The following is a 54,898-nucleotide window of genomic DNA, read 5'->3' on the forward strand; positions in this document are numbered from 1 at the left end:
GGTGCTGCTGGCAAGACAACGCGCACAACGCGCCAAGCTGCCTTGGTGGCAACGCATACCCGGCCATCTGCTCGATCTGCTGGTCGGCTACGGCTATCGTCCGCTGCGCGCCATCGGCTGGGCGATCGCCCTGCTCGCGGCCAGCAGTGCGTACTTCAGCACGGTGCGCCCCGAGCACGTCAGCACCGAGGACCGCTCGGTCTTCAACCCGGTGTTGTACGCGGCCGACCACTTGATCCCGGTCATCCGGTTCGGCCAGTCGGAGGTGTGGCAGTACCACGGGGTGGCCGCGGTGGTCACGGTCGTGCTGACGGTGCTCGGCTGGACTCTCGGCATCGCGATCGCGGCTGCGGCGACACGCACCTTCACCCGTAACTGAGCCGCTTGAGCAACTGCACCGCCTCGTTGCCGTCGAGGGCCGTCAGAGTGGCGCGAGGCGGGCCTTGAGCAGGCAGAACTCGTTGCCCTCGGGATCGGCGAGGACGTACCAGGACTCTTCCCCGGTCTGGCCGATGTCGGCCGGGCGCGCTCCGAGCTTCAGGAGGCGTTCGAGTTCGGCGTCCTGATCGCGGTCGGTGGCGTTGACGTCGATGTGCAGCCGGGGTTTCCCGGGCTCCGGCTCGTCTCTGCGGCTGAGGAAGATCGTCGGCTGCGGGCCGCCGAACCCTTCGCGCGGCCCGATCTCGATGCTTCCGTCGTCCTCGCGATCGAGCACCACGAAGTCCAGGACCTCGCACCAGAACCGCGCCAGCACCTCGGCGTCGCGGCAACCGAGCACGAGTTCACTGATACGGCATGCCATTGACGCAACCTACTCTCAGCGTGGGGAACTGCCCGGGTGGCCGCGCGCAGAGCCCAGGGGCTCCCAGCAGTGAGGACACTCTCGCGACGGTACCGGGCGAGGCGAGCGGTGGCGAATTGTTTTCAGGCCTCGCCTGGCCGGTCCGCCAGGCGCGGCCGGCATGCCGCGCAACTGACGTTGAGAGACGCCTAATCGACGAGTGTGGTGAGCAGGCCGGTCTCCAGGTCATAGAGGTGCCCCGAGACCTTGACGCGGGAGGACAGCTGCGGGCTCCTGCGCAGGAGCCCGACGTCCGTCCGCAGTGTCTCGGCAGGCTCGACCATGGCGAGGTCGGCGATGGTCTCGTCGTCGTAGTGAAAACGCGTGACAAAGCCATGGCGCAACTCGTCATCGGCGAACAGGCCGGATCCGCAGTCGGTGTGGTGGATCACCACGAGATCGAACCAGTCGGCATCCGGCGTTTTGACCTCATGGAGATAGCTGATCCACGCCACGTCCTGGAGAACGGCGGGAGTTACCCGGCCACCCACGTTACGTAGGATGATCGCCTCACCGAGTTTGACCCCGAAAATGGTTGCCGGTTCAACACGCGGATCGATGCAGGTGATCACGAACGTCTGCTTGAACGGGATGAACGGGACGTCAGGCACGTGGAGCTTGGCGTCTGTCTCCGCGAACCTCTTGTTGCGGTCTCCTGGTCGGCGGTGGGCTGGGGTTGGCCACGACAGCGGCCCCGCCGTCGCCACCCACCGCCTCGGCCAGCCATGCCGCGAAGGCCGAGGTGCGTGCGGCTCCGCCGATGCCCCGATCCGTACCCGTCAGCGTCGACATTCCCGCGATCGATGTGCATACGGCAGTCATGCGACTGGGACTGTGGTCAGACGGCACCCGCAGGTGCCGCCCATCGAGAAGGACGCACCCGCGGGCTGGTACGAAGGCTCACCGACCCCCGGCCAACGCGGCCCCGCCGTGCTTCTGGGCCACGTCACGGTCGGCGACTTCGGCGAAGGCGTCTTCTACCGGCTGGCCCAACTCGCCCCCGGCGCCCAGATCAAGGTCACCCGAGCCGACGGCAAGCAGGCCATCTTCACCGTCCAGCGCTCCGCCGAGGTCCCCAAGGATCGCTTCCCGCGCCAGGAAGTCTACGAAGACACCGACAAGCCCGAGTTGCGCCTGATCATCTGCGGCGGCCCCTACGACCGGAAGGCGCACAGCTATCCCGACAACATCGTCGTCTTCGCCACGCTCACCGCATCCGGATGAGGCGAAGACCGTCCGCTACGGTTCCTGCCCGCTCTGCCCGGTACGTCGAATGCGCACTATCTTGGCGTCAAGGTCCACATGGAACGGCGGCTCCTCGGCCGGTCTGACGTTCTTACGCACCCGTTCCTGCTCCATGGCACGCTTGAGGACCTGGGCGCCGGGGCTGCCCTCCTGCATGAAGTCAACACCAATGGACGACAGGCCCCTGCGCTTGCGCCAGTAGATCCACCCCCGTGCCTCCATCCATAACAGGGCACGATCCGCGAGGAAGAGGACAGCGGCCAGCGCTGCCACCGCTCCGGCAACCAGCCATACGGTGCTCATCACTTGTGAACGCGCGGGGGGCGGCCACCGTTCCCGCGGTTGGCAGGAGAGCGCGCCGGGCTGCCGACCAACCAGCAACCAAGGATGAACCCATGGACGAACAGCGGGCAAGGGTGCTCGTCGGCGAGGACCACCCGGTCTACCGGGAGGGCGTGGTGCGCGCACTGCGCGCGTACGTCGCCGTTGTGGCGGATGTCGCCGACGGGGTGCAGGCACTGGCCGGCGTCCGCCAACTACGCCCAGACGTCGCGGTCCTGGACTACCGCATGCCGGGGCTCGACGGCCGCCAGGTCGCCCGTGCGATACGGCGCGAGGAGCTACCGACCAGGGTGCTCATCCTCACCGCACTGGATGACAGCGCCCTGGTCTACGGAGCCCTGCAGGACGGCGTCAGCGGATATCTGATCAAGGAGGCGGAACCGTACGAGATCACCGAGGCGGTGCTGGCCTGCGCCCGCGACGAGACCGTGAGGCCGCGCAGTCTGACCTCCGACCTGATCCACGAGACACGGCAACGCGCCGATCACATGTCGCCGGCGCTGAGCGCCCGCGAGCACCAGGTGCTGCGCATGATCGCGGAAGGCAAGTCGGTGCCCCAGATCTCCAAGGAGATCTTCCTCGCGCCCACCACCATCAAGTCCCACGTCCAACGCATCTACGAGAAGCTGGGCGTCTCCACCCGGGGTGCGGTGGTCGCCGAAGCCATGCGCAGAGGGCTCCTGGAATGAGTGGTACCGCGAACGGGCGCGGCGACGTGACCGAAGCCGCCACCATGCGGCGTCTGATGCGGTGCTGTGAGCTGTCGGCGCCAGCGCGCTCAAGCCATCTTGCGGCTCGCCTTCGCGGGAGTGCTCACCGGCGCTGTCACCGCCGAGCTTCCGGCGGACCGGGCAGCGTCCCAGTTCTCGGTGCTGAGCGCCTACGTCGTGATCGCCGTGGTGGTCGCACTGTGTCTGCGCCGTCCGCACGGCCGTGCGGGCACCACCGCGATGACGGTGGTGATGGGGCTGGTGGACGTGGTGGCGCTGGTGACCCTGCAACTACTGTCCCAGGGCTCCGCGCTGCTGGTCCTGGCCCTGGTCCTGCTGCCCCTGCTGGCCGCCTTCAACAGCCGGCCGACCGTGACGGCACTCATCATCGTCCTGGACACCGCGGCCTACGCCATCGCCGCCGCGGTCAACTCACGCGTTCACGACCAACTGCGCCACCCGCAGGCCATCGTGCCCCGCCCAAGCCCACGTCGTCCTGGTCACCGACAGCAGGACGCTCCGTCTGACGGTGACCGATGACGGCGTCGGCACCGATCCGACCCGTCTGCGACAACGCCTCGGCGCCGGCCATATCGGCCTGGCCTCGCAGCGGGTTCGATCGAAGCCGCGGGCGGTCGGATGGAGCACCTGTCGATGGAGGCGGGCACCAGGATCCGCATCACCCTGCCGCTACCGGGGGCCGGACCCCAGGTGCAGGAGAAGCCGTAACAGCCGCGACCCGGCGGAAATGGGCTCCTCGGGGAGGACATCGAACCCCGCGCCCCGGATCCGGCCGGAGTCAAGGGCGTCGCATACGGCGTCGTAGTCGAGCAGTGCGCCGCGGGCGCGGTTGACGATGACCGACTCGTCGGGCATGACCGCGAACCGCTCCGATGGCCGAGGGTTCCCTTTCGCTGGCGGCGGGGTGAACTCGGGGCGCGCCGTGTCCCCCGGTGCACGGCCCGCCCCGCGGCACGGAGCGCCCCACCGCGCGGTCGGCGGTGGGGTGCGTGTGTCCTCGCCTCAGCTCTTGATGAACTCGAGCAGGTCGTCGTTGAGTTGCCCGGCATGGGTGATGTGCAGGCCGTGGCCGGCGGTCGGGTACTCGTTGTAGACGCTGTGCGGTATGAGCTTGGCGGTGCGTCGGCTGGAGACGTCGATCGGTACGGACTGGTCGGCGACGCCGTGGGCGATGAACGTCGGGACGGTGATCTGGGCCAGGTCGGCGCGGTGATCGGTGTGGAAGATCTGCCGCTGCACCTCCAAGGTGGCGTGGGGGGAGGCCGACAGGCACTGTTGGACCAGGTGGTCGATCAGCGCCTGGGACGTGTTGTTGCCCAGATGGGTGGCGAAGTAGCCCGCCGCCCGGTCGGCGAACCACCGGGGGCGGTCAGTCCGGAGCTGGTCCAGGTCAGCCTCCAGCACGGCCTCCGGCACTCCCTCCGGGTTGTCGTCGGTCAGCTTGAGGAACGGCAGCGTGGTCGCCAGCAGCGCGACCCGGGCGATCCGGTCCTGGCCGTGCCGGGTGAGGTAGCGCACCGCCTCGCCACCACCGCCGGACTGAGCGACGAGGGTGATCCCGTCCAGTTCCAAGTGCTCGATCAGCGCGGCGACATCATCGGTGCGGGTGTCTACGTCGTATCCGGTGGAGGGCCGGTCGGAGCGACCGTGGCCGCGCCGGTCCAGCATGACGCAGCGGTAGCCGCGCTGGAGGAAGAACGGGACCTGGTACTCCCACATGTCGGCGCCCAGCGCCCAACTGGCCAGGAACACGATGGGCTCGCCCGCACCGTAGTCCTCGTAGGCCAGCCGCACTCCGTCACTGGTCGCGAAAAACGGCATCTCGATCTCCTCGTCTCATGGTTTGTCGCTCTCACCGAACAGGAGGCTAGGAAGACCGTGGCGGCCGCGAATCAGTCACGCATAGGTAACCCACGAGCCCGCCGCTTCAGCGATGTGATGGGGCGAAAGCCCTCCGTTACGCCGTGGCGTCGTGCCCACCAGGCGGCGCAGGTGCGTCGCAGGTTGGCGGCGCTGCCTGGAGCGGCAGACCAGCGCCACTCGCTGGGGTAACTGAGCACGGCTCACCCCTTTGGCGCAGCCCATCAGACGGAGCGCATCGCCCGCCCGGGCGCTCCGCGGGCCGAACGAAGCGGTGGGACTCCCCATACCGGCGGCACAGCGCGGGCGACTTCCGCCGTTCCGCACGATGATCGAGAGGCGATCCACTTCCTTCTTGCCCTCATCTCCGTGAGAGGAACTCCCATGCCACCGCGCCTGCGCGCGGCGGTGCGCCGTTTCGTACGACCCCGCCAGCTCACCCGTACGTCCCATCAGTCGCGCACCGCCATGCTGGCCCTGGTGGCCGTCTACGCCGCCGGTTCGCTCGCCGGATACCTCCTCCCCAGTGTCGTCGAACGCATGACCAGTTGCCTTCGGCTGACGGCCGGGCAGGCCGGCGCGGTCGGCAGTGCGTTGCTGTTCGCCTCCGCCGGTGCGGGATTCGCCTTCGCCTCACGGGTCGCCCGGATCGGTCCCAAACGATTGGCCAGGGCCGGGCTGTCGCTCGCCGCCGGTGGATTCGCCGTCGCCGCCTGCGCTGACTGCGCGCCGCTGGTGGTGGTGGGCAGCGTCGCCGGGGGGTTCGGTTCCGGTACGGCGACGGCGGTGGCCTCCGTCGGCATCGCCGAACGGCCGGACCCGCAGCGGGCCTCGGTGCTGGCTCTTTTGGCCACGTCGGCTGCCGCGGCCGGGATGTATCTGCTGCTGCCGCGACTCGGCGGCGGCCACCAGTTGCCCTTCGCGGCTCTTGCCTGCGTCACCGCGGGCGTGCTGCCCGCGGTACGACGGCTGCCGTCGATGCCCCAGCGTGCGGAACGCCGGCCGGGCGTCACCGCCGGCCGGCTGCCGGGCATGGTGCTCGTGGGTGCCACGCTTGGCTGGTCCGTCGTACAGACCGCGCTGTGGAGCGTCAGCAGCCGGATCGGTCTGGAACGGGTCGGTCTGTCCGAGACCGCGCTCGGAGTCGTCCTGGCCTTGGCGCTCGGTGGCGGTCTTGCCGGGGTGGTCGGCGCCGGGGCGCTCGGCTCCCGGCTGGGGCGGGCGGTGCCGGTCGGGGTGGGCACCGCGGTCATCGCGGTGTGCGTCACGGTCAGTTCGGCGAGCCGGGCGGCGTGGGCGTTCACCGCGGGGGAGGTGTTGTGGAACACCGTCTACCCCGTGGTGTTCTCCCATCTGATCGGCGTAGCCGCCTCCATCGGCGCCCACGGACGATGGGTGGTGTTCGCCGGTTCGGCGTCATCCCTGGGTGTCGCGGGCGGGCCGGTCACCGGAACGCTCTTGTCCAGCCGCGCCGGATATCCGGCGATGGGCGCGGTCCTCGGCACCACCTTGCTGTTGGCCGCGATCCCGCTGACCGCGGTGGCGCTGCACGCCGACGGCCGGGCGGCACGGCGACGTGTTGCCGGGGCGGCCGGCGCGCGTGCTGTCCCGTTGCCGGAGCCGGAGCCCCCCGCCCTCCTCGGCGGGGATCCGGCTCCGCTTGTGGAGATACCAGGGCTGGTCCGCGATGCGGGCGAATCGGGCATGCCGTCTGAAACAGTCACCCAGGCAGGCGGTCCCGGAGGGGCTCCGAGCACGCCTCCCACGGGGTTGGTCAACGCCTAGCGGCAGTTCCGGTGTGGCCTGCGGTGCCACTTTGAACAGCGCGTGCGGACCTCCTTCACGCTGTGCGGCCCGCCGCCGTCGCCCGACGCGTGAGCTCCGCGTGGCCGTCAACTCGGGGGCAGCGAGGGCGACTTGGCAAGCGGCGCGGCTTTGCCCACACATGACTGCTTGTTCAACTACCGGTCATACGGGAGGTCTTCACGAGCCATCGGTCCCGTGCCTTACTAATGGGCGCGCTACGCGCGTTGCACTTTCCGGACTACGACAGGAGCCCCCGGATGAGCGTCACCCGCCGTCTGAGACATGCCGTGGTGGCCGGCGCCACAGCCGCGGCAGCCGTGCTCGTGCCCACCATCGCCCACGCCGCCAGCGCCTACTCGTTGGTGATCCTGCCGGACCAGGGCGAGAGCGCGATCTACGACTTCGTGAACTCGGCCACGAAGTCGATCGACATGACCATCTACGAACTGCGTGACACCACCCTGGTCAACGACCTGGTGAACAAGGAGAAGGCGGGCGTGCAGGTCCGCGTCATCCTGGACGCACAGCACACCTCCGTGAACGGCGCCGCCTACAACGCGCTGTCCGGGGGCGGAGTCGGAGTCACCTACTCGTCCTCGGCGTACGTCTACACCCACCAGAAGACGATCACCGTGGACGGCGCCAGGTCCTACATCAGCACCGGGAACTTCGACACCACGTACTACAGCACCTCGCGCGACTACGGTGTCTTCGACAGCGACGGCAACGACGTCGCCGCGATCGAGCAGGTCTTCAACGCCGACTACGCCAAGACCTCGATCACCCCGTCCGACGGCGACAACCTGGTCTGGTCGCCCACCGACTCGCAGAGCCACCTGCTGTCGCTGGTCAACGGCGCACAGCACAGCCTGGACGTCGAGGAGGAGGAGTTCGGCGACACCGCCCTGGTCAACGCCGTCGTCGCGGACGCCCAGCGCGGCGTCACCGTACGTGTGGTCGCGGAGAACCAGAACTCGTCGTACACCAGCCAGCTCAACCAGGTCACCGCGGCGGGTGGCAAGGTGACCACCTACACCAGCTCGACCGGCTACTACATCCACGCCAAGGCGATCGTCGCGGACTACGGCACGTCAACCGCCAGGGTCTTCGCGGGGTCGGAGAACTTCTCCGACAACTCCCTCAACCACAACCGGGAGTTGGGTCTGATCACCACGGACTCGGGCGTGCTGAGCGGCATCGAGTCAGCGTTCAACGCGGACTTCAACCAGTCCACTGGCAGCAACGTCACCGTGACCAACCCCGGTGACCAGACGAGCACGGTGGGTGCCGCGGCCAACCTGCAGATCGCGGCGACCGACACCGCGGGCGGCACGCTCTCCTATGCGGCCACCGGCCTGCCCTCGGGGCTGTCAATCGATTCCTCGACGGGTCTGATATCCGGTACGCCGACCGCGGCGGGTACGTCCACCGTCACCATCACCGCCACCGACTCCACGGGTCCCTCCGGTACCACGTCCTTCACCTGGACCGTGAACCCGGCCGCGGGCAACACGGTCACGGTGACCGACCCCGGTAACCAGACGGGCACGGTGGGCACCGCCGCCAGCCTGCAGGTCCACGCGAGCGACTCGGCGTCCGGTCAGAGCCTCACGTACAGCGCCAGCGGGCTGCCTTCGGGCCTGTCGATCAGCCCGTCGACGGGTCTGATTTCGGGTACGCCGACCGCGGCGGGTACGTCCACCGTCACCATCACCGCGACCGACTCCACCAACGCGAGCGGCAGCGCCACCTTCACCTGGACCGTCAAGCCCTCGTCCAGTGGTTGCAGCCCGGCACAGCTGCTGGGCAACCCCGGCTTCGAGAGCGGCAGCGCGGCACCCTGGTCGGCGTCTTCCGGTGTGATCAACAACAGCAGCAGCGAGCCCCCGCACAGCGGATCCTGGGACGCCTGGCTCGACGGCTACGGCACCACGCACACCGACACCCTCGCGCAGTCAGTCAGCATCCCGAGCGGCTGCTCCAGCTACCGGTTGGGCTTCTGGCTGCACATCGACACCGCGGAGACCAGCACAACCACCGCCTACGACACCCTCACCGTGCAGGTCCTCAACAGCTCGGGCACGGTGCTCGGGACGCTGGCCAACTACTCGAACCTCAACCACAACACCGGCTACACCCAGCACACCTTCGACCTGTCGGCCTACGCCGGGCAGAACATCACCCTGAAGTTCACCGGCAGCGAGGACAAGGAGCTACAGACCTCCTTTGTCATCGACGACGCCGCCCTCAACGTCAGCTGACCAGCCCCCACCCGTGGCTCCCGTCCTACCGCCGGGACGGGAGTCACGTCCTGGTTCGAGACCAGCCCCGCGCAGCGGTGGCCTGGCCGACCAAGACGGTCATCGGTCAGTGACCCGGGTCGCCGCCGCACGGGCGAACCACGAGGCCGGACGTTCCCGGCCCGCCTCGGGGCAAACCCCGCAGGTGCCGCCAAGCTGGGCGAACCTTGCCCATGCCGGAGATATTCATGCGACAGCCTGCCCGCAGCGCTGTTAACTTCACGCCTCATGGAACCACTTGGCGAGAACGACATACGCGCCTCCTTCGTCAACTGCTCGAAAGGTGAGGCCCGCAGGCTCAACCTGCCCCGCAACCTGGCCGAACTTCCCTGGGACGACCTTGACTTCCTGGGTTGGCGCGATCCGGGGGCGCCGGACCGCGGCTACCTCGTCACCCGGTATGACGGAAAGAACGTGGGCATCACGCTGAGGGCGCCGCAGAGCGGCCCGAAGAGCTTCACCAAGACCACTTTGTGCTCCATGTGCATGACCGGCCACCCGGGATCGGGAGTCTCACTACTGGCCGCGCGCAAGGTCGGCGCCTCCGGACGCGAGGGAAACACGGTCGGCGCCTACATCTGCGCCGACCTTGCCTGCCCGCTGTACGTACGCGGCAGGAAGGCGTCGGCGCTGGTGAGCCGCTATCGCGAATCCCTCACGGTGGAGGAGCGACTGGCCCGTATGCGGGCCAATCTCGACGATTTCCTGGGCAAGGTCTTCGCGGAGTAGCTCCGGATCGTTCACTGCCCGCCAAGTGCGCTACGGGCAGAAGCGGTTACCCAGCCGTCTCGACCAGCGCCGCGGCCAGCAACTCCACGGTCCTGGCGATCAGCGGTTCGTCCGACGGGGCCTTCGGATCGTGCTTGGTGGCGAGTACGGCCAGGACGACGGGGGTGTGGTCCGGGGTCCAGGCGATGCCCACGTCGTTGGTGGTGCCGTAGTCACCGGTGCCGGTCTTGTCGCCGAGCGTCCAGTCCTTGGGGAGCCCGGCCCGGAAGCGCGCCGCGCTGGTGGTGTTGCCCAGCAGCCACGTGGTGAGCTGTCGGCGATCGTCAGTCGAGAGCGTGTTGCCCAGCGTGAGCTTCGCGTAGGTCCGTGCCACGGCGCTCGGGCTCGTGGTGTCGGTGATGCGCCATGGCTCGGCAGAGTTGAGCTTGGGTTCCCACCGGTCGAGACGGGTGGTGCGGTCACCGATCGAGCGGCAGAAGCGGGTGACCGACGTGGGGCCGCCGAGTTCGTGGAGAATGAGGTTGGCCGCGCCGTTGTCGCTGTACTCGATTGCCGCGGCACACAGTTCCGCGACGGTCATGCCGTGCGCGAGGTTCTCGGGCCGACCGGTGACGGGACCATAGCCCGAGTCCGTGACCTCCTTCTCCGTGTAGTGGATGCGCTTGGCGAGGAACTCTCCGTGCCGGTCCAGGTCCCTGAGCACGGCGGCGGCGGCGATGGTCTTGAACACCGAGCAGATCGGGAACAGCTCGTCCGCGCGGTACAGCACACTCGCACCCGTCACCATGTTCCTGCCGAACACCCCAAGCCGCGCGGAGTGCTGGCGTTCAAGGTCCCGGAGCGCCTGGGCGGTGTCGGCGGCGTGCGGCGATGCCGCGTGGGCGGGCGTACCCGTGGACACGGCGGCGGCCAGCGTCGTCCCGGCACCCCAGGCGAGTATCCTGCGACGGCTCGGACGTGCTTCGAAGGTCTCCAAGATCGCGTTCCTCCAGAGCCGATGACCAGCGTTCTCAGGACAAGACGCCCCAAGAGCTCCAATGGTTCGCCAGCCTGGAAAGCACTTGCCGCTATCGCGATGCCGCCCGTGGTGCGGCGCCTCGGCAAGTGGAAAACGGCACGGTGGCTGCTGCCACCGTGCAGCACTCACCGGGCACGCCCTAGTGGACCATCCCGTCGCCGATCACCGGCACGCCCTTGCGCAGGTTCGCCATGAACCGGCGTAGCGCGGGGCGTGGCTGGTCCGCATTCGCCCCCGCGTCTGCCTCCGTCCTCTGGCCGGGCGTCGCCGCCTCGGGGGCGGCCGTCGGGTCGGCGCTGCGCGTACCGGGCGCCGGAATCGGTTGTGCGCGCATCTGGAACTTCACCGGGAACGAGCGCATACCGCGAACGTAGGTGGACGACCGCCACGGCAACCGGTCGACAGGAAGGCCGAGTTCGAGGTCGCACCGTTCGAAGAGGCGGCCCACCGCCGCGCTCACCATCATGTCGGCCAGGCCCCGGCCGGGGCACTGGTGCGGTCCGGCGCCCCAGGCGAGATGGGCGCGCGAACTCATCGCGGAGTCCTCATTGATGGCGCTGGCGAACAGCGGGTCGCCGTGTGCGGCGGCGATCGACGGCATGACCACATCGCCCGCGGCGATCCGGAAGCCACCGAGTGAGGTGTCGGCCACCGGGTAGCGGAAGGTGAGGTTGGACCACGGCGGGGACACGATGTGCACCCGGTTGACCAACTCGCCGATCAGCCCCGCCGTCAGACTGCCCCGTGCCCCGCTGTTGCCGGTCAGCACCTCCAGCACGCCGTTGGTGACCGAATGGGTGGTGGTGTCGGCGATGGCGACCAGTATCGCGTACAGCTCCCGGCCGGCCTGCTCCACCGTCAGCGACTGATCCGCGGCCAGCAGCCGACTGGTCAGGTCGTCGCCGGGCTGGGAGCGCTTGTGCGCGGCCAGTTCGGTCGTGGCGGCCAGCAGCCGCTCGATGGCGGCCGCCGCGTCAGGGCCGGAGTCCATCATGCGCCAGGCGTCCATGAAGATCTCGTCGCCCTGTTCGACCGGGAAGCCGAACAGCCGGTTGACCACCATCAGCGGCAATGGCCGCGCGAACTGGGCGCACAGGTCCACCCATCCGCTGCTGCCGCCGTCGGCGAAGAACGTGATCAACTCGTCCACCTGCCGCGCCACCGCGGACGTCAGCGCGCGGGCCTGTGGCTGCCGTGGGTCCTGAAACGGCCTCAGTGCCGCGTCCACCGCGGTACGGGTCGCCGCCCGCCGCTGGTCGTCCTGGAACAGCAGCTGGTCCACGCGGTACGCGGGCAGCAGCGGCCAGTCGGACGGTATCCGGCCCTGCTGGAGCGCCCGCCAGTGCCGGACGTCCTTCTTCCACCGGCTCTCGTCACGCAGGACGTCCAGCACCTCACGGAAGCCGAGCACCAGCCACACCGGCACCCCGAACACCTCCACCGGCGCCACCGGACCGTACCGCTCGCGCAAACGCTCGTAGACCAGGGCGGGGCGAGTATCGAAGTCCCTGGTCATCAGGGGTTCGACGGGCAGCGAGTCCAGCAGCGAGGAGACCACGGCGTTCGAAGCAGGAGGCAGGTGCGATTCCATGACTGTCCTTGGCTGTCCGATGCAACAAAGCTGGAGCGGTCCCAACGCCGCTCCATCCCGGTGCGGCGGCGGGACCGGCCGAACGGCATCGGGGACGCGCCATGGGAAGGGAGCAGCCCTCCTTGGCCGGACAGACTAACCGCCGGTGACCAGAAGTGATAGACGCTCACACAGGATAGTGGCCCACCGACCGGTTCTGATCGGCGCAGGTCGCGCGACGTGTGCCGTGATCGAGAACTTCACCAGTCCGTCACGTGTGCGGACTTGTTGAGTGGTGCGCGATCTCCCTACGCTGTCATGTACGCCGTCAATCCTGCCTGAAGGTCGTACATGGCATTGCTCGCCCCCACCGGAGTGCTCAGCCGCTCAAGGACTGTTGCACCCGAATCCTGGAACCGTTGGCTCGTACCGCCCGCCGCCCTCTGTATCCATCTCGCCATCGGGCAGGCGTACGCCTGGAGCGTCTTCAAACCACCGCTGGAATCCTCGTTGCACCTGGGCGGTACGCAGAGCGCGTTGCCGTTCCAGTTCGCGATCGTCGTGCTCGGCCTGTCGGCCGCGTTCGGCGGCACGCTCGTCGAACGCAACGGGCCGCGTTGGGCGATGGCGGTGTCCACCATCTGCTTCTCCGCCGGATTCCTGGTCGCCGCGCTGGGGGCGGCCACCAGCCAGTACTGGCTGGTGGTGGTCGGCTACGGGGTCATCGGCGGCATCGGTCTGGGCATCGGCTACATCTCTCCGGTCTCCACGTTGATCGCCTGGTTCCCGGACCGGCCGGGACTGGCCACGGGGATCGCCATCATGGGATTCGGCGGCGGTGCGCTGATCGCCTCACCGTGGTCGGCCTGGTTGCTCACCGAGTTCGGCGCCAAGCCGGGCGGGATCGGCGCGACGTTCCTGGTGATGGGCCTGGCCTACGCGGTGTTCATGACGCTGGGCGTGCTGCTGGTGCGCGTACCCGCGCCGGGGTGGCGGCCGTTGGGCCATGAATCCGTCACGGCGGCGCCCCGGCCGCTGGTGACCACGGGACACGTCTCGGCACACAACGCCGTGCGCACACCGCAGTTCTGGATGTTGTGGGTGGTGCTCTGCCTCAACGTCACCGCGGGCATCGGCATCCTGGAGAAGGCCGCTCCGATGGTGATGGACTTCTTCTCCGGCACCTCCACTCCGGTCAGCGCGGCCGCCGCCGCGGGCTTCGTCGCCCTGCTGTCACTGGCGAACATGGTCGGACGCATCTTCTGGTCCGCGCTGTCCGACCTGGTGGGACGGAAGAACATCTACCGGTGCTATCTGGGCGCCGGGGCGCTGATGTACCTACTGATCGAGCTGGTCGGCAGCGGTTCGAAGCCGCTGTTCATCGTTGCCGCGATGGTTGTGCTGTCCTGCTACGGCGGTGGGTTCGCGACCGTACCGGCCTACCTGAAGGACCTGTTCGGCACGTACCAGATCGGTGCCATCCACGGACGGCTGCTGACCGCCTGGTCGGTGGCGGGTGTCGCCGGTCCGCTGATCGTCAACGCCATCGCGGACGCCCAGAAGCACGCCGGGCGGCACGGCCCCGCGCTCTACACCACTTCGCTGACCATCATGATCGCGCTCCTGGTGGTGGGCTTCATCGCCAACGAGCTGATCCGCCCGGTGAACCCGCGCTTCCACGAGCCGCCCCAGTCCCAGTCCGCCTCGCAGCAAGCAACGAGGGCCGACGCATGAAATCCCGTCAGACCACGCTCATGGTGTTCAGCTGGGCATGGGTGGGCTTGCCGTCCGCGTACGGCATCTACGAACTGCTGCTGAAACTGCGGCAACTCTTCTGAACTCCGCCTCGGCTCAGGGCGGTCTCGGACACAGCAGCGCCAGGACCGCCGCCGCGGGGTGCGCCGTCGCCTTCATCACCGCGACCCGCCCCGTGGCGCTGGCTGGGGGTTCTCGGCCCCTTTGGGCTTGAGTACGCCGTGTCACGGCGTGCATGGCTGGGTACGAGGGGGCCGGTTTGCCAAGATGGGGGAAGCGCGGTTCAACGTAGCGACACCCGTCACCGTTGACAGCGCAGCAGGCCCGGACGGATGAACCCACCGCACCCGAAGGCAAGGGAGAGCCCGAATGACCGGATCGGCGCCGTCCGAGCCCGACACATCCCGCCGCGAGAAATCGGCTCTGACGAACGTTCGGGTCTTCGACGGCCGTCAGCTTCGGGCCCCGGGTACGGTCGTCATCGACGGCGACCGGATCGGCACCGACCCCGTGGGCGCACGGGTGATCGACGGCGGCGGTGCCGTGCTGTTGCCGGGCCTCATCGACTGCCACGTCCACCTCTCTGGTGCGCAGGACCTGCGTCGGCTGTGCGAACACGGGGTGACCACAGCTCTGGACATGGCAGCCTGGCCCCCTGCCATGGTCGACTCCCTGCGGAAAGTACGGGGGTTGACCGACATCCGTAGCGCGGGCACCCTTGCCATCAGCGCGGGTGGTATGCACGCCAAGTTGGGCGGTATCCCCGAAGACAGCATCGTGAACGGCCCCGCTGACGCGGAACGGTTCGTCGCGGCCCGGGTGGCCGAGGGATCGGACTACATCAAGATCGTTGCTGAACACCCCGATGCCGAGGGCCTCGACCAGTCCACCCTCAACGCCTTGGTGGCCGCCGCACACGCACACGGCAAGGCGGTGGTCGCCCACGCGGCCGACTACGGCGCCGTCGCCATGGCGCAGCAGGCGGGCGCCGACGTCATCACCCACGCACCGCTGGACCGAGCGCTCGACACGGAGGCCGTGGCCCTCATGGTCGCCGACGACCGCGTCGCCGTTCCGACCCTCACCATGATGGAGGCGGTCATCGAACGGGCGGGTGGTGGTGCTGGCTTGGACTACGCTCCGGCACGCGCGAGCGTCACCGCTCTCTATCAGGCGGGCGTACCCGTCCTCGCGGGCACCGATGCCAACTCCACCCCCGGGTCGCCGGCACACGTCCCGCACGGCACGAGCCTCCACCGCGAACTGGAACTCCTCGTGGACGCCGGACTGACCACCGTGGACGCCCTACGCGCCGCGACCGAACTTCCGGCACAGCACTTCGGCCTGGCCGACCGGGGCGCCATCGAACCCGGCCTGCGCGCCGACCTCGTACTCATCGACGGCGACCCGGTCGCAGACATCCGCGCCACTCGACGCCTCAGGCGCATCTGGTGCGCGGGCGTCGAACACGCCCCGGCCCAGGGGTGATTGGGCTTGCACCGAGCCCAGCACTATCCGACACCGCTGGACGCGGCACGGTCCCGTGGGCATCAGCGTGATGGCCATCCCCCCACAGCACGAGACGCACGCGTAGACAGAGCGACCTTGCCTGGGGTTCCACTCCGCATCACACGCCGACCGCTCCGTCGATCCGTTCACGGAGCAGGTCGGCGTGGCCGTTGTGCCGGGCGTACTCCTCGATCATGTGGATGAGCACCCACCGCAGTGACACGGTGCCGCGCGGCCGTACGAGGCCGAGCAACGACAGCGTGGACGGTGCGGCGGACCGCCGCGACAACTCCTCCGCCACGCCCGCGCACTTCAGCTCCAACGTGGCACGATGGGCCCCGAGGAAGGCGACGAGCATGTGCCGCTCGTCGCCGGTCGCGGGGCCCTCGAACCGGCGGTCAGGACCAGCACCGACGAAGATCTCGGCTTTCCTACGTGGTGTGGTCATACCCGCAGTCATCGTCGGTGCGGACGCCCGGCGGGCGGGTGGTCCGGGAACCAGGTGCCGTTCGCCGAGACATCGTTGGCGTTCACCAGGGCCACCCGGTGGTTGTACTGGATCGTGTAGAACTGTTCGGAGCCGGTCACGACGGTGTCCGGTGGGTTCTTGGCGAAGAAGTCGTCGGCGGGTACCGGGGGAGCGGTCGCCACGTATGCCTGGCCCGCGGGCAACGCGTAGGAGCTCAGTGGCTTTTCGGTCGACGGGGCGAGCCCCGGCGGGTATTCGGATGGTTGGGGGTAGCCCTCACCGTAGACGCTCACCGTGGACGACGCGTCGGCCGCACTGATCACCGTCGCACCGAAGGCGAGCGTGGTGTTGCGCCCATGAGGGTTGTAGAACCAGGCCTTCTGGCCGCCGAACCAGACTGCCGTCCAGTCACCGCTGCGCCCCGCGACGACGAACTGCTGGCCGGTCGACAGGGTGTCGCCCCAGTCGGTGATCTCTACGGTGCCGGCGGATCCGGCGGTGGGGTGGAGATAGGGGTCCGTGATAAGGGGCGCGTCGGCGTTGGGTTGGGTGCGGACGAACAGGAAGTTCGCCGGCTGGGTCTGATCGGTGCAGGTGGTGGTGGCCCCGGAGCCGTCATCGGCGGGGCAGACCCGCACGGTCTGGACGTTGTGCGCGAAGGTGGGCGTGATCGTCACGACGGATCCCACCGGCCCCACGCCGCGCGGCCCCCAGTCGACTGGGGAGCCGACCAGCCGCATGAAGTAGGCCCAGTCCCAGTACGGACCCGGATCCCAGTGCATGCCGGCCACGTAACCGTCCACAGGGCCAGGCACGTTGTCGTGGCCGATGATGTGCTGGCGGTCCAGCGGGATGTCGTACTTCGCGGCCAGATAACGCACCAGGTCCGCCGTGGCCCGGTACTGGGCCTGTGTGTACCACGTGGCGCCGTGAGCCGCGAAGCCCTCGTGCTCGATGCCCACCGAGTGCATGTTGAACCAGTAGTTGCCCGCATGGAACGCCAGGTCCTTGGCGGGCACCATCTGGGTGACCGCACCGTCCGCGGCACGCATGACGTAGTTCGCCGCGTCGCCGTTGGCGGGGTTCTGGAAGGCGTCGATGGCCTGTTGGTAGGTGGTCTCGGTGTCGTGGATGACGATGTAGCGGATGTCCAGTCCGTCCGAAGGCCGGTTGGCGAACTGGTAGTTCGTCGTCGCCGCCGGGACGAACTGGCAGTCCAGCTCGGCGGGGCAGTCCGGCGACGGCGAAGCGGAAGCCCGTAGACGGAGTAGGGCGAGTTGGCCGGTGGCCGGTTGCAGGGAGATCGCGGGCAGCCGGACCTGTTGGCCGTCGGCGGTGGCGCGCTGGACCCCGGTGCGGATGGTCGCGTACACATCGTCGGCGAACCTCTTGGCCGCGCCCGCGTCCGGTGACTGGAAGTACCGTGCGACCGCGCCGTACCACTGTGCGGGGTCAGCGGACGTGCCGCCGGTGAGCGCCTTCTCGTACGACGCCAACAGCGCCGCGCCACCACGGATGTTCTGCAGATCGCTCGTACGCAGCTGTGCCGTGGGGGCCTTTGTCAGTTTCGCGGCGGCCGTGAGGGTGTGCAGGGACGGATCGTCGGTCAGCGTGTCGAGGTCCGCGCGACCGGCGGCCCCGGACTGGCCACCGGCCATCATGCTCACTGTCGCATCGGTGAGGTTCATCGGACCGTACCCACCAACGGTGTTGTACTGTCCGGCGTGCTCCTCCCACAGCGACTCCTGGTAGGAGACACCCAGCAGAACGGGCAACGGTACGTGGAACTCGGCAGCGGCGGCATCGAAATGCCGCTGTCTGCTGGTTGTCCTGGCAACGCTGCTCGGCTGGGCCGACGCCTGTGGTGAGAGGCAGACCAGGCCCGTCAGTGGCAGCGCGGCGCAGATGGCGATCGCCGATGACAATCGCCGTGCTCTTCGAAAACCAATCAAAGCGCAGCCTTTCGATGGAGGAGTCGCCTTCGCGGCGCGCTGCCGCGAACGCCCGTGAGTGACTGCTCACCTCCTCCTCGGTCCCCGCGCGGTGGCCTTCCCGATCTGGCACGGCACCACCGATTCATCAATGCCACCAGGACGGCCACCTGGCAACCGCTGTGACGTTAAAAGGGAGTTGTGTACCCGTTTCCTGGTCCTGAGCGGTCGAACGGCTTGGGAACGCCGAGGGAGCAGCGGAGAAGCGCACGCGCGCCATGGTGCTCCCACCCACGTCCGACACACTGGCCGAAGCCCCGGACAGTCCGCCATGAGCCCGGCCACCACCGGGTCGGCGGCGGCTAGTTGGGGGAAGCCGCTGCCGTCCATGTCGAGCGGGAGGATGCGGGCGAGCTGGCCCCGGACGGCCCTGCCGGGTGCGGACCCGGCGGACACGGGGTCCGCCGGGTGGTCGCCCCGACCACCGGGTCACAGGGTGAACTGGGCCCGGACCCGGAGCTCGGTGCCGTCCGCGTTCTGCTCCTGCCGCACCGCGGCGGCCACCACCGAGTGGCTGTCGTCGGCGGAAAGGCCAGGCGGAGTATCCCGTCCCCCGCGTCGTGGTAGCTCGCGGGGTGAAGCCCTCCAGGAAGCGCACACTCGCCGCGAGCGAGAAGGGGCGGGACGGGGTGAAGGCGACGGCGTGTTGGTCAGCCTCCGTGCACTGTCATGGCGTAGCCCCCGGGGCCGGTGAAGGTGAACGTGCGGCCGAAGGGGCTGTCCGTGGGTGGGCTGACGATCGGCACCCCGGCGGCGGTGAGCTGGTCGTGCAGCTTCTGGGCGTCCGTGGTGCGGAACCACAGGGCCACCCCGAGACCGGGCTGTGCGACGCCGTCGAGATCCACGCCCGGCAGCGGCTCGCGGACGGCGAACGGGATCGGCTCGGTGGCGAACACCACCGCACCGGGAGGCGAGGCCGGCGCCCGCCGCAGTCCCAGGTGCTTTTCGCAGAAGGTGGCCGCTGCCTCGACATCGCGTACCTGCAGAGCGATGAAGTCAGGGCCGCCAACGGTGACAGTCATGAGGTGTCCTCGATTCCTTATGTCAGGACTTTGACATAAGAGACTGTACGCACGGCCCTCTCCTATGTCAAAATCCTGACATGGAAGACCGAAAGACCGTCGCCCCGCCGCACCCCGCTCACGACGTCACCGAGCACGTGGGGTACCGCCTCAAGCGCGCCGCCGCGGCGCTGCGCGGCGCCATGGACAAAGCACTGCGCCAGCACGATCTGACGGTGCCGCAGTACGCGTGCCTGGAACTGCTCGACGAGCAGCCGGGCCTGTCCAACGCCGAGCTCGCCCGTGGCGCGTTCGTCACGCGGCAGTCCATGAATGTCGTGCTCCGCGGCCTCCAGGACGCGGAGCTGATCTCCCGCCCTGCCACCACCGACCACGGCCGCGCCCTCCCCGCACACCTCACCGCGCAGGGCCGCAGTCGTCTCGACGCGGCTCGGTCCGCCGTCTACGCCATCGAACAGCAGATGATCGAAGCGGTCCCGCAACGGCGTCTGGGCGCCCTCCTCGACGACCTCGACGGCATGGCGGCAGCCCTCGGCGGTTGACCTGTCGCCCCCAACCGACGCCGACCGCGCCGGGCCGCGTTTCGAGAAGACGCTGCCCCGGCTGGCTCGCGCGTCGCACGACAGGCCAGACAGCTGCCTGCCACACCTGGAAGAGTAAAAGGTCCCGGCCGCTGCGCAGTTGAACTGCTCGGCCCGCTTCCCGCGGCTACTACCGGCGGATGTTCGCCGGACTAGCGGTCCCGCACCAGCGCACTGCCCCGGGCAGCTTGCTGGTGCGGCCGCGTGGTGGACTACAACTGCCTTAGCGCGGGCAGCAGCTCCTTCTCCGCCCAGTTCAGGAAGGGCAGTTGACTGTCGCCCCCGACCTGGACCAGGGCGACCTCGGTGAACCCGGCGTCCACGTACGGCCGTACGGCCTGTACGAATTCGTCCACGTCGTCTCCGCAGGGGATGGACGAGGCCACGTCATCAGGCCGTACGTAGGCGTTGGCCGAGGCGAAGGCGGCGGGGCCGGGCAGTTCCGCATTGACCTTCCAGCCGCCGCCGAACCAGCGGAACTGGTCGTGTGCGCGACGTACGGCGGTCGCCCGGTCCGGGTCGTAGCAGACGGGTAGTTGCCCGACTCGTGGCTTCCCGCTGCCGCCGTGCTTGTCGAACGCGGTCAGCAGCTCCGCTTTCGGCTCGACGGCGATCACCAGGTCGGCCAGTTCCCCGGCGAGTTCGCAGGAGCGGGGACCGGAGACCGCGATGCCGATCGGGGGTGGCTGCTCGGGCAGGTCCCACAGCTTGGCGGACTCCACGTCGAAGTGTTCGCCGCGGTGGTTGACGTATCCGCCCGCGAAGAGGGCCCGGATGATGTGCACGGCCTCGGAGAGCATGTCCTGGCGTACGGCTGCCGCTGGCCAACCGCCCCCGATGATGTGCTCGTTGAGGTTCTCACCCGAGCCCAGGCCGAGCCGGAACCGGCCCTCGGACAGCAGCTGGACGGTCGCCGCCTTCTGCGCCACGACAGCGGGGTGGTAGCGCAGCGTCGGGCAGGTCACATAGGTCATCAACGGGATACGTTCGGTGGCCTGCGCCGCAGCGCCGAGCACACTCCATGCGTAGGGGGAGTGACCCTGCGAGTCGAGCCACGGGAAGTAGTGGTCTGAGGTGACCGAGAAGTCAAAGCCCGCCTGCTCCGCGCGGACCACATGGTCCACGAGTTCCCGGGGTCCTGCCTGCTCCGTCATCATCGTGTAGCCGATCTGCACCATATGGCACGCTTTCCCGCTCGGTACCGTGGCTAACGTGCCGCCGACCGATCACCGCGTGGTGTGACGCGATCGGCTCAGTGGTCGCCCCGAGGGCGTTGTGGTCAGCTGGAGGTTCGCCGGGCGTGAAGCGCCACGGTGGCAGTGCTTGACCTGACGTCAGCGATTCGCGCGATCCCTACACGCCGTAGTGGCATGGTTACTCTTAGCGTCTTCCGCCGATATCGCACTCGGCGCTGGGTACCGGCAACCCGGAGCCCGCAAGGCGCGGGAACCGCGCCGCCAGCGGGCCGAGGCGCTCCGGAGAAGACCCGGAAAAATATTTCCCGGACGATGTCGATCCGGCCGTCGCCCGATCGACGCAAGGGTGAGAGGCGGGGAAAGAGTCACCGCCCTCCTTGATCGAGGAGTCACCATGCCGCGTTTTCTGTCGCTGATCCGCATCGACGAGCAGGACCACCCCATCAAGTACGCCACCCCGGAGTTCGGTGAGCGTATGGGCGCGCTGTTGGAGGAGATCACCAAGGCCGGGGTCATGCAGGAGACCGCCGGGCTCACCCCCACTTCCGACGGAACCCGGCTCACCTGGTCCGGCGGCAGGATCAGCGCCACCGACGGTCCCTTCACCGAGAGCAAGGAAGTCGTCGGCGGTTACGCCATCCTTCAGGCCAAGGACAAGGCCGAGGCGCTGGAGTGGACCCGGCGGTTCCTGGAGGTCCACGACGAGCACATGACGGTCACCGCGGAGGTCCGCGAGATCACCGAGGGCTGACCCGGCGCTATCGCCTTCGCCTCGATGGCGCCGCTCAGCGCGGTGCCATCGAGGCCGCCGCCCTCACCACCCCCGCTGACGGTTGTTCTGGGCGGCCTCCTCCAGCCTTCCCACTCGCCGTCGCCGTTCCGTCGCCAGTTCCTCCAACGCGTACTCAACGGCATCAAGCACCGCCAGCACCGACTCGTCGGTGACGCTCGGCGTATCCGGTGTGCGTCTGTCGTGGATGCCGAGCGCCGCCACCAGGGCGGTGAGTACGGGCTCGTCCGACGCCCAGCGGTCGTCCGCCCGGCGGCGGTCGGGCGTATCGACCAGTTCCGTACTGGTGGTCTGGAACAGCAGCCAGCGGCGACTTCGCTGCCGGGTGATCTGTCCCTCCGCCTCGAACTCAGCCAGATACGCCGAGGACAGATCGCGGCCCCTGCGCCACAGCCAGTCACTGATCGACTCGTACGGTGCCTCCCGTACGAGCGAGGACGCGGCCTGGTCCAGCAGACGATCGGCGATCGTCGGCTGGTAGTTCGGCACGATGCGGTCGCCCTCCAGGCTGACCGCCTGGGCATCCAGTAGGTCGACCAACTCGGCGCCCGCGAGCGCGAGCGAGAGATCGCCTCGCTCCACGGGGCGATCGGACGCGATGTCCAGGGAAACGATGAACAGGTCCCGTGGTGTGGTCATGGACGTCTCCACCTCAGGGGCGCTGCGGGCGCCGGAAGCATCAGCAACCAGCCTGCCTAGGCCATTGTCGCTCCGGGTGACCCGGGCTGCCAGTGAGGGGCGGCTGCCCGCCGCCGGAAGACCGGACGGTCAGGCCCCCGCGTGCCGCACGGCCGCGGCTGCCAGGCCCCGGATGATGGGATGCGGACGGGTGCCGTCACCGTGTAGTTCCGGCTGGAACAGGGTGGCCAGGAAGAACGGGTGTCCGGGGAGTTCGGCGATGCGGACGTCGCCTGCCTCGTCTGTGCCGGTGAAACGCAGGCCGTGGCCGCGCAGCGTGTCCAAGTACCGTGGGTTCGGGCCATAGTTGCAGTGGTAGCGCTCCACGCTCCGTTCGGCGCCCACCAGTTGGGCCGCCTGCGAGTCGGGAGCCAGGAGCACCGCGGCCTCGTGGCCGACCAGGGAGCAGGACAGGGGGACGATCAGCGCGTCCTCGACGCTGGACCGCGGTGTGTTCTCGGCGTGTACGACGTCGCCGAGACCGCACACGTCGCGGGCGTACTCCAGCAGCGTGTGCTGGAAGCCACCGCACGTACCGAGGAACGGGATGCCCTTCAGGCGGGCGGTGTGGATGGCCGCGAGCACCCCCGCCTCACTGCGGTACGGGCTGCCGGGCAGCACCCAGACCGCGTCGAAGCCGTCGACCCCACCGGACCCGGCCGTCTCGGCCTCCTCTGTGGGGATCCAGTAGGCGTCGAGGTCCAGGCCGTCGCGGACACGCAGAGCGTCCAGCAGAACCGGGACGCGGGTGTGGGAGCGGACCTGCGGGGAGCGGTCGCCGACCAGGGCGATACGTGCGGTGTTCGTCATGGACACATCCTCGGCGGCGGTGCCACATCACGTCCAACGATGAATCCTGCATCTTTCATTAGCGATACTGATGCACATGGATCCGCATCTCCTCCGCACCTTCGTGGCGGTCATCGAGCACGGTTCGTTCTCCGCGGCGGCCCAGGGGCTGGGCTACACGCAGTCCGCGGTCTCGCAGCACATCGCCGCACTGGAGGCCGATCTCGGAACCCGGCTGGTGGAGCGCCGACCGGTGGGACCGACGGCCGCGGGGGAACGGTTGGTGGAACACGCCCGGCCGTTGCTGCTACGCCTTGACGCGGCCCGTGCGGACATCGCCCGGCTCCGGCAGGTGCGGCCCGCACGGCTGGCCGTGGCCTGCGCTCCCATCACACTCACGCCCGCCTTGACCATGGCGCTGGCTCGGGTGCGTGAGGCAACTCCCGGGCTCACGCTCGCAGTCGAGGTGCATGGCCGGGACGAAGCGGTGCGGGCGGTACTGACCGGCGCGGCGGACGTCGCCCTGGTGGACGGTGTCGCCGCACCCAGCGACCCGTTGCCGCTGCCCGACGCGGGCCCGATGTCCACCCTTGCCGTCGCCGAGGCGCCCCTCGCGATCCTGCTCCCGGCCGACCACCCACTGGCCCGGCGCCCCTCACTGCGCCTCGGGGACCTCGCGGACGCCCACTGGGTGGACGCTCCGGACACGGCCGTCCCCCTCGGCCAGCTACGCTCCGCGGTCCGCTCGGATGGTTTCACTCCGCACATGACGTACGACGGGACCGATGTGCGCGGCCTCGGAGCGCTGGTCGCGAGCGGCCACGGCCTCGCCGCGCTCCCGCTTCCCGCGGCCACCGGCCTCACCGGGACGGCGGCCGTACGGATCCGCGCGCCGCGCCTGGTGCACCGTACGGAAGTGGTTCACCCTCGGACGCCGACCGCGGCCGTCCGCGCGCTGGTCAGCGAGCTGAACGGCTGACGGCGACAACCACGGCCTGGGGTGGGCTGTTTCAGCGCAGCACGCAGTGCACGCGGCGATCGGGCGCCGACTCGGCCCAGGGGCGGGCGCCGTGGGGTGGTGGACCGGTGCTGACGGTGAAGAAGCGCCCCAAGGCGGCGAGTTGGGGGAGAGCCGGGAAGGCACGGTCCGCGTCGATGGATGGTGGCATCGGTCGCGATCCTGCCACAGATTCCGCAGGACATATCCCCTAGGATGTTGGTGGATGCCAGGAAGCCGGTGCAATTCCGGCACGGTCGCGCCACTGTGACCGGGGAGCGAACCTCAACGAAGGCCACGGCCGTAAGGCGGGAAGGCCGAGGGGAGCGCTGATCCGGGAGTCAGGAGACTGGCCCGCTGCTGTACCCCGACTCCGGCCCGGTTCCGGTGAGAGGATCCAACTTCATCATGCGCATGCGCGTGCTTCCCGGCCTCGCGGCGGCCGTCTGCCTGCTGTTCCTGGCGGGCTGCGGCTCGGCCGTGCCCAAGCCCGACCCGACGGGCACCGCCAAGGATTTCCCGTTCACCGTGCACAACTGCGGCGTTACCACCACCTACCGACACCCGCCCACCCGCGCGGTGACGCTCAACCAGCACACCACCGAGATCATGATGGCGCTGGGACTGCGGAAGTCCATGGTCGGTACCGCCTACCTGGATGACGCGGTCCTGCCGCAGTACCGGGACGCCTACGACTCGGTCAAGGTGCTGGCCAGACGGTACCCCTCCCAGGAGGCGCTGCTCTCCGCCGAACCCGACTTCGTCTACGGCGGCTTCACCAGTGCATTCGACGAGTCCCAGGGGCGTGGCCGTGCCGCTCTCGCCAAGGACGGCATCAACACCTACCTCAGCATCGAGAACTGCCCTTCCGGCCCGGTGACCGAGGCCACCGACGACCAGGAGATCCTGACCATCGGCCGGATCTTCGCGGTGGAGGACCGGGCGAAGGCGCTGGTCGCCTCGATGCACACCGCCCTGGACCGGGTTCGGTCCCAACTCGCCCATGTGAAGCCGGTGAAGGCGTTCGTCTACGACAGCGGCGAGCAGACCGCGTTCACCGCTGGTGGCGCGGGCATCGGCAGCAAGATCCTCGAACTGGCCGGTGGCAGCAATGCCTTCGCCGACCTCGACAAGCGCTTCGGTGACGTGTCGTTCGAGCAGGTCGCCCAGCGCGCCCCCGACGTCATCGTGATCTATGACTACGGGGAGCAGTCGGTAGCGGCCAAGAAGGCCTTCTTGCTGTCGAACCCGGCGCTCAGGGACGTGCCTGCCATTCGCCACCGGCGCTTCGCCGCACTGCCGCTCAGCTCGACGGTGTTGGGTGTGCGGCTGCCTTCGGCGGTCGAGTCGCTGGCCAGGCAGCTGCATCCGGGCGACTTCCGATGACCCGGTACTGGTCGGTGGTCGCGGGACTGCTCGTCCTGCTGTTCGCGGTCGCCACGTTAGGGGTCGCTCTCGGTTCGGTCGCGGTGCCGCCCGGACAGGTCTGGCGGATCCTGCTGCACAGACTGGCGCCGTCGCTGGTCGGCGCCGACTGGCCGCAGGTCCGGGACACCATCGTGGTGGGCGTCCGACTGCCCAGGGTGCTGCTCGGCGGGACTGTGGGGGCGGGGCTGTCGGTCTGCGGGATGGCACTTCAGGCCCTGGTGCGCAATCCACTCGCGGACCCGGCACTGCTCGGCGTCTCCTCCGGGGCGAGCGTGGGCGCGGTGTTGGTGGTTGTCTGCGGAGTCACCCTGTTCGGACAGTATTCGCTGTCCGCCGCCGCGTTTCTCGGTGGGCTGGTCGCGTTGCTGGTGGTCTACGCTCTGGCGCGATCGGGCGGTCGGATGACGACGGTACGGCTGATCCTGGCCGGGGTGGCCACCGCCCAGGTGCTGTCGGCGGTGGCCAGCTTGCTGATCGTGACGTCCGGCCAACCGCAGCAGGCACAGGCCGCGTTGCAGTGGATGCTGGGTGGGCTGGGCGGCACCGGCTGGGACGGTCTGTGGCTGCCCGCGGTCGCTGTGCTGGCCGGCACCGTCGTACTGCTGGGGACCGCCAGGCAACTCAACCTGCTGCTGGCCGGGGAGGAGGCCGCCGCGGCGCTCGGCCTGGACGTCGGCCGCTTCCGTGGCCTGCTGTTCGTGTTGTGCGCCCTGTTGACCGGGGTGATGGTGGCGGTCAGTGGCGCGATCGGGTTCGTCGGCCTGATGATGCCGCACATCACCCGGCTGCTGGTCGGCGCCAACCACCGGCGCGCCCTGCCCGTCGCCGCGCTGCTCGGCGCGGTCTTCCTGATCGCCGCCGACCTGCTCGCCAGGACGGTGATCCGCCCCGAGGAGATACCTGTCGGCATCGTGACGGCGCTGGTCGGCGGCCCTGCCTTCCTGTGGCTGATGTACCGCAGGGGGCTGGCATGAGCGAGCTGTGTACGGAGTCGGTGACCGTGCTCGCGCGCGGGCGCGCACTGGTCGACGCGGTGTCGCTGCGGGCCGGGCCGGGCGAGGTGCTGGGACTGGTCGGCCCCAACGGCGCCGGGAAGTCAACCCTGTTGCGTACCTGCTACCGGGCGCTGCGGCCGACATCCGGCCGGGTGTTGTTGGATGGCGAGGACGTCTGGCGGATGCCCGGGCGGCGGTTTGCCCGCCGACTGGCCGCGGTGCTTCAGGAGGCACCGGCGGACTTCCAACTGACGGTACGCGACGTGGTGTTGATGGGGCGTGTTCCGTACCAGCGTGCCTTCCACGGCGAGGGCCGAGAGGACCGGCAGGCCGTAGGCACCGCTTTGGAGGCCTTGGGCGTTGCCGAACTGGCCGAGCGGCGCTTCGATCGGCTCTCCGGCGGCGAGAAGCAGCGGGTGCTGATCGCCAGGGCGCTGGCCCAGCAGCCGTCGGTGATGGTGCTGGACGAGCCGACCAACCATCTCGACCTGCGGCACCAGCTCGACGCCCTGCTGCTGGTACGGAAGTTGGGGGTCACGGCCGTCATCGCGCTGCATGACCTCAATCTGGCGGCCGCGTTCTGCGATCGCGTCTGTGTGCTGCGCGGCGGGCGGCTGCTGGCCGCCGGGACCCCGGAGGCGGTGCTCACTCCGCGACTGATCGCCGACGTCTACGGAGTGGCCGCGGAAGCCACCCGGCATCCGCGTACCGGGAAGTTGAACATCGTCGTGCTTCCGTAGGTTGGCGAACGTGGTCGCTCGCAACACGTGATCCCGGCGCTGGCTGGGCCTCCGGCTGCCCTGCCGGAGGCCGAACTCATGTGACGCCAGTACCAGGCCCGGCGCCGGGTCGGAGCGGGCCGCCGAGGATCGCGCCAGGTGGGCCGATCCCGGGCTTGGACCTCGCGGCCCCGCGATGGAAATGGAATCCATTTCCATGTACGCTCGGGGCTCCACACTCCGAGGAGGACTGATCCCATGGCCGTGCCGAAGCGCAGGATGTCCCGCAGCAATACCCGTCATCGCCGGGCCCAGTGGAAGGCCAGTCGGCCGGACCTGGTGCCCATCACGGTCGACGGCTCGGTCTACCAGGTGCCGCGCAGGCTGGTGAAGGCGTACCAGCGCGGCCTGCTCGACCCGAGGGACTGACCGCACCGTGGCACTGCCCCTCCCCGTGACCGTGCTGTCCGGCTTCCTCGGTTCCGGCAAGACCACCCTGCTCAACCACCTGCTGAGCAACCGAGAGGGCCTGCGGGTGGCGGTCATCGTCAACGACATGAGCGAGATCAACATCGACGCCGCGCTGGTACGCGGAGGCGATGCCGCCCTGTCGCGCACCGAGGAACGTCTCGTGGAGATGACCAACGGATGCATCTGCTGCACGCTCAGGGACGACCTGCTGGAGGAGGTCGACCGGCTGGCCCGTGAGGGCCGGTTCGACTACCTGCTCATCGAGTCGAGCGGCATCTCCGAGCCGATGCCGGTCGCGGCGACCTTCGCCTTTCCCCGTGACGACGGCGCCACGCTGGGGGAGGTGGCTCGACTGGACACCATGGTAACCGTCGTCGACGCCGCGAACTTCCTGCCCGAGCTGACCACCGGGGACGCACTCGTCGAGCGCGGCCTGGAGCAGTACGAGGACGACGAGCGCACTGTCAGTGACCTGTTGGTGGACCAGATCGAGTTCGCCGACGTCATCGTGCTCAACAAGCTGGACCTGGTGGACGAGAACCAGGCCGCCACTCTGCGGGCAGCGCTCACCAGGCTCAATCCCGCCGCGCGGATCGTGTCCGCGCGGTACGGACGGGTGGCTCCGGCGGACGTGCTGGGCACCAACCGCTTCGATCTGGAACGCGCGCAGCAAGCTCCCGGCTGGGTAATGGAGTTGAACGGCGACCACGTCCCGGAGACCGAGGAGTACGGGATCTCCAGCACCGTCTTCCGCGCCGACCGGGCGTTCCACCCCGGCAGGCTCTGGGAGTTCGTCACCAGCGGCCTGGACAGCGGGGCGTACGGCGACATCCTCCGTTCGAAGGGCTTCTTCTGGCTCGCCAGCCGCCCGCACCTGACAGGTATCTGGTCACAGGCTGGCGCGGTCGCCCGTTTCGAACCCTCGGGCACGCGGGACGCGGACACCGAGCAGGGCCAGGAACTCGTCTTCATCGGCACCGGGCTACGGCCCGAAGCCCTGCACTGCGCCCTCACCGCGTGCCTCGCGGCCGACGATGACCCCGTCGCGGCCTACGACCCTTTTCCCGCCTGGGGCTTGCTCGGCGGGGACGGCGCGGTCTGCGACCATGAGGACACCGTCCTGGTGGCTTCCGGCGATCAGGCGGGCTGACGAGACCGCCTTGTCGAAGAACGGCGGTAGCCGGTCGACGAACTCGCCCGGCGCCACGATCATCGACCGGCCGCGGAACGCGCAGTCGATGAACAACTCCAGGTGCATCATCGTCTTGTTGACCACGGACGTGGTCAACCCGGCGTGCCAGTCATAGCCGTTGAGCGAGGCGACGGACTCGTTGGCGATCACCGTCTGCCCCAGCGTGGGACTGGCCCCACCCGGGCAGGGCGTGTTGTAGTTCGCGTGCTCGTAGAGGGCGTAGTAGCCCTCCGGGCAGGTGTCCCGGCCAGCGGTATGGACGCACCGCACGGGCATGGCGAGCTCCTGGGGGTGTTGGTGACACGACTCGCTGAAGGGCCCACGAACGACTTCGTGGGTCCTTCGGTCCGCACCAACTCTTGCCGAGGATGTTCCGGGCGGCGCGAGACACTCGCCCAATCGGGGGATCCGCGGCCCGAGAAACCAGCCGTCAGTGAGTGGCACCCCGGTAGTGCCATGGATGGCCCAGCCCGCAGACGGCGGGGCCGTCCCGAGGTCCTTACTCCCTTGGAGTGTTTCTGGAGGGTAAAGATGACGGAATTACAGTGCGCGGCGGATGGTGTGTTGTGGTGCCATAGTGCGCGTCGAGGTCCGCGTGATTCGCATGAGAGGACTGTCATGAACCTGACTTTTTCGCGGCGTCTTAGGCTGCTCGCGGGTGCCGCCCTCTCCGCCGCGCTGGCCTTCGCTCCAGCCACGGGCACGTACGCGACCGCGACCGCCGGCCCGGCGCGCACCGTACCGGCCCCGCAGGCCGGGCCGCAGCGCGCGAAGGACGCGAACCCGGTGTTCAGTGCACCGGTGAGCACCAGCGAATGCCGTAAGCGGATCGGCCGCGGCTGCTACTCACCCCTCCAGTACCGCACCGCCTACGACTTGGCGCCGCTGTTCGCCAAGGGAATCACTGGCAAGGGGCGCACGATCGTCATCGTGGACTCGTTCGGCTCACCCACCATCCAGCACGACCTGGACGTCTTCGACCGGCAGTGGGGTTTGCCGAACACCGCCGTCGACGTCGTCAAATGGGGCAAGGTTCCGCCGTTCAACCCCAAGGACCCCGACCAGAACGGCTGGGCGGACGAAACCACCCTGGACGTCGAAGCCGCCCACGCTATGGCACCCGGCGCACACATCGTGCTCGTGGAAACCGCCGTCGCCGAGACCGAAGGCCCCGTCGGCGTGCCGGAGATGATGAGCGCGATCAACCATCTCGTCAACGAAGGCAAGGGCGATGTCGTCTCGATGAGCTGGGCCACCAGCGAGGCCGAGTTCCCCGGCTTCGCCCAGGGCGACTACACCAGCCTGACCACGCTCCGGTACGCCTTCGCCAACGCGGCCCGGCACGGTGTGACGCTCACCGCCAGCTCCGGCGACGGCGGCGGGCACGCCAACCGGCTCGACTCCGCCTGGCCCGCCGGTGACCCGCTGGTCACCGCCGTCGGCGGCACCGAACTCCACCTGGACGACGCAGGCAAGCGCATCGCACCCGACAGTGCCTGGTCGGGCAGTGGCGGAGACCACTCCAAGGTGTTCGCCCGGCCCTCCTACCAGTACCCCGTGCGCAACGTCGTCGGCGCACACCGCGGCACCCCGGACATCAGCATGGCCGCATCAACCAACGGCGCCCTGTGGCTGTACTCCAGCTATGACCCGACCCGGGTCGGCTGGACCGCGGGCGGCAACGGCACCAGTGAGGCATCGCCGTTGTTCGCCGGCATCGTGGCGCTGGCCGACCAGGCAGCCGGGCACCGGCTCGGCGTCATCGACCGGCTCCTGTACCGCCTCTACGGCCACCCGCGCACCGGCCTCGTGGACGTCACCACCGGTCGCACCGGTCCCGGTGGCTTCTCCGCCGGGCCCGGATACGACCAGGCGACCGGCCTCGGCACGGTTGACGCCAATCTGCTCGTGCACGCTCTGGCCCGGCGGTCGGCGAGTTGAGGGTGCTGCCGCTGCCTTCCTGACCGGTGCCCGTGAACCAGCACGTCAACCAGCTGACGAGCCCGTTCATCCCAGCAGTGGCTGCTGTTCCACAACGAATGCAGCCGCCGGACCCGGCCGCGTGAAGGCGTCATCCGCCGTGCGAACCACGGGCGGAATCCACCAGGTCCAGGCCCTCGCCGAAGTCGTCCAGCTCCACCGCGCCCTGGTGGAGCTGGACGACTTCGTGGCATGACCTCGGTCACCAACCTTGTGTTGATGCGTTCCAGCAGGCATGATGCGCGCACAGCCCGGCCGTTGCACCTCGGCCGCGGAACTGGGTGTGGGGCGTGGCCAGTTGCCGTTCGTGTGGTGCAGGCAACGTCCCACTCCGTCCGTGCCGAAGTCCCGTTCGGGTAGGGGACATTACTGGCGGCGGTGAGGAAACTTCGGATACGAGGCAGGCCGCTGAGTACGCGAAGTGTGGTAAACCGCCGTAAGGTGTCCGCCAGTGGGTGCGCGGTCGTGGCCCTGCCTGTGTGGACAAGGCGCCATGAACGAGTGCACGCGAAGGGGGGCACGGGTTCCCGCTGTGGACGGCGCGGACCCGCGTTGACAACCGCTACGAACGAATGAGGAACACGACGGTGGCAGCCACCTTCGACACACATGACGGTATTGAAACCACGATCTCGTTGCTGCAGGACGAGCTTCCCCGGTTGCAGGAGCAGCAGCAGACGCTGGAGAAGCAGCTCGCGGCGGTCACCGAAAGGGAGACCGCGGTCCGTGAGGCACTGCGCAGCCTCCAGACGTTGGCTTCCGCCGCGCCGGTCCCCGAAGTAGCCGCTGACCTGCGGAAGGCAGCAGCGGCCGCAGGGGTCACGGCAGCAGCGGAACAGCCGCGAGAGGTCGCGGTGCCTGCGCCCCGGCAGGCCGAGGAGCAGACCACCGAGGCCGCCGAAGAGGCCCCGGCCGACGCCAAGCCGGCCGCTGCTCCCACCAAGGCACGGCGGTCCGCGGGCCGCGCCCGGAAGAAGGTCGCGAAGGCCGCCCAGGCCACCAAGAAGGCTCCGGCGGCCAAGGCCGCGAAGGTCGCCAAGCGGACCCGCGGGTTGAGCGAGAGCATCGTGACCTGCCTGGGCGAGGCCGACGGTCCGCTGCGGGCCGGTGAGGTCAACCAGGCGCTGGGCCGCGAGAACACCTCCGGCAGCGTCAACTCCGTGCGCACCGCGCTGGAGCGGCTGGCGGCGGCGTCCCGTGTGCAGCGTGCGGGCCGCGGGCTGTACCAGATCGCCAAGGGCTGATCCTCCGGCGGAGCAGGCCATCGCACCGTGCGAGCGCGATGGCGTACCGGCCTTCGGGCCGGTGGTGTCTTCGACGCCGGTGATGGACAGGGCGGCATGGTCGTGCCGCATCCCATGTCGCCCTGTCGGATTGGGGGGCCGAACCCCCGTTGCATCGTGGCGACTTCCGCCGCGGCGGCCTCGGCCCTCATCACGGGGCACGCCCACCGGGCCGGTAGTGCCACGTCTGATCACCGCCAGCGGTGACCACCTCAACGCGGCAGGGTGGCCAGCGGTAACAGTCAACGCACCGCTGGAAGCGAGCCCCAAGCGTGAACCACTCCGCGCCGCACCGTGAGATGGAACCGGCGATCCTCTACTTCGGCACGCCCGTCGTCCTCATCAGCACGCTCAACCCCGATCAGACACCCAATCTCGCCCCCATGTCCTCGGCGTTCTGGTTGGGTTGGCGTGCGGTCCTGGGGATGGCGGCCAGTTCGCAGACCGTTCAGAACCTGCTGCGGACCGGTGAGTGCGTACTCAACCTGCCGTCGGCGACGCAGGCCGCGGCCGTCGACCGCCTCGCACGTACCACCGGAGCCGATCCGGTTCCACCCACCAAGCAGCGCCGCGGCTACCGCCACGAGCGCGACAAGTTCGGCACGGCGGGGCTGTCAGCCGTGGCGTCCGCGACGGTTGGGCCGCCGCGGGCCCTGGAATGCCCTGTGCACCTGGAGGCGGTGCTCGCGGCCGTGCATCCGATGTCCGCGGATGACGAACAGCTGAACGGCCGGATCGTCACGATGGAAGTGCGAGTGCAGAAGGTCCATGTGCACCCCGGCATAGCCATGGAAGGGACGGCCGACCGCGTCGACCCGGACAAGTGGCGGCCACTCGTCATGAGCTTCCAGAAGTTCTACGGTCTTGGCCCGCAGGTCCACCCCTCCACGCTCGCCGAGATCGACGAGGAGCTCTACCGCAGCCCCGACACCGAGCGGGCGCGTCTGGCCCCGGTGAGGGGCGCGCACCGCTAGTCAGTCGGCAGGCCTCACCCACCGCCCGTACCGGAACCGTTGGGCAGTCGTACCAGCGAGAAGTGCCGGCGGGGGTCCCGGCCAGGGCTCCTTCCATGGCGTCCTGCCAGATGGGACCGGCGAGGGTGCCGCCGAACGCCTGGCCGACGATGTCGCCGCCGATGCTCTGACCGTCCAGGTCCTGGGTGTTGCTGGTGTCGCTGACCACGGTGGCGCCGGACAGCTCCGGGGTGTAACCGACGAACCAGACCTGCTTGCTGGCATCGGTGGTGCCTGTCTTGCCCGCGTTGTCGCGGTCGGTGAGCCCGGCGGGCTTGCCGGTGCCGTCCTGGACCACACCCTTGAGCATGGTGGTGATGGTGTCGGCGGTCTGCGCCGACATCACCCGCGTGCAGTTGGACCGTGGTACGGCCAGGTTCCGATGGTCGGCCGTCGTCACCGAGGTGATGGCGACCGGTGAGCAGTAGACGCCGTGGTTGGCGAACGTCGCGTAGACGTTCGCCATTTCCAGTGGGGTGAGGTCGTTGCTGCCCAGGGTGAGGGAGGGTACGACCTGCAGCGCCGCGCCGTTGGCCTGGTCGGTGATGCCGAGCTTGTCGGCCATGTCGGCGACGTTGCACAGGCCGGTGTCGGCCTCCAGTTGGGCGAAGTAGGTGTTGACCGACTGCGCCATCGCGGCGGGCATGGCGAACGGGCCGACCAGTGACGTGCTGTCGTTGTGCACCTCGCCGCCTTGCGGGTAGTCGTGTCCCGCGCAGTCGGCCATGTCCGGCCAGGGCATGGAGTAGGGGGAGGGGTATCGCTGGGACGGCTGGAGTCCGTCCTCCAACGCGGCTGCCGCGACGATCGGTTTGAACGTCGATCCGGTTGGAAAGCCCAAGCCGCCGCCCATCGCGGCGCCGACGTTGAGGTTGATCTCCGTCTGATCTGGTCCGACACCGTAGTCACGGCTCTGCCCCATGGCGACGATCGCGCCGCTGCCGGGTCGCACCAGGGTCATGGCGGTGGCGGCCTGGTCCGTGGTGTAGACGTGCGAGGTCACGGACCGCTGCAGCGCCTGCTGGGCCCTGGGGTCCAGTGTGGTGTGGATCCGCAACCCGCCTCGCCGCCACAGGGCTTGGCGTTGTGCGGCCGTCCTGCCGAAGGACGGGTCGCTCAGCACGATGTGGCGTACGTAGTCGCAGAAGAACCCCTCGCCCTGTTGCGCGGTGATGCAACCCTGCCGCGGCGTGCTGACCCTGAGCTGTATCGGGGTCCGGATCGCCTGTTGAGCCTGGGCGGAGGTGATGCCCCCGTACTGGGCCATCTTGCGCAGTACGGTGTCGCGGCGCTGCTTGGCGACTGCGGGGTGCACGGTGGGGTCGTAGGACGACGGTGACTGGACCAGCCCGGCGAGCAGCGCGGCCTGCGGGAGCGACAGGTCCTTGGCGTGGACGCTGAAGTACCGTTCAGCCGCGGCTTCGACCCCGTATGCCTGTTCGCCGAAGTAAGTGATGTTGAGGTAGTTGGTGAGGATCTGGTCCTTGCTGAGGGTCTGCTCGACCTTGATCGCATAGCGCAGTTCCTGGACCTTGCGGCCGAGGGTCTGCCGCTGGGCCTGCAGCACGGCCCGCTGGTCGTTGCCCGCCTCCTCGACGAACACGTTCTTGACGTACTGCTGGGTCAGGGTGGAAGCGCCCTGCACGACACCACCACTGGCCGCGTTGGTGTTGAGCGCACGCAGAACGCCCTTCACGTCGATGGCACCGTGCTGGTAGAAGCGGTGGTCCTCGATGTCGACCAGCGCGGTGCGCATGACGGGCGCGATCTGGTCCTCGGGTACGACGGTCCGGTCGCGGTCGTAGACGGTGGCGATGACGCCGCCGTCGGCGTCGTAGATCGACGTCGCCTGGGTCAGCGGGGGCGCTTTGAGGTCGTCGGGCAGGTCGTTGAAGTCCTCGGTCGCTGCCTTGGCACTGACCCCGATGGCGCCTACGGCGGGCAGTGCGAGACCCGCCGCCAGTACCCCGGCCAGAACGCTTGTACCCATCATGCGACAGGCAAGACGGATCTTGGACGGGGCTCGACCCGAATCCGTTAGCGGCATAGATCGCACGGTACGTCGCTCGGCTGTGTAAGGAACCTGTTGTGTGCGGCGGGTTCCGCATCGACCCCCGGGCGTCAACTGGCGTTGAGGCCCGGGTCACCCGACCGACCGCCGTCGACAGGGCCGTGACGCAGACGGGCCGACACCACCAGCCACCTGGATCGTCCAGCGGTACCGTGGCACCAGCTTACTTGTACGGAGACGCGGGCAGGTGCCGGGAGGTTGCTACGCAGGCCGCAACCGCCGCTCGGCGGTTGCGGGTTCCCGTCACCATCACGAAGTGCGGCATGATCGGCTGGGCGCGCAAGGCGTCGGTGTAGGGGCCGCCCCTCAGCCCTCGTCCTCGCCCAGCGACAGCGCGCGTGACGGGCACAGGTCGACGGCCTCCCGCACGGTCTTGGCGTACTCCGGCCCCGGTCGCTCCGCCAGCAGCCGTACCCGGCCGTCGTCGTCGCTCTGGTCGAAGACCGCTGGCTCGGTGAGCACACACTGACCGGAGCCCACACACACTTCCCTGTCGGCCTGGATCCGCATGACCAACTCCCTTTCGTCGTGTGTACGCAAGTTCACCAGGTGACGGGCAGTTGGTACAGGCCGTAGATGGTCGCGTCGTCCTTGAACGGCAGTTCGTCGACGGGCGCGGCCAGTCGTAGGCCGGGGACGCGGGTGAAGAGTGTGGTGAACACGATCTCAAGTTCCATCCGGGCCAGGTTCTGCCCCAGGCACTGGTGGATCCCGTAGCCGAACGCCACATGGTGTCGGCCGCCGCGTTGGATGTCCAACTCGTCGGCCCGGCCGAAGGCAACGCCGTCGCGGTTGGCCCCGCCGACGCTCAGCGCGACCCCGTCGCCCGCGTGGATGGTGACTCCGCCGATCTCGATGTCGGCCAGTGCCACCCGGGGAATGGCGTCGACGATGCTGAAGTACCGCAGCAGTTCCTCGACCGTCTGGCCGACCAGTGCCGGATCGGCCCTGAGCTGGGCGAGTTGTTGGGGATTCCGCAGCAGCCCGGCCGTACCCAGCGAGATCATGTTCGCGGTGGTCTCGTGTCCGGCCAGCAGCAGCAACGCGGCCAGGCCGACCAGCAGTTCATGCGTGAACACCTCTGCTTCGCGGTTGCGCCGGATCAACCGGCCTAGCAGGTCGTCGCTCGGCTCCCGCTCCTTGGCCGTGACCAGTTCGTCCAGGAAGCCGCGCAGGGCACGGATCGCCGCGGCCCGCTCTTCCGGACTGGCGTTGAAACTCACCACCGTCCTGGTCCGGCTCTGGAAGAAGTCACGGTCCGCGTAGGGGACACCGAGCAACTCGCAGATCACCATGGACGGAACGGGAAGCGACAGCGCGCTCACGAGGTCCGCGGGACGTGGGCCGGCCAGGAGGTCGGTGACACAGCCATCCGCGATCTCCTGGATGCGTGGCCGTAGGGCCTGCACCCGTTTCACCGTGAACTCGGTGATGAGCATGCGCCGGTGCGTCGAGTGCCGAGGTGCGTCGAGACCGATGAGCGCGTTGGCGATGGGGGCGAAGTCCTGCTGTGCCTGCGCCGGCAACGAGGGGACGGGTGTCGGCAGATTGGGGTGCGTACGGTCGGAACTCAGCCGTGGATCCGTCAGCAACTGGCGTACGAGGTCATGCCGGGTGACTAACCATGCGGTTCGGTCACCGGGCAGGGCGACCCGGGCGATGGGCCGTTCCGCGCGCAGCGCCGAGTACTGCTCCGGTGGGTCGAAGGGACAGCCCCTGGCCATCGGGAAGGCGGGCAACTCACGGGTGGGGGCGGTTGTTGAGACGTCGGTCATGTCTACTCCCAACCTCGGAGGATGTGAATGTGACTCTCTTTAAAGAGTAGACGTTAATTGTCAGTAACCTTCAAGAATTTCTGGGAGAAGTTGTCGGCAAGACGCGGGCAGGCTGCTGCCCACCACGAGAGGGGGTTGCAATCGCCCATGCCGTTTCGGCAAGCTGCCAGGCATGGACGACCTCACCGATGTGCTGGCGGCCGTGGGCCCGCGGCTGCGAGAGCTGCGCCGACAGCACAGCATGACCCTGGCAGACCTCGCGGAGGCGACCGGCATCTCGGAAAGCACCCTGTCCCGGCTGGAGAGCGGTGGCCGCCGCCCCAACCTGGAACTGCTGCTCCCACTGGCCCGCGCCTACGGTGTGCCGCTGGACGAGCTCGTCGGAGCGCCGCACACCGGTGACCCGCGGGTGCATCTACGCCCTGTCCGGCGCAACGGGGTGACGTTCGTGCCGCTGACCCGGCGCGCCGGAGGACTGCAGGCGCACAAGATGGTGATCCCGCCCAGGCGCGGGGACGACGACCCCGACCTGAAGACCCACGAGGGGTACGAGTGGCTGTACGTCCTCAACGGCAGACTGCGGCTGCTGCTCGGGCAGCACGACCTGATCCTCAAGCCGGGTGAGGTCGCGGAGTTCGACACACATCTGCCGCACTGGATGGGGGCCGCGGACGACGAACCGGTGGAACTGCTCGTCCTGTTCGGCCAGCAGGGCGAACGCGCTCACCTGCGTGCCCGACCGGCCCCACCCCGTCAGTAGGCACACCTCATGGCGGGCTTCGTGATCCCGCATCGAGGGTCACCGCGGCGCGCGGTCGGCTGAGCGCAGCAAGGCGTCGAGACCGTGGCGGCGCTCGCCCAGAACCCGCTCACAGACGGCGGCCTCGCTCGCCGGGCTGAAGGCGTCGGTGAGTTCGCCCCGCGGGACGGCCCTGCGCCGGGCCACCGCGTCGTCGGTGTCAGCGGTCACCAGATCCGCGTTGATCGCCACCGCGGCCTGCACCCCGGCGCCCGCCGCGGCCGGTACGCCGGCCATCAGGTCGGTGACGTTGCCTGCGACCCACACCCCGGCGGCGGCGGTCCGGCCAGTCGCGTCCGACTCCACGTACGCCCCCACGCCCATGGGGTGTTCGACCGCCGTCACGCCCAGACCGGACAGGACCTCACTGCGGGCCACGAAGCGCGGGGCCACCACCAGAGCCTTCGCCGGAACCCGTCGCCCCGAGGACAGCCGTACGCCAGCGAGTTGATCGTCTCGGACCTCCAGACCGGTGACCTCGCCATCGACCACGCTGATCCCACGGGCGGCCAACCGCTCCCACTCCTCCTCGCTCGGGTCCTCAGCGGTGTGGAGGAAGTAGGTCACCTGGGACGACCACTGCCGGAACAACAGCGCCTGATGCATCGAGGTCGGGCCGCCGGCCAGCACGCCGATCGGCACATCCCGTACCTCCCAACCGTGGCAGTACGGGCAGTGCAGCACGTCGCGCCCCCACCGTTCCCGCACCCCGGGCACCGCGGGCAGTTGGTCCACCAGCCCCGTCGTCACCAGCAAACGGCGTGCGCTGAAGCTGTCCCCGCTCGCGGTCTCGACGACGAAGCAGTCATCCGCCCGCCGGGCGGCCACGGCCCGGCCGGACACGATCCGTCCGCCGTACCCGGTGATCTCCTGCCGTCCCGCCCGCAGGAGTTCCAGCGGCGGCACGCCGTCCCGGGAGAGCAGCCCGTGCGCCGCGGACGCGGGCGCGTTGCGCGGTTCACCGGCATCGACGACCAGTACGGAGCGACGGGCCCGCGCCAGCGTCAGCGCCCCCGACAGGCCGGCGACGCCTCCGCCGACGACCACGACATCCCACTCAGCGGCATTCTTCTGTGCAGTCATGTGTGCACCATGGAACGCCAGCAGTCGGAATCGCAAGGTTCCTTGCCGTTCCGGCAATAGGTTGGACAGGTCGGCGCGCCCAGGAGCTTCGTCGTGCCCCGCTGCCCCGGCTGTTCTGCTGGTCGGCGGGGTCCGTCGACTCAACTGGACGAGGCCGTCGCCCGGGGAACCGGCTTGTCGAACATGGCGCACACCGCGGCGTTGACCAGTGCCTGGTCGGCTCGGCCCGTCCTGGGGCTGGCCAGGCCGAAGATGGTGGAGGTGAAGACGGAGACGGTGCGTTGACCGGTGCCGTCGGTGTAGTCCTCGCTGGAGTAGCCCGGGACCTGACCGCCATGACCCCAGGCAGTGCCGCAGGGAGTGACGATCTGTTCCAGCCCGAGTCCGTAGCGGTTGGGGGTGGAAGATCCCTCGGAGACGGTGGTGCGCATTTCCCGCATCTGGGCGCGCGGCAGCAGCCTGCCGGACAAGAGGGCCTTGTCGAAGCGGGCCCAGTCGTCGGCGGTCGAGATGACGCCGCCCGCACCGGCCTCCGTGGTCAGACCGATGCGCGTGACGTCGACGTAACCGTCGGCCCGTGAACCGCCGACGAAGTGGGTGCCCGGCGGCGTGCCTGCCGGGAGCACGGGTCCGAGATGCGCTGCGTCGGGTTCGTATCCGTGCGCGAGGTGCGGGTCCGTCGGCTGGATGACACCGCTGGACAGGTAAGTGTGTTCCAGATGCAGGCGCTTGACGATGCGCTGCTGGATGAGGTCGGCCAGGCGCTGCCCGGTTGCCTTCTCGGCTACGAGGCCGAGAGTGACGTAGTTGGTGTTGCTGTAGGAGAAGCGGGCACCCGGTGCGAACAGGGGGCCGTGTTCGACGGCCGCGGCGACCAGCTCTTGCGGGGTCCACTGCCGGGTGTCCTGGCCGGTGAACGTCTTCAGTACCGCCGGGTCGTTGGAGTGGTTGAACAGGCCGCTGGTGTGGTTCAGCAGCATGCCCAGGGTGATGGCGTGCCCGTTGGGAACGAGGCCGGGCAGCCACTTGTCCACCGGGTCGGTCAGCTCGATCCGGTGCTCGGCGACCAGTTGCAGGATCACGGTGGCGACCATCGTCTTGCTGTTGGAACCCATCTTGAACTGGTCGTCGACGCCGAGCTTGTGATCGGCGACGGACCAGGCGGCCTGCCGGGCGATCTGGATGGGGGATCCATGGCCGTCGTCAACCCGCACGAGCACGCCCGGCGCGCCGGCGGCCACATCCTGCCGGGCCAGCCGGGCGAGTTGGAACCGCGCGACTGAGGCAGACGTGGTGGTGGACGTTGGCGTAACGGACCCCGCGCTGCACGCTGTTGCCGCGCAGACGAGTGCGGCGGTGAGCGGCACCGCCAGCGCCATCCTGCGTCGGCGGCGCGACGGCCGGGTGTGCTGGGTCATGAGATCTGCTCCTTGCCTACGGTGCACGCGACTTGGTGATGGTGCGCGGGCGCACTGCACCACGCTCTGCCATGAGCAGTCTGATCGGCCAGGTGTCTCTGCTCGATGCAGCGGTCACCCGAGTGAGTGGTACGGCTGGCCCCCAGGCCGAGCTACGGCTGGCCCCACCAGCTTTCGGGGAAAGGGAACGTGGCCGGGGTGACCCTTCGTCACGAGCTGTCCGGTGACCATCCGTGGATCGGCCGGATCGCCCCCGATGTGACGCTCGGCGATGGCTCGCGGCTCTCCGAACGTGGACACTCCGGCGGTTTCGTCCTGCTCGACCGTACCGCGGACGGGGCCCTGGCCGCGCTCGGTGCCGACTGGCACGGGCGGGTCGCCACGGTCGTCGACGCCACCGCGAGCGCCCGGTCCGGCCTGCTCGTCCGTCCGGACGGCATCGTCGCCTGGGCCGCCGACCACGCCGATCCCTCCGGCGCCGAGGCCGCCCTGCGCTGCTGGGCCGGTGAGCCGGTGCGTCGTCAGGTGGCATGACCGGGGCGGCCGACGCGCGGTCAACTCGGCTCGGGGGTCGCGAAGGGCGTACCTGAAGGGCTCACCGGTGGCTGCCCGGCGGCGTCGACGCCGCCGGGCAGGCTCGGCGTTCAGCCGAAGTCGGTGGCGGGTGTCGTGGCGTAACGGCTCATCACCTCGGCGGTGGCCTGCTCCGTGAGCCCTCCGCTCCCGGTGATGGCGTCGCGCAGGTCGCGGAAGTACTGGACGTACAGGTCCGGGGTGAAGGTGCAGAGCATGACCAGTGGTTCGTCCCCCGGGTTGGCGAAGGTGTGCGGGACTTCAGGGGGGACCATCACCAGGGTGCCCGGAGTCGCGTCGTGGACGCGATCGCCGACTGTGAAACGGCCGGTCCCGGAGATGATGTAGAAACCCTCGTCGTGACGGGCGTGACGGTGCTGGAGCGGGCCGTCAGTGTGCGGGGGGAGGGTGGCCACACCGACCCCGAGGCGATGACCGGTGGTGCTGCCGTCCTCCAGGATGCGCAGGCGGACGGGCCCCAAGTCGATGACCTCGCCGCCCTCCGGAGCGGTGATCGAGACGTCATTCATAGCCGCCTCCGTTATGAGGGTACGCTCTCATGAGAGTAGGTTGCTGGTCGATTCCGATGCAAGCGTCCTCTCGCCGTGGGGGGAGTGCCCAGTCGAAGACGTGACAGGAGGGTGGATCGATGACGCCGCAGGCCCCGGCCGGCCGCGCCAACCAGAAGCTGCGTACGCGCAACGCGATCGTGCAGGCCGCGGCCGAGCTGACCCGTACCGGCCGTGAGGTCACCATGCCCGCGGTCGCCAAGGCGGCCCTGGTCTCCGAGGCCACGGCCTACCGCTACTTCCCCGATCTGGCCAGCCTGCTACAGGAGGCCATCGCCGGACAGTTGCCCAGCCCGGATGAGGCGCTGGCTCCGGTCGCCGACTCCGCCGATCCCGTGGAGCGGATCGCCGTCGCCACCGAGTACCTGGCGCGCCACGTCCTGGCACGCCAGGGCGCGGTCCGCGCCCTGATGGCCGCCACCATCGCCCGCCCCGAGCAGGTGAGCGCGCGGCCGGGACTGCGCTTCGGCCTCATCGACCATGCGCTCGCCCCGCTAGCGGGCACACCGGACGTCTGCGCCCCCGACGCCCTGGCACAGCTCAAGCGCGACCTCGCCGTCGTCGTCGGAGCCGAGGCCCTCTTCACCCTGACCGACCTGTGCGGCCTCGACCCGGAGGTCGCCATCGCCAGCGTCGTGCACACCGCCACGGCCCTCACCCGAGCCGCCGTACAGGGCGTCGATGGCGAGCCGCGCCACGCGGGGACGTCGCGCTGACGGCCAACGGCCCTTGATTGACGGCGACTTGAGGGGCTGGATCCAGTGGGCGGGCGTCGATATCGTGAGCGATATCGACGAGGTATCGCAGGATCGCGAGGTGCGCCGGTGCCGAACGAGGAGAAGTCGCCCGCCGAGCTGCTGCTCCGGGCCGTGGACACGCTGCCCAAGGATGAGCGCGACCGGGTCCTGACGTGGTTGATCGACCCGGCGCCCCGCTCGGCCCAGACGGCTTGGGGATTTCAGTCGTACCACCAAGGACTCGTCAGCCAACTGCGGGAGATGACTCCAGGAGTCAGCGCGGCCCTGCGCCGTCGAACCGCCGCACAAGGCGAGGAGTTACAGGTGGTGCCCGTGCGCCTGACGGGAGATCAGCACGCCGTGCTGCGCGAGTGGTGCCAGGACCACGGATTCTCCATGGCCACGGTGATCCGCGGCCTGGTGTCGCGCTTCCTCGATGGCCAGGGCGCCGCGTCCTCCTCCAAGGAGACGAAAGAGGACTAGGCCAGCCTTCGGAGCAATGGCGGGGCGCCCTCAGGGGAGCTGATCGGCTGGGCGCGATCCGTCGCCGGGCGCCGCCGCATCGAACTCGACCGTGATGTGCGGGGACAGCGAGCGCAGGAAGTCACGCGCGTCGAACATCTCGCCCGGGGACGCGGCCCCGGCCAGCCTGCCCTGTCCGTCCAGTAGACGGCGGACCGCCTCCACCGCCAGGGGCGCACTCACCGCGTAGATGTCCTGGCCGCGGGCCACCGCCCGGCGCTCGGCGTCGCCGGAGCGGACGACCACCTCGACCAGGAAGGTCTGGTCGGAGCGCCCGCGGCCGTCGACCGGCTTCGGCAGCGGTGTGTCGGGGGCGAGTACGTCCTTGACTGCCCCAACGGTCATGCAGGTGTGGATACTTGGGACGGCGAGGTGCCGTGGGATGGTCACGCTGTCCGCCGTGGTGAACTCCGTCAGCACGTCCTGGTCGCCGATCGGCGGCGGAAAGGACCACCGGCCGGTCGGTGCCTGGCTGGTCCGGTACTCCAGGCGGCCGTTGACGTGGACGGGGCGGCGGCCGTTGCGGCGCTGTCGGGACACCTGGGAAGTGGCGCGGCTCCCGGCTGTGGGATGCCAACTGCTCAGCGCGTAGGCGATGAACACCTCGTCGGCCGAAGACCAGTCACCCAGCGCCGCGGTGGCCAGCAGGTCGCCGAGGCCACCGAAGAAGGCCATCGCGGGGACGATCGCGGTACCGACGGTGCGTGCCCGATCCGTGAAGTGGGTGAACGTGTCGGCGACGGCCTCCACTTCGGCCGCTACGTCCACGTAGGGAACCCCGGCGCGCAGCACCGCCTCGATAACGGGGGCGGCCGTAGCGGCGAAGGGGCCCGCGCAGTTGATGACGGCGACCGCGTCGTCCAGGGCGCGGTCGAGTGAGGCGGGGTCGTCCATCAGCACCGGTCGGATGCCGAGCCCTGGATGCAGGGCAGTGAGCGCATTGAGCCGGTCGGCGTCACGACCGGTGAGGACCGGGGTGAAGCCGCGGTCCAGGAGTTCCGAAACCACGAAGCGTCCGGTGTGTCCATAGGCACCGAAGACGGCGACCTTCTGATTCGATCCCACCATTTCCCCCGTTCTGCTTGAGTGATCCATCGCGGACAGCCTGCCCGCGGCGGACGAGAGCGACGAGTGTCCCTGGTGACAAAGCCCGTACAGTTTCGGACATGAGTACAGTCGCGCTGGCCGTCACGGATGGGGTGAGCCATTTCGAACTCGCCGCTCCCTGCGAGGTGTTCGGTGTCGACCGGTCCGATCTGGTCGATCCGTGGTACGAGTTGGCCGTCTGCGGCCCGGCGGATGCGCGGGTCGGCGGCCGGTTCCGGTTGGAGCCCGATCGGGGGCTCGACCGGCTGGTGCACGCGGACACGGTGATCGTCCCGGCCTGTGCCGATATCGACGCTGAACCGCCCGACGAACTGGTCGACGCGGTTCGCGCGGCGCACCAGGCCGGCGCACGAGTGGTTTCCCTGTGCACCGGTGCGTTCGTCCTGGCTGCCGCCGGCCTGCTCGACGGGCGGCGGGCCACCACGCACTGGATGCACGCCGCCGCGCTCGCGGCGAGGTACCCCCGGGTGCGGGTAGACGCGGACGTGCTCTACGTCGGTGACGGCAACGTGCTCACCTCCGCGGGCAAGGCCGCCGCCATGGACCTCTGCCTGCACCTGGTCCGCCTCGACCACGGCTCGGCGATCGCCAACGCGGTGGCCCGCCGCCTGGTCGTGCCGCCTCACCGGCCCGGTGGCCAGGCCCAGTTCGTCAGCACCCCGCTGCCCGACCCACGCTCCCACGCGCTCGCCGCGCTGTTCCCCTGGGCGATGCAGCGGCTCGACCAACCGTTGACGGTGCGGGACCTGGCCCGTCAGGCGAACATGAGCTCGCGCAATCTGGCCCGCCATTTCAATGCCATCACCGGTACCACTCCGCTGCGGTGGCTGCACGCGCAGCGGATCCACCGCGCCCAGGAACTCCTGGAGACCACCGACGACAGCGTCGACGCCATCGCCGGGGCCACCGGCATGGGCACCGCCGCCTCGCTGCGCCGACACTTCAACCGCACCGTCGGCGTACCGCCGGACACCTACCGGCGCACCTTCCGCAACGTCCCGCCGCGGCAGGCGGGTTCGCGGAACCCGGGACACGGATGACCGCGAACCCACACCGGTCCCACCAACCATCCGCATTGACGGCGGAGCGCTTTATCTCCGGCCGAGAGCCACGAGGTTGATGGCGAAGCCGGGGGAGCGGCGCACCATCGGCTGAGGTGTCCTCTCAGGGCTTCCCCCTCCTGAAAGCCTCTTTCCCAGCGCCCGCCGGGTGGCGTCGCTCAGGACTGCGGTGGCGTCCGGGGTGGCACCCGTGGCACGCCAGGCGATCACATGGTCGGGGCGGACCAGCAGGGCGCCGTGGTCGCCGATGCCGCAGGCGTCGGCGGCCCGCGCCGGTCCTGAACTGGCCTGGCGGGGCAGCAGCGCCACGTTGAGGAAGGCGCCTTGCGGATCCAGACCGCGCGCGGCCCGCGCCCACGGGTGTCCTTCGGCTCCGGCGAGCAGCAGATAGCGGCCGTCGCGGACGAGGTCGAGCGTCGAGCCGCCGTCGGCACCGGTGAGGGGCAGGTGCGGCAGCCGGGTGCCGGGCTCGCCGCGCCAACGGCCCGGCTCGTCGGCCACCGCCGTACCGGGATCTGCGGGAACGTCGCCGGGCATGCGGTAGCGGTAGCCGCCCGCCACCGCCGCTTCGCTGAGCAGCGGGCGTTCCTCGACTGCCGCCCCGGCGCGGTCACTCAGGCGCAGCAGTGCCTGTTCCACCGTCAGCCTGCCCACCGCACCGCGTTCGGGCTCGTAGTCGTCAAGCAGCAGCGGGTCGGCGTCGCCGCGCAGTACGGAGACCAGTTTGCCGGTGAGGTTCCAGGCGTCCTGGATGCCGGTGTTGGCGCCGAACCCACCGGTCGGCGGGGTGACGTGCACCGCGTCCCCGAGCAGGAAGACCCGTCCCGCGCGGTAGGAGTCGGCCACCCAGCCGCCCATGTGCCACGGTCGGCTCCCGGTGATCGTGAAACGCGACGCGGGCAGTCCGAGAGCGCGGGAGACCACCTCACGGCACCGCGCGGCATCGAACGCGGTCGTTGGATCCGTGACCGCCGGATCGTACGTCACCGACACCGTGCCGTGGTCCCGTGCCGTGCTCCAGGAGATGAACGCGCGCTCGGGCGCGTCGGTCCAGGCCATGGCGAGCCGACGCCCGTCGAGGGCCCGGCGCAGGTCGGCCGTGAAGCCGATCTCCATGACGTGGGAGACCACCTCGCTGCCGCTGCGGCCGATGCCCAACCCCTCCCGGATGGCGCTGCCGTTCCCGTCCGCGGCCAGCAGGTAGTCGGCCTGCACGCAGTACGGTTGGCCATCGGCGTCGAGCACCTTCGCGACGACATGGTCATCGCGCTGGCGCAGTTCCAGGAAGCGGTGGCCCAAGCGCAGTTCGGCACCGGCGGCGCGGGCGTGCGCACGGACGACCTCCTCCAGGTCGGCCTGTTTGACGAAGGCGCTGGGACACGGCGACACGTCGCCGGAGTCCTCCGCGGCTGGTAGCTGCCAACGCCGCAGTTCCGGCCCGGTGAGCGATGTGACGACGGCGGCGTGATCGGCTGGCGGGAGCCTGTGTTGGACGGCGTAGACGTCCTGGTCGGCTCCGACGGAGCGATAGGCCTCCATGGTGCGGGGATAGAACAGCTTGGCGCGCAGCCTGGTGGAGACCGCGCGGTGCTTCTCGACGAGGACGGGGGTGATGCCGCGAGCTGCCAGGAACAGCGCGGCCGAGGCCCCAACGACGCTGCCGCCCACGATCAGGACGGTGGTGCGCTCCGCTGGTATCTGTGTATCGACCATCATGGCCCCATCGTGTCCGCCGCCCCCGAGCGGATCCGTTCCCGAGCCATATCCTGAACACATCCGACAAGATCCGGGAAGCCTTGATGGGATCCGACTCCTATGACGAGATCGACCTGAAGATCCTCCACGCCCTGCACCTGGACGCACGTGTCCCGTTCTCCCGGGTCGCCTCCGTCATCGGGGTCTCCGACCAGACGGTGGCCCGGCGCTACGCCCGGCTGTGCTCCGCGGGTTCCCTGCGCGTCTGGGGGCTTGCCGATCCCTCCCGGCTGGGCCAGGTGGAGTGGCTGGTAAGGATCCGCTGCACCCCTGACTCGGCGGGCGACGTGGCATCCGCCCTCGCCCGGCGGACGGACACCTCCTGGATCAGCCGCACCTCCGGCGGTACGGAACTGGTGTGCCGCACCTACGCACCCACCCCGGCCGACGAGTTGCTACTGAAGACGCTGCCGCGCAGCGCACGGATCCTCGACGTCAGCGCCCACTGCCTGCTGCACACCTTCTTCGGCCGCACCAGCAGTGTGATCACCAAGCTCAACGCCCTCTCCCCCGATCAGGCCGCGCAGTTGCGGCCCCCCACCGCACCGCCGGTCGACCCGGCGAAACCCGTCACCCTGGACGAGGTTGACCAACGGATCCTCGCCCTGCTGCGCGGCGACGGCCGCGCCCCGATCAACCAACTCGCCGCGGGGGCAGGGGTGTCGCATTCCACGGTGCAACGCCGGATCAGCGAACTGCGCGAGAGCGGCGTGCTGTACTTCGACATCGACACCGAACGCGCACGGCTGGGGCTTCAGATCCGCACCCTGCTGTGGCTGGCGGTGGCGCCCGCACACCTCGACAGTACCGGCGCCGCGCTGGCCGAACACCCAGAGGTGGCCTTCGCCGCAGCCATCACCGGCGCCCACAACCTGTACGCATCCGTGGCCACCCCCAGCATCCCAGCGGTCTACACGTACCTGACCACCACCATCTCCACGCTTCCTGCCGTCCAGAGCTTCGAAAGCTCCCTGGTCCTGCACACCATCAAGGGCCCCGCAGGCATTCGCAGCCCAGGATCCGACCGCTGAGTCCGGCACTCCCGACCCCTGCCCACCGCGGGCTCCTGTCCGATCAGTGAGGGGGGTGGAGAGCTTTCTTCACCCGGAAGATACGGCGACGGTCGCACGACAACTCCCCGGCGGCTTCCTGAGTTTGAGGTCATCGCAAGGAAGAGCCAACCACAGAGCCGGTAGGAAATCCTCCGCGCAAGTGCCGGGCCTGCCGCGTCACACCGGCCACCGGCGCTCATCCGGTCGTCGGGTAACCGATCTGGGCGATGTCCTTGGCCAGATCACCAAGTGCCACTTCCGGGTTCAACGCCGAGACGATCTCCTGGGTCAGCGGCGTGAGATCAAAGACCGCTTGGACCGCGGGCCAGGTCAAGGGTGAACTCGTAGACCTCCTCGGCAAACTCCCGGTAGGCCTCGGCACTGCCCGCGATGAGCACATCGAACAGTGCGGTCATGGTGCGTCGTGACCGGCCCCTGTCTGTGGCTCCTGGTTAACGCCTGGCCAGCGGACAAGGCGGAAGAACCCGCGCACCTGTTCGACCAGCGACTCCGGCTGCTCCAGCGCGGCGAAGTGGCCGCCTCGCGGCATTTCCTCGAACCAGCGCAGGTCGGTGAACCGCAGTTCGGCCTCCCGCCGGGACGGGCGGGTGATGTCGCGGGGGTAGATCGACAGCCCGGACGGCGCGGTGACCTTGTCCCGGAAGTGGGCGAAGCTTTCCCAGTACAGGCGCGCGGACGAGGTGGCCGACGCGGTGAACCAGTAGACCGAGATTTCGTCGAGGATCTTCTGCCGCGACACCGCGTCCTCGTGGTTGCCGTCGTGGTCCGTCCAGGCCTGAAACTTCTCGGCGATCCAGGCAGCCTGGCCGGCCGGGGAGTCGGTGAGGCCGTAGCCGAGCGTCTGTGGCCGGGTCGCCTGCTGCGCCGAGTACCCCCGGCCGGTGCGCTGGAACTCCCTCTCAGTCTCGAGGTTCGCTCGTTCAGTGGGTGTCGGGTCGTCGAACGTGCCCAGCGCCACGGACCCCATGTTCAGGTGCACGCCGACGACCCGCTCGGGCGCCACCTCGCCGAGCGCGCCGGACACCGCCGAACCCCAGTCACCGCCCTGCGCGCCGTAACGCTCGTAACCCAGGGACACCATCAACGTGTCCCAGGCGCGTGCGATGCGCGTGACACCCCACCCGGTCCTCGTCGGTTTGTCGCTCCAGCCGTAGCCGGGCAACGACGGCGCGACCACGTGGAATGCGTCCGCCGGGTCCCCGCCGTGTGCGCGTGGGTCGGTCAGTGGTCCGAGGACATCCAGGAACTCGAGCACCGACCCCGGCCAGCCGTGCGTGAGCACCAGCGGGAACGCGTCCGGCTCCGGCGAGCGGACGTGCAGGAAGTGGATGCCCAGCCCGTCGATGGTCTCGCGGTACTGCGGGAAGACGTTCAGCCGCTCGGCGAACCCGAAGTCGTAGTCCTCGGCCCAGCTGCGGCACAGCTCCTGTGCATAGGCCAGCGGCAACCCTTGTGACCAGTCGTCCACCGGCTCGCGCTCGGGCCACCGCGTTCGTCGCAACCGTTCACGCAGATCCGCGATCTCGGCTTCGGTGATGCTGACCTCAAATGGTTCGGCGGCCACAGCTGGCTCCTGTTCTGTCAGGACTTGCCGGGGTGAAAGGTGACGGGTTGAGAGTTGACGGTGTCGTGAGTTTCCGGTGGACGTCGGGCGCCGGGGCGTCGGGTCACGCTGAGGACGAGTCCGGCCAGAGGCAGGACCGCGAGCACGGCGAGGGCTACCGGCACCGACACGATGCCGGACAGGCCCGCGACAGCGGCCGGACCGATCCCGCCACCCAGGTTGACCATGAAGGTGAGCAGGCCCTGTGCGGTGTCGCGGTCGTGTGCGGTGACCAGTTCCGGTGCAAGGCCCACGAGCACGGTCTGGGCGCCGGCGAACCCGCTCACGGTCAGCGCCACGCCGACGATGACCGTGAGCGGCCCGGTGAACACTCCGACCACGAGCACGCCGACGACGGTGAGTGCCGCAAGCCCGGCCGACACCTGCCACGCGGTGAATCGTGCGGTCACGGTGCCGGCCAGCCGCCCTGCCAGCACCGAGCAGGCGGCGGCCGGGACCAGCAGCGCGCCGGCTTCGAGGGCGCCACCGCCCGTAGCCTGCTCGATCAGGGACGGGGCGAGGAACAGCACCCCGTAGTAGCCGGCGAAGACCGCCCCACCGACGAGCCCGGCAGCCGGGACGCCGCGGGCCGCGATCACCCGCCGAGGCACGAACCCGTCGGGCCTGCGCCGCACGCGCCACCACAGTCCCACCCCGGCGAGCACCCCGGCGGCAGCCACGACGAGCGTGACCGCAGCGGGCAGTCCGACCGAATGCGCCTGCAACACCGTGATCAGCGACCCGGCGAGTACCGACAGCACGGCCGCGCCGCCGACGTCGAGTCGCCCGGCCGAGCCGTCCCGCTCACCGCCGCCGACCCGCGTGAACGTACGCCTGTCTGCCAACGCGGCCAGCAGGAGGGGCAGTGCGAGGACCGGGATCGCGAGCACGGCACGCCACCCCAGCCACGCGGTAACCGCCCCGCCCACCAGGGTCCCGCACGCCGACGCCGTCGCGCTGGCGGCTGCGACCGTTCCCAACGCGCGCAGCCGTTGCTGCCCGGGAAGGGCGGTGGCCTCAGCGAAGACGGCGATCACGGTCGCACCCGCCCCGGCGCCACCGATCAGTCGGCCGGTGATCACGACCGGCAACGTCGGGCCGACCGCCGCGAGCGTGGAGCCCGCGGTGAGTGCCAGAACCCCGGCGACGAGGACCCGCACGGGGCTCCACCAGGCCATCAGCCGACCGGCGACCGGCATCGCCAGTGCCGAGGTCAGCGACCATGCGGCGAGGATCCATGCCGTGGCCCCGAACGGCACTCCGAACGCGCGGCCGATTGCCGGCAGCGCCACCGACGGGGCGCCCAATGCGACGTACATCGGCAGCACCAGCATCCCCAGGGTCAGTCCCAGCCGGCGCCCGTCCGGGGCGTGGGTAGGTCGCCCGCCCAGACGCCCTCCCGACCGGATCGTCTGCGGCATCGTCGTCTCCACCCAGGTATGTTGTGACACGTGAAAGCTAATACGTGTGTCACGCTACGAGCGGTGAGGAGACACGTCAAATGCTAGATGCGTGTTACATCTCATCGGCGGTGGAGACGGCCGTCGATCTCGCCAACACCTGGAGGCCGATCAAGGGCGAGGACGCGCTGGAGACCGTGGAACAGCTCCAGGACTTCTTCGCCGACCATCCGCCTGTCGGACCGGGTGAGCCGTCGAGTTCGGCCGCGGACCGGGGGCCCGCTCCCTGGCGGCGTCTCACCCGCGCCGACCTGACGGAGGTCCGCGCGCTGCGCGAGACGGTGCGCGGCGTGCTCGAACGGTCCAGCACCGACGCGGTCGCAGCCGCGGCCCTGATCAACGACGGTCTGCGCCGCAGTCGCGCCACTCCGGTGCTGCGCCACGGTCAGGACCGCTGGTGGACCGAGGTCACCGCCGACACCGATCGCTGCGCGGCGCACCTGGCCGCGACCACGCTCAGCGCGCTGGCTCACGTGATCGCCACGCTCGGTCCGACTCGTCTCGGCGTATGTGCCGGGCTCCAGTGCCGGGCCACCTACGTGGACCTCTCACGCAACGGCTCAAAGCAGTACTGCACCCGAACCTGCGCGCACCGCGCCAGCGTCGCGGCCTACCGCAGTCGGAACAGCAACAGCTGAGCGTCGGAACATGGCCCTCTCAGGGACGGCTCCGATGACGTTCGCCAACCGCCGAGCTGGTGGAGTTCCCGCGCGCTCAACTCCAGCGGCGCGTCCCGGCCAGTGCCCCGAGGGGGTTCGTGCCGACCGTTGACCCGCCTCCGGGAGCCGCGCCGCTTCGCCGACCCGGACCGGTTCTGGCCGCAGCGCCCGGACAACGCGCACCTGGCCTTCAGCGGGGGCATCCACTACTGCCTGGGAGCGGCGCTGGCCCGGATGGAGGCCCAGGTGGCACTGGCCGCCCTGGCCCACCGCCTGCGCGACCCGCGTCTGGTCGACTCCGCGCCGCCGTATCGCCCCAACACCCACCTGCGCGGCCCCGAGCGGCTGCTGGTCGCCTTCGACCGGCTCGACCCGGTCTCCCGCTTCCGCGGGACCGACCGACCCATCTGACGGAGAAGTCCGCGACCATGCCCTTGCGCACCCTGCCGCAAGCGGCTGGGGACCGAGCGGTCCGGGCCTGGGTGGAGAGCCGTCTCCACCCGAAGATACGGCGGCCACCCGACGTCAATCGTGTGCCGCGAACCTAACTTTGAACCCATCAGGACAGCGATCGAACGTGTTGGGGGCAGGGGTCATGAGTGGTCCGCTGGAAATCGTACTGATCGTCGCGGCCGTGTGTTTCGTGATGGTTCGGCGCATGATCGGGGAGCCCGTACAGGCCAAGCGGTTGGTGGTGCTGCCCGCGGTTCTCGGGGCGATCGGACTGTCCGACGTCTCGGGGGTGAGCCGGAACGCGACCGCGCTGCTGTTTCTGGTGGCGACGGCGGGCGCGAGCGTCCTGCTCGGGGTGTTGCGCGGGATGAGCGTTCAGCTCTCGAACCGCGACGGTCTGGTGTTCGTGCGCTACACGGGCGTCACGGTGGCGTTGTGGGTGGTGAACCTCGTGGTCAAGTTCGGGGCCAACCTGGTGCTCGGCGCCGTCGAACCCCATGTCGCCGCCGCGGTGAGCAACAGCCTGCTGCTCACACTGGGGATCGGCATGCTCGCCGAGGGGCTGGTCGTGCTGGCCAGGGCGGTGCACGCGGACAGCCGCATCGCCTGGTCCAAGGGCGAGAACGGCGCACCGCACACCATGTCACCCGTCCTGGACGGCCTTCAGCGGCGCATCGCGGAGAACGCGGCATACCGCCCCGCGCAGCGCCCGGGTGACCTGTTCTCCTCTACGCTGGGCGCGCTCCGGGACACCGACTCCCGCCGCAGCCAGCGCAACTGAAGAGGTGTGTCAGAACGTGTCATCGACCGGACCTGACCTGGCTCCCGACGCACCCCGGCCGGGTGCAGCGGCCACCCGAAAGATCCTGGGCGGCTCCCGCTTCGCCGACGATCTGTTCCGGCCCTTCATCGCGGTCACGGCGATCGTGGTCACCGCGACCGAGTTCCCGGACCACCGGCTCATCGCTCCAACTCTGACGACGGCGCTGTTCGCCCTGGTATCGCTGATCGCCCTTGGCTCCAACCTGCCGTGGGACCGGCTGCCGGACCACTGGCAGATCGCCCTGGCGGCAACGTACGCGGTGCTGGCCGCGGTGTTGCTCCCGCTGGCGCGGCCCACGTTGGCGCCGATGTTCGCCTTCATCGCCAGCGCCGTCGCCGGAGCCAAACTCCCCTCCCGCCGGGCCGCGTTCGGCGTGGCGATCACCGGGGCGCTCAGCTGCGCGGTGGCGGTGACGATCGTCAGCCATGTCGAACCGACACCGGGCCAGTGGCCGTGGTGGCTCGCTCTGTCGGTGGGCTTGCCGGTGTACATCGGCATATCCCGTCGGGACCGCCAGGACGCGGTGGACAGTGCCCGGCGTGCGGCCGCCGAGACGCGGCGGGCCGCGGACGCGGAGGCGCAGAACGCGGCCCTGAGGGAGCGCGGCCGGATCGCACGCGAGATCCACGACGTGCTGGGGCACTCGCTGTCCGGAATCGCCCTCCAACTGGACATGGCCGACGCGCTCAGCGACAGCGGCCGAGTCGACGAAGCCACCGCGGCCATTCGCCGGGCGCGCGCCATGGCGGTGGACAGCATCGCCGAGACCCGGCGCGCCGTACACGCGCTGCGTGAGGACACCCTTCCGCTGCATGAGGCGCTGCGCCTGATGGCGGACGGCGAGCAGGTCGACTTCACACTTCGCGGGGAGGTCGCGGCGGTGACGGTCGAGACCGCGCAGACGGTGATCCGCGCAGCGCAGGAGGCACTGACCAACGCCGTCAAGTACGCTCCCGGAGCGGCGCGGACGATGACCTTGGAGTTCCGGTCCGACTCCGTGCTGCTCACCGTCGTCAATGGACCGAGCGAGCGGCGGCACCCCGCGTCGGTCGCCCAGGGCACCGGGGTGGGGCTGGTGGGAATGCGCGAGCGTGCCGCGCTGCTGGGAGGAACTCTGCGAGCCGGCCCCGATGTTGACGGTGGTTCGGGTGCCGGGTGGATCGTGAGGCTGGAGGTGCCGAGGTGAGCGGGAACATCAGGCTGGTGGTCGTGGACGACCAGACGGCCGTGCGTGAGGCGTTGGCGGTCATGCTGGACCTGGCCGAGGACGTGGACGTGGTGGCGACCGCGACCAACGGCCAGGAGGCGCTGGCGGTGGTCGCCGAGCACGGACCCGATGTGGTCCTGATGGACCTGAACATGCCGGTGATGGACGGCGTCGAGGCGACCGGGCGCATCCACGCCGACCACCCCGAGGCCACCGTGGTCGTGCTGACCACCTTCGAGGACGACGAGTCCATCATGGCCGCCTTGCAGGCCGGTGCCAGCGGCTACCTGACCAAGGAGGCCGACCGAGCCACCATCTTGCAGTCCGTGCGCAGCGCCGCCCAGGGCCAGACCGTGCTCGCCCCGGAGGTGCAGCGACGCCTGCTCACCCTGGCCACCCAGCGCCTGCAACCCGCGGCCGACCCGGCCCCGACACTGACGACGCGGGAACGCGAGGTACTGCGCCTGATCGGGGAAGGGTTGCGCAACCGGGAGATCGCCGCCCGCCTCGTCATCAGCGAGGCCACCGTCAAGACCCACATCAACAACCTTTTCACCAAGGCTGATCTGCACTCCCGAGCCGATGCCGTCCGCTACGCACTCAGCGTCCAACTACCGGAAGTCTCCGCAACCGGGCGCTGACAGGCATCGAGGCGAGGTGAACGCCGGAGGACGGATTCGGTGATCCGCGGCGGCGTGGTCAGGCGCTGAGTTCGGGTGGGACTGTCGCTCCGAGGGCGGTGAGCAGGTCGGAGACCAGGGCGTCGAGCTCGGTGCCGACCGCCGTGATGTCCGGGTTTCCCAGTGAGGCGAACAACGTGCTGGGCTGGTCGATGACGAAGCGGGTGTGG

Annotated in this window: 56 protein-coding genes, 3 pseudogenes and 1 riboswitch (2 of these 60 cut by a window edge); of the genes and pseudogenes, 32 read left to right on the plus strand and 27 right to left on the minus strand. The window is 69.4% G+C overall.

The genetic code is table 11. The features are described 5' to 3' along the window. Positions 1-379, plus strand: the 3' portion of a protein-coding gene (locus tag P3G67_RS02110) for a pentapeptide repeat-containing protein (protein ID WP_276091894.1). 1,340 nt of this gene lie to the left of the window's left edge; only the last 379 of its 1,719 coding nucleotides appear in the window; its start codon lies off the left edge, out of view; it ends in the stop codon at positions 377-379. Between the two features lie 42 nt (positions 380-421). On the opposite strand, the gene P3G67_RS02115 is transcribed toward P3G67_RS02110, so the two are convergent. Further along, the gene (locus P3G67_RS02115; RefSeq protein ID WP_276091895.1) at positions 422-802 is read right to left on the minus strand and encodes a VOC family protein; all 381 of its coding nucleotides are present in this window, start codon (positions 800-802) and stop codon (positions 422-424) included. A gap of 188 nt (positions 803-990) precedes the next feature. Then, positions 991-1,452 carry a carbonic anhydrase gene (locus P3G67_RS02120; RefSeq protein ID WP_276091896.1) on the minus strand — a complete coding sequence of 154 codons (462 nt, stop codon included), beginning with the start codon at positions 1,450-1,452 and terminating at the stop codon, positions 991-993. A gap of 223 nt (positions 1,453-1,675) precedes the next feature. Here P3G67_RS02120 and P3G67_RS02125 point away from each other — a divergent pair, with 223 nt between their 5' ends. Beyond that, entirely contained in the window at positions 1,676-2,065 is a 390-nt protein-coding gene (locus tag P3G67_RS02125) for a sortase domain-containing protein (protein WP_276091897.1), read from the plus strand. A gap of 15 nt (positions 2,066-2,080) precedes the next feature. On the opposite strand, the gene P3G67_RS02130 is transcribed toward P3G67_RS02125, so the two are convergent. Further along, positions 2,081-2,389, minus strand: coding sequence for a hypothetical protein (locus P3G67_RS02130; protein ID WP_276091898.1), 309 nt, complete (start codon positions 2,387-2,389; stop codon positions 2,081-2,083). A gap of 92 nt (positions 2,390-2,481) precedes the next feature. Here P3G67_RS02130 and P3G67_RS02135 point away from each other — a divergent pair, with 92 nt between their 5' ends. Together P3G67_RS02135 and P3G67_RS02140 are read left to right on the plus strand one after the other, a co-directional pair. Further along, a complete protein-coding gene (locus P3G67_RS02135; protein ID WP_276091899.1) occupies positions 2,482-3,117 on the plus strand; it encodes a response regulator in 636 nt (211 codons plus the stop codon). Between the two features lie 66 nt (positions 3,118-3,183). Further along, a complete protein-coding gene (locus P3G67_RS02140; protein WP_276091900.1) occupies positions 3,184-3,678 on the plus strand; it encodes a hypothetical protein in 495 nt (164 codons plus the stop codon). A gap of 150 nt (positions 3,679-3,828) precedes the next feature. Here P3G67_RS02140 and P3G67_RS02145 read toward each other — a convergent pair. Then, positions 3,829-4,017 (minus strand): annotated as a pseudogene (locus P3G67_RS02145) (NAD(P)-dependent oxidoreductase); the annotation flags it as partial. 144 nt (positions 4,018-4,161) lie between these two features. Further along, positions 4,162-4,980 (minus strand): alpha/beta fold hydrolase, encoded by an 819-nt coding sequence (locus tag P3G67_RS02150; protein WP_276091901.1) that lies wholly within the window; start codon positions 4,978-4,980, stop codon positions 4,162-4,164. A gap of 423 nt (positions 4,981-5,403) precedes the next feature. Between P3G67_RS02150 and P3G67_RS02155 the strand changes: the two genes are divergently transcribed. The 3 genes from P3G67_RS02155 (at position 5,404) to P3G67_RS02165 (ending at position 9,854) form a co-directional block, all read left to right on the plus strand. Continuing rightward, complete coding sequence (locus tag P3G67_RS02155) at positions 5,404-6,804, plus strand: MFS transporter (protein ID WP_276091902.1); 1,401 nt, start codon at positions 5,404-5,406, stop codon at positions 6,802-6,804. Positions 6,805-7,082: 278 nt separating this feature from the next. After that, positions 7,083-9,086, plus strand: a complete 2,004-nt coding sequence (locus tag P3G67_RS02160; RefSeq protein WP_276091903.1) for a putative Ig domain-containing protein — start codon at positions 7,083-7,085, stop codon at positions 9,084-9,086. A gap of 267 nt (positions 9,087-9,353) precedes the next feature. Further along, positions 9,354-9,854 (plus strand): FBP domain-containing protein, encoded by a 501-nt coding sequence (locus P3G67_RS02165; protein ID WP_276091904.1) that lies wholly within the window; start codon positions 9,354-9,356, stop codon positions 9,852-9,854. A 46-nt stretch (positions 9,855-9,900) separates the two neighbouring features. Here the strand turns inward: P3G67_RS02165 and bla are convergent, their stop codons facing one another. Both bla and P3G67_RS02175 read right to left on the minus strand, forming a co-directional pair. Continuing rightward, on the minus strand, positions 9,901-10,830 hold the full coding sequence (bla, locus tag P3G67_RS02170; protein WP_276091906.1) for a class A beta-lactamase: 930 nt from the start codon (positions 10,828-10,830) through the stop codon (positions 9,901-9,903). Between the two features lie 181 nt (positions 10,831-11,011). Next, positions 11,012-12,463, minus strand: a complete 1,452-nt coding sequence (locus tag P3G67_RS02175) for a cytochrome P450 (protein WP_276091907.1) — start codon at positions 12,461-12,463, stop codon at positions 11,012-11,014. A gap of 330 nt (positions 12,464-12,793) precedes the next feature. On the opposite strand from P3G67_RS02175, the gene P3G67_RS02180 reads away from it, so the two are divergent. The 3 genes from P3G67_RS02180 (at position 12,794) to P3G67_RS02185 (ending at position 15,685) form a co-directional block, all read left to right on the plus strand. Beyond that, positions 12,794-14,176 carry an L-lactate MFS transporter gene (locus tag P3G67_RS02180; protein WP_276091908.1) on the plus strand — a complete coding sequence of 461 codons (1,383 nt, stop codon included), beginning with the start codon at positions 12,794-12,796 and terminating at the stop codon, positions 14,174-14,176. Next, on the plus strand, positions 14,173-14,280 hold the full coding sequence (locus P3G67_RS36305) for an MFS transporter small subunit (protein WP_443072668.1): 108 nt from the start codon (positions 14,173-14,175) through the stop codon (positions 14,278-14,280). Before P3G67_RS02180 ends, P3G67_RS36305 begins: the two co-directional genes overlap by 4 nt. 286 nt (positions 14,281-14,566) lie before the next feature. Next, on the plus strand, positions 14,567-15,685 hold the full coding sequence (locus P3G67_RS02185; protein ID WP_276091909.1) for an amidohydrolase family protein: 1,119 nt from the start codon (positions 14,567-14,569) through the stop codon (positions 15,683-15,685). A gap of 139 nt (positions 15,686-15,824) precedes the next feature. Here the strand turns inward: P3G67_RS02185 and P3G67_RS02190 are convergent, their stop codons facing one another. From P3G67_RS02190 to P3G67_RS02205, 4 genes and pseudogenes are all read right to left on the minus strand, one after another. Further along, positions 15,825-16,154, minus strand: a complete 330-nt coding sequence (locus tag P3G67_RS02190; protein ID WP_276091910.1) for a mycothiol transferase — start codon at positions 16,152-16,154, stop codon at positions 15,825-15,827. An 8-nt stretch (positions 16,155-16,162) separates the two neighbouring features. After that, positions 16,163-18,082, minus strand: coding sequence for an N-acetylmuramoyl-L-alanine amidase (locus P3G67_RS02195; RefSeq protein WP_391858177.1), 1,920 nt, complete (start codon positions 18,080-18,082; stop codon positions 16,163-16,165). A 324-nt stretch (positions 18,083-18,406) separates the two neighbouring features. Then, a pseudogene (locus tag P3G67_RS02200) lies at positions 18,407-18,764 on the minus strand (DNA-3-methyladenine glycosylase 2 family protein); the annotation flags it as partial. Between the two features lie 52 nt (positions 18,765-18,816). After that, the gene (locus P3G67_RS02205; protein WP_276091914.1) at positions 18,817-19,188 is read right to left on the minus strand and encodes a VOC family protein; all 372 of its coding nucleotides are present in this window, start codon (positions 19,186-19,188) and stop codon (positions 18,817-18,819) included. Between the two features lie 80 nt (positions 19,189-19,268). On the opposite strand from P3G67_RS02205, the gene P3G67_RS02210 reads away from it, so the two are divergent. Next, the gene (locus tag P3G67_RS02210; protein ID WP_276091916.1) at positions 19,269-19,730 is read left to right on the plus strand and encodes a MarR family winged helix-turn-helix transcriptional regulator; all 462 of its coding nucleotides are present in this window, start codon (positions 19,269-19,271) and stop codon (positions 19,728-19,730) included. A gap of 251 nt (positions 19,731-19,981) precedes the next feature. Here the strand turns inward: P3G67_RS02210 and P3G67_RS02215 are convergent, their stop codons facing one another. After that, a complete protein-coding gene (locus P3G67_RS02215) occupies positions 19,982-20,947 on the minus strand; it encodes an LLM class F420-dependent oxidoreductase (RefSeq protein WP_276091918.1) in 966 nt (321 codons plus the stop codon). Positions 20,948-21,359: 412 nt separating this feature from the next. On the opposite strand from P3G67_RS02215, the gene P3G67_RS02220 reads away from it, so the two are divergent. Continuing rightward, on the plus strand, positions 21,360-21,716 hold the full coding sequence (locus P3G67_RS02220; protein WP_276091919.1) for a YciI family protein: 357 nt from the start codon (positions 21,360-21,362) through the stop codon (positions 21,714-21,716). Positions 21,717-21,779: 63 nt separating this feature from the next. Here the strand turns inward: P3G67_RS02220 and P3G67_RS02225 are convergent, their stop codons facing one another. Together P3G67_RS02225 and P3G67_RS02230 are read right to left on the minus strand one after the other, a co-directional pair. After that, positions 21,780-22,394, minus strand: a complete 615-nt coding sequence (locus tag P3G67_RS02225) for a GOLPH3/VPS74 family protein (protein WP_276091920.1) — start codon at positions 22,392-22,394, stop codon at positions 21,780-21,782. 129 nt (positions 22,395-22,523) lie between these two features. Beyond that, positions 22,524-23,243, minus strand: coding sequence for a CTP synthase C-terminal region-related (seleno)protein (locus tag P3G67_RS02230; RefSeq protein WP_276091922.1), 720 nt, complete (start codon positions 23,241-23,243; stop codon positions 22,524-22,526). Positions 23,244-23,319: 76 nt separating this feature from the next. Here P3G67_RS02230 and P3G67_RS02235 point away from each other — a divergent pair, with 76 nt between their 5' ends. Continuing rightward, a complete protein-coding gene (locus P3G67_RS02235; protein ID WP_276091923.1) occupies positions 23,320-24,201 on the plus strand; it encodes a LysR family transcriptional regulator in 882 nt (293 codons plus the stop codon). A 31-nt stretch (positions 24,202-24,232) separates the two neighbouring features. Here P3G67_RS02235 and P3G67_RS02240 read toward each other — a convergent pair whose 3' ends face one another. Continuing rightward, a complete protein-coding gene (locus P3G67_RS02240; RefSeq protein WP_276091924.1) occupies positions 24,233-24,391 on the minus strand; it encodes a hypothetical protein in 159 nt (52 codons plus the stop codon). A 31-nt stretch (positions 24,392-24,422) separates the two neighbouring features. Beyond that, positions 24,423-24,591, plus strand: a riboswitch (cobalamin riboswitch). 36 nt (positions 24,592-24,627) lie between these two features. Here P3G67_RS02240 and P3G67_RS02245 point away from each other — a divergent pair. The 8 genes from P3G67_RS02245 (at position 24,628) to P3G67_RS02280 (ending at position 33,261) form a co-directional block, all read left to right on the plus strand. Next, entirely contained in the window at positions 24,628-25,605 is a 978-nt protein-coding gene (locus P3G67_RS02245) for an ABC transporter substrate-binding protein (RefSeq protein WP_276091925.1), read from the plus strand. Further along, positions 25,602-26,621 (plus strand): FecCD family ABC transporter permease, encoded by a 1,020-nt coding sequence (locus P3G67_RS02250; protein ID WP_276091926.1) that lies wholly within the window; start codon positions 25,602-25,604, stop codon positions 26,619-26,621. The genes P3G67_RS02245 and P3G67_RS02250 overlap by 4 nt, the downstream gene beginning before the upstream one ends. After that, on the plus strand, positions 26,618-27,382 hold the full coding sequence (locus P3G67_RS02255; protein WP_276091927.1) for an ABC transporter ATP-binding protein: 765 nt from the start codon (positions 26,618-26,620) through the stop codon (positions 27,380-27,382). The genes P3G67_RS02250 and P3G67_RS02255 overlap by 4 nt, the downstream gene beginning before the upstream one ends. 237 nt (positions 27,383-27,619) lie before the next feature. Then, positions 27,620-27,790, plus strand: a complete 171-nt coding sequence (rpmF, locus tag P3G67_RS02260) for a 50S ribosomal protein L32 (protein WP_269858953.1) — start codon at positions 27,620-27,622, stop codon at positions 27,788-27,790. 7 nt (positions 27,791-27,797) lie between these two features. After that, positions 27,798-28,982, plus strand: a complete 1,185-nt coding sequence (locus P3G67_RS02265) for a GTP-binding protein (RefSeq protein ID WP_276091928.1) — start codon at positions 27,798-27,800, stop codon at positions 28,980-28,982. Positions 28,983-29,642: 660 nt separating this feature from the next. Continuing rightward, positions 29,643-30,965 (plus strand): S53 family peptidase, encoded by a 1,323-nt coding sequence (locus P3G67_RS02270; RefSeq protein ID WP_276091929.1) that lies wholly within the window; start codon positions 29,643-29,645, stop codon positions 30,963-30,965. Between the two features lie 626 nt (positions 30,966-31,591). Continuing rightward, entirely contained in the window at positions 31,592-32,248 is a 657-nt protein-coding gene (locus tag P3G67_RS02275; protein WP_276091930.1) for a hypothetical protein, read from the plus strand. Between the two features lie 311 nt (positions 32,249-32,559). Further along, positions 32,560-33,261, plus strand: a complete 702-nt coding sequence (locus P3G67_RS02280; protein WP_276091931.1) for a flavin reductase family protein — start codon at positions 32,560-32,562, stop codon at positions 33,259-33,261. A 178-nt stretch (positions 33,262-33,439) separates the two neighbouring features. Here the strand turns inward: P3G67_RS02280 and P3G67_RS02285 are convergent. The 3 genes and pseudogenes from P3G67_RS02285 to P3G67_RS02295 all read right to left on the minus strand — a co-directional run. Continuing rightward, a pseudogene (locus P3G67_RS02285) lies at positions 33,440-35,347 on the minus strand (transglycosylase domain-containing protein); the annotation flags it as partial. A gap of 330 nt (positions 35,348-35,677) precedes the next feature. Beyond that, positions 35,678-35,881, minus strand: coding sequence for a ferredoxin (locus P3G67_RS02290; RefSeq protein ID WP_269858959.1), 204 nt, complete (start codon positions 35,879-35,881; stop codon positions 35,678-35,680). Positions 35,882-35,913: 32 nt separating this feature from the next. Next, entirely contained in the window at positions 35,914-37,146 is a 1,233-nt protein-coding gene (locus tag P3G67_RS02295) for a cytochrome P450 (RefSeq protein ID WP_276091932.1), read from the minus strand. Between the two features lie 172 nt (positions 37,147-37,318). Here P3G67_RS02295 and P3G67_RS02300 point away from each other — a divergent pair, with 172 nt between their 5' ends. Then, positions 37,319-37,906 (plus strand): helix-turn-helix domain-containing protein, encoded by a 588-nt coding sequence (locus tag P3G67_RS02300; protein WP_276091933.1) that lies wholly within the window; start codon positions 37,319-37,321, stop codon positions 37,904-37,906. 39 nt (positions 37,907-37,945) lie between these two features. Here P3G67_RS02300 and P3G67_RS02305 read toward each other — a convergent pair whose 3' ends face one another. Next, positions 37,946-39,028: an NAD(P)/FAD-dependent oxidoreductase gene (locus tag P3G67_RS02305; protein ID WP_276091934.1), complete on the minus strand. Its 1,083-nt coding sequence runs from the start codon at positions 39,026-39,028 to the stop codon at positions 37,946-37,948. Between the two features lie 140 nt (positions 39,029-39,168). Next, complete coding sequence (locus tag P3G67_RS02310; protein WP_276091935.1) at positions 39,169-40,446, minus strand: serine hydrolase domain-containing protein; 1,278 nt, start codon at positions 40,444-40,446, stop codon at positions 39,169-39,171. A gap of 198 nt (positions 40,447-40,644) precedes the next feature. On the opposite strand from P3G67_RS02310, the gene P3G67_RS02315 reads away from it, so the two are divergent. Beyond that, the gene (locus P3G67_RS02315; RefSeq protein WP_276091936.1) at positions 40,645-40,980 is read left to right on the plus strand and encodes an aromatic-ring hydroxylase C-terminal domain-containing protein; all 336 of its coding nucleotides are present in this window, start codon (positions 40,645-40,647) and stop codon (positions 40,978-40,980) included. A gap of 110 nt (positions 40,981-41,090) precedes the next feature. On the opposite strand, the gene P3G67_RS02320 is transcribed toward P3G67_RS02315, so the two are convergent. After that, entirely contained in the window at positions 41,091-41,549 is a 459-nt protein-coding gene (locus tag P3G67_RS02320; RefSeq protein WP_276091937.1) for a cupin domain-containing protein, read from the minus strand. Positions 41,550-41,668: 119 nt separating this feature from the next. Between P3G67_RS02320 and P3G67_RS02325 the strand changes: the two genes are divergently transcribed. Continuing rightward, positions 41,669-42,304, plus strand: a complete 636-nt coding sequence (locus tag P3G67_RS02325) for a TetR/AcrR family transcriptional regulator (RefSeq protein WP_276091938.1) — start codon at positions 41,669-41,671, stop codon at positions 42,302-42,304. Between the two features lie 108 nt (positions 42,305-42,412). Continuing rightward, a complete protein-coding gene (locus P3G67_RS02330; RefSeq protein WP_276091939.1) occupies positions 42,413-42,808 on the plus strand; it encodes a hypothetical protein in 396 nt (131 codons plus the stop codon). A 30-nt stretch (positions 42,809-42,838) separates the two neighbouring features. Here P3G67_RS02330 and P3G67_RS02335 read toward each other — a convergent pair whose 3' ends face one another. Further along, positions 42,839-43,912, minus strand: coding sequence for a saccharopine dehydrogenase family protein (locus P3G67_RS02335; RefSeq protein WP_276092056.1), 1,074 nt, complete (start codon positions 43,910-43,912; stop codon positions 42,839-42,841). A gap of 101 nt (positions 43,913-44,013) precedes the next feature. Here P3G67_RS02335 and P3G67_RS02340 point away from each other — a divergent pair, with 101 nt between their 5' ends. Beyond that, the gene (locus P3G67_RS02340) at positions 44,014-44,994 is read left to right on the plus strand and encodes a helix-turn-helix domain-containing protein (protein ID WP_276091940.1); all 981 of its coding nucleotides are present in this window, start codon (positions 44,014-44,016) and stop codon (positions 44,992-44,994) included. 51 nt (positions 44,995-45,045) lie between these two features. Here the strand turns inward: P3G67_RS02340 and P3G67_RS02345 are convergent, their stop codons facing one another. Further along, a complete protein-coding gene (locus P3G67_RS02345) occupies positions 45,046-46,731 on the minus strand; it encodes an FAD-dependent monooxygenase (protein WP_276091941.1) in 1,686 nt (561 codons plus the stop codon). An 83-nt stretch (positions 46,732-46,814) separates the two neighbouring features. Here P3G67_RS02345 and P3G67_RS02350 point away from each other — a divergent pair, with 83 nt between their 5' ends. Further along, on the plus strand, positions 46,815-47,801 hold the full coding sequence (locus P3G67_RS02350) for an Lrp/AsnC family transcriptional regulator (RefSeq protein ID WP_276091942.1): 987 nt from the start codon (positions 46,815-46,817) through the stop codon (positions 47,799-47,801). 217 nt (positions 47,802-48,018) lie between these two features. On the opposite strand, the gene P3G67_RS02355 is transcribed toward P3G67_RS02350, so the two are convergent. The 3 genes from P3G67_RS02355 to P3G67_RS02365 form a co-directional block, all read right to left on the minus strand. After that, entirely contained in the window at positions 48,019-48,156 is a 138-nt protein-coding gene (locus P3G67_RS02355) for a hypothetical protein (protein WP_276091943.1), read from the minus strand. 78 nt (positions 48,157-48,234) lie between these two features. Continuing rightward, positions 48,235-49,407: an epoxide hydrolase family protein gene (locus tag P3G67_RS02360; protein ID WP_276091944.1), complete on the minus strand. Its 1,173-nt coding sequence runs from the start codon at positions 49,405-49,407 to the stop codon at positions 48,235-48,237. A gap of 17 nt (positions 49,408-49,424) precedes the next feature. Then, on the minus strand, positions 49,425-50,867 hold the full coding sequence (locus P3G67_RS02365; protein ID WP_276091945.1) for an MFS transporter: 1,443 nt from the start codon (positions 50,865-50,867) through the stop codon (positions 49,425-49,427). Between the two features lie 80 nt (positions 50,868-50,947). On the opposite strand from P3G67_RS02365, the gene P3G67_RS02370 reads away from it, so the two are divergent. From P3G67_RS02370 to P3G67_RS02390, 5 genes are all read left to right on the plus strand, one after another. Then, positions 50,948-51,544 carry a CGNR zinc finger domain-containing protein gene (locus tag P3G67_RS02370; RefSeq protein ID WP_276091946.1) on the plus strand — a complete coding sequence of 199 codons (597 nt, stop codon included), beginning with the start codon at positions 50,948-50,950 and terminating at the stop codon, positions 51,542-51,544. 129 nt (positions 51,545-51,673) lie between these two features. Then, positions 51,674-51,976 carry a cytochrome P450 gene (locus tag P3G67_RS02375; RefSeq protein ID WP_276091947.1) on the plus strand — a complete coding sequence of 101 codons (303 nt, stop codon included), beginning with the start codon at positions 51,674-51,676 and terminating at the stop codon, positions 51,974-51,976. Positions 51,977-52,223: 247 nt separating this feature from the next. After that, positions 52,224-52,799, plus strand: coding sequence for a hypothetical protein (locus tag P3G67_RS02380; RefSeq protein WP_276091948.1), 576 nt, complete (start codon positions 52,224-52,226; stop codon positions 52,797-52,799). Between the two features lie 16 nt (positions 52,800-52,815). After that, positions 52,816-54,027 carry a sensor histidine kinase gene (locus P3G67_RS02385; RefSeq protein ID WP_276091949.1) on the plus strand — a complete coding sequence of 404 codons (1,212 nt, stop codon included), beginning with the start codon at positions 52,816-52,818 and terminating at the stop codon, positions 54,025-54,027. Further along, positions 54,024-54,689 carry a response regulator gene (locus tag P3G67_RS02390; protein WP_269858978.1) on the plus strand — a complete coding sequence of 222 codons (666 nt, stop codon included), beginning with the start codon at positions 54,024-54,026 and terminating at the stop codon, positions 54,687-54,689. Before P3G67_RS02385 ends, P3G67_RS02390 begins: the two co-directional genes overlap by 4 nt. A gap of 58 nt (positions 54,690-54,747) precedes the next feature. Here P3G67_RS02390 and P3G67_RS02395 read toward each other — a convergent pair whose 3' ends face one another. Beyond that, positions 54,748-54,898: the 3' portion of a DUF302 domain-containing protein gene (locus P3G67_RS02395; protein WP_276091950.1), read on the minus strand. 374 nt of this gene lie beyond the right edge of the window; the window shows 151 of its 525 coding nt (coding positions 375-525); the start codon falls outside the window, past its right edge — the gene reads right to left on this strand; the stop codon is at positions 54,748-54,750.

Source organism: Streptomyces silvisoli, assembly GCF_029269905.1.
GTDB classification, from domain to species: domain Bacteria; phylum Actinomycetota; class Actinomycetes; order Streptomycetales; family Streptomycetaceae; genus Streptantibioticus_A; species Streptantibioticus_A silvisoli_A.

Bases quoted from the DNA above. Each gene is read 5' to 3' on its own strand.
- P3G67_RS02135 (WP_276091899.1), top strand. From the start codon at position 2,482: ATGGACGAACAGCGGGCAAGGGTGCTCGTCGGCGAGGACCACCCGGTC.
- rpmF (WP_269858953.1), top strand. From the start codon at position 27,620: ATGGCCGTGCCGAAGCGCAGGATGTCCCGCAGCAATACCCGTCATCGC.
- P3G67_RS02310 (WP_276091935.1), bottom strand. From the start codon at position 40,446: ATGACCCAGCACACCCGGCCGTCGCGCCGCCGACGCAGGATGGCGCTG.
- P3G67_RS02150 (WP_276091901.1), bottom strand. From the start codon at position 4,980: ATGCCGTTTTTCGCGACCAGTGACGGAGTGCGGCTGGCCTACGAGGAC.
- P3G67_RS02380 (WP_276091948.1), top strand. From the start codon at position 52,224: ATGATCGGGGAGCCCGTACAGGCCAAGCGGTTGGTGGTGCTGCCCGCG.
- P3G67_RS02295 (WP_276091932.1), bottom strand. From the start codon at position 37,146: ATGACCGACGTCTCAACAACCGCCCCCACCCGTGAGTTGCCCGCCTTC.
- P3G67_RS02215 (WP_276091918.1), bottom strand. From the start codon at position 20,947: ATGGTGCAGATCGGCTACACGATGATGACGGAGCAGGCAGGACCCCGG.
- P3G67_RS02205 (WP_276091914.1), bottom strand. From the start codon at position 19,188: ATGACTGTCACCGTTGGCGGCCCTGACTTCATCGCTCTGCAGGTACGC.
- P3G67_RS02255 (WP_276091927.1), top strand. From the start codon at position 26,618: ATGAGCGAGCTGTGTACGGAGTCGGTGACCGTGCTCGCGCGCGGGCGC.
- P3G67_RS02230 (WP_276091922.1), bottom strand. From the start codon at position 23,243: ATGACGAACACCGCACGTATCGCCCTGGTCGGCGACCGCTCCCCGCAG.
- P3G67_RS02165 (WP_276091904.1), top strand. From the start codon at position 9,354: ATGGAACCACTTGGCGAGAACGACATACGCGCCTCCTTCGTCAACTGC.
- P3G67_RS02250 (WP_276091926.1), top strand. From the start codon at position 25,602: ATGACCCGGTACTGGTCGGTGGTCGCGGGACTGCTCGTCCTGCTGTTC.
- P3G67_RS02210 (WP_276091916.1), top strand. From the start codon at position 19,269: ATGGAAGACCGAAAGACCGTCGCCCCGCCGCACCCCGCTCACGACGTC.
- P3G67_RS02320 (WP_276091937.1), bottom strand. From the start codon at position 41,549: ATGAATGACGTCTCGATCACCGCTCCGGAGGGCGGCGAGGTCATCGAC.
- P3G67_RS02175 (WP_276091907.1), bottom strand. From the start codon at position 12,463: ATGGAATCGCACCTGCCTCCTGCTTCGAACGCCGTGGTCTCCTCGCTG.
- P3G67_RS02185 (WP_276091909.1), top strand. From the start codon at position 14,567: ATGACCGGATCGGCGCCGTCCGAGCCCGACACATCCCGCCGCGAGAAA.
- P3G67_RS02240 (WP_276091924.1), bottom strand. From the start codon at position 24,391: ATGCCACCATCCATCGACGCGGACCGTGCCTTCCCGGCTCTCCCCCAA.
- P3G67_RS02325 (WP_276091938.1), top strand. From the start codon at position 41,669: ATGACGCCGCAGGCCCCGGCCGGCCGCGCCAACCAGAAGCTGCGTACG.
- P3G67_RS02300 (WP_276091933.1), top strand. From the start codon at position 37,319: ATGGACGACCTCACCGATGTGCTGGCGGCCGTGGGCCCGCGGCTGCGA.
- P3G67_RS02130 (WP_276091898.1), bottom strand. From the start codon at position 2,389: ATGAGCACCGTATGGCTGGTTGCCGGAGCGGTGGCAGCGCTGGCCGCT.
- P3G67_RS02365 (WP_276091945.1), bottom strand. From the start codon at position 50,867: ATGCCGCAGACGATCCGGTCGGGAGGGCGTCTGGGCGGGCGACCTACC.
- P3G67_RS02340 (WP_276091940.1), top strand. From the start codon at position 44,014: ATGAGTACAGTCGCGCTGGCCGTCACGGATGGGGTGAGCCATTTCGAA.
- P3G67_RS02155 (WP_276091902.1), top strand. From the start codon at position 5,404: ATGCCACCGCGCCTGCGCGCGGCGGTGCGCCGTTTCGTACGACCCCGC.
- P3G67_RS02305 (WP_276091934.1), bottom strand. From the start codon at position 39,028: ATGACTGCACAGAAGAATGCCGCTGAGTGGGATGTCGTGGTCGTCGGC.
- P3G67_RS02345 (WP_276091941.1), bottom strand. From the start codon at position 46,731: ATGATGGTCGATACACAGATACCAGCGGAGCGCACCACCGTCCTGATC.
- P3G67_RS02160 (WP_276091903.1), top strand. From the start codon at position 7,083: ATGAGCGTCACCCGCCGTCTGAGACATGCCGTGGTGGCCGGCGCCACA.
- P3G67_RS02190 (WP_276091910.1), bottom strand. From the start codon at position 16,154: ATGACCACACCACGTAGGAAAGCCGAGATCTTCGTCGGTGCTGGTCCT.
- P3G67_RS02245 (WP_276091925.1), top strand. From the start codon at position 24,628: ATGCGCATGCGCGTGCTTCCCGGCCTCGCGGCGGCCGTCTGCCTGCTG.
- P3G67_RS02115 (WP_276091895.1), bottom strand. From the start codon at position 802: ATGGCATGCCGTATCAGTGAACTCGTGCTCGGTTGCCGCGACGCCGAG.
- P3G67_RS02220 (WP_276091919.1), top strand. From the start codon at position 21,360: ATGCCGCGTTTTCTGTCGCTGATCCGCATCGACGAGCAGGACCACCCC.
- P3G67_RS02370 (WP_276091946.1), top strand. From the start codon at position 50,948: ATGCTAGATGCGTGTTACATCTCATCGGCGGTGGAGACGGCCGTCGAT.
- P3G67_RS02180 (WP_276091908.1), top strand. From the start codon at position 12,794: ATGGCATTGCTCGCCCCCACCGGAGTGCTCAGCCGCTCAAGGACTGTT.
- P3G67_RS02270 (WP_276091929.1), top strand. From the start codon at position 29,643: ATGAACCTGACTTTTTCGCGGCGTCTTAGGCTGCTCGCGGGTGCCGCC.
- P3G67_RS02225 (WP_276091920.1), bottom strand. From the start codon at position 22,394: ATGACCACACCACGGGACCTGTTCATCGTTTCCCTGGACATCGCGTCC.
- P3G67_RS02290 (WP_269858959.1), bottom strand. From the start codon at position 35,881: ATGCGGATCCAGGCCGACAGGGAAGTGTGTGTGGGCTCCGGTCAGTGT.
- P3G67_RS36305 (WP_443072668.1), top strand. From the start codon at position 14,173: ATGAAATCCCGTCAGACCACGCTCATGGTGTTCAGCTGGGCATGGGTG.
- P3G67_RS02235 (WP_276091923.1), top strand. From the start codon at position 23,320: ATGGATCCGCATCTCCTCCGCACCTTCGTGGCGGTCATCGAGCACGGT.
- P3G67_RS02350 (WP_276091942.1), top strand. From the start codon at position 46,815: ATGGGATCCGACTCCTATGACGAGATCGACCTGAAGATCCTCCACGCC.